General features: G+C 72.0%; 49 protein-coding genes, 5 tRNA genes and 2 pseudogenes. 38 read left to right on the plus strand and 18 right to left on the minus strand.

Translation table 11 applies throughout. From position 1 onward, the window contains the following. The 9 genes and pseudogenes from EAO77_RS13880 to EAO77_RS13920 form a co-directional block, all read right to left on the minus strand. On the minus strand, positions 1–338 hold a 338-nt coding region (locus EAO77_RS13880; RefSeq protein WP_187283267.1), incomplete at its 3' end, for a GTP-binding protein. Beyond that, the gene (locus EAO77_RS13885) at positions 319–939 is read right to left on the minus strand and encodes a DUF742 domain-containing protein (protein WP_147988296.1); all 621 of its coding nucleotides are present in this window, start codon (positions 937–939) and stop codon (positions 319–321) included. The genes EAO77_RS13880 and EAO77_RS13885, both read right to left, overlap by 20 nt. Before the next feature lie 96 nt (positions 940–1,035). Further along, positions 1,036–1,449, minus strand: a complete 414-nt coding sequence (locus tag EAO77_RS13890) for a roadblock/LC7 domain-containing protein (protein ID WP_005311461.1) — start codon at positions 1,447–1,449, stop codon at positions 1,036–1,038. A gap of 10 nt (positions 1,450–1,459) precedes the next feature. Next, positions 1,460–4,747, minus strand: coding sequence for a nitrate- and nitrite sensing domain-containing protein (locus tag EAO77_RS13895; RefSeq protein ID WP_147988297.1), 3,288 nt, complete (start codon positions 4,745–4,747; stop codon positions 1,460–1,462). 338 nt (positions 4,748–5,085) lie between these two features. Further along, positions 5,086–5,457: pseudogene (locus tag EAO77_RS13900) on the minus strand (GTP-binding protein); the annotation flags it as partial. Positions 5,458–5,468: 11 nt separating this feature from the next. After that, positions 5,469–5,795: pseudogene (locus EAO77_RS13905) on the minus strand (GTP-binding protein); the annotation flags it as partial. Then, the gene (locus EAO77_RS13910; protein WP_147988298.1) at positions 5,776–6,180 is read right to left on the minus strand and encodes a DUF742 domain-containing protein; all 405 of its coding nucleotides are present in this window, start codon (positions 6,178–6,180) and stop codon (positions 5,776–5,778) included. The gene EAO77_RS13910 and the pseudogene EAO77_RS13905, both read right to left, overlap by 20 nt. A 133-nt stretch (positions 6,181–6,313) precedes the next feature. Beyond that, positions 6,314–6,727, minus strand: coding sequence for a roadblock/LC7 domain-containing protein (locus EAO77_RS13915; protein ID WP_142214992.1), 414 nt, complete (start codon positions 6,725–6,727; stop codon positions 6,314–6,316). A 9-nt stretch (positions 6,728–6,736) separates the two neighbouring features. Beyond that, entirely contained in the window at positions 6,737–10,375 is a 3,639-nt protein-coding gene (locus EAO77_RS13920; protein WP_147988299.1) for a nitrate- and nitrite sensing domain-containing protein, read from the minus strand. Positions 10,376–10,982: 607 nt separating this feature from the next. On the opposite strand from EAO77_RS13920, the gene EAO77_RS13925 reads away from it, so the two are divergent. The 10 genes from EAO77_RS13925 (at position 10,983) to EAO77_RS13970 (ending at position 15,765) form a co-directional block, all read left to right on the plus strand. After that, entirely contained in the window at positions 10,983–11,162 is a 180-nt protein-coding gene (locus EAO77_RS13925) for a hypothetical protein (RefSeq protein ID WP_147988300.1), read from the plus strand. Between the two features lie 201 nt (positions 11,163–11,363). Then, on the plus strand, positions 11,364–12,137 hold the full coding sequence (locus EAO77_RS13930) for a fumarylacetoacetate hydrolase family protein (protein WP_147988301.1): 774 nt from the start codon (positions 11,364–11,366) through the stop codon (positions 12,135–12,137). Beyond that, positions 12,130–13,605, plus strand: a complete 1,476-nt coding sequence (gene gltX / locus EAO77_RS13935) for a glutamate--tRNA ligase (protein ID WP_147988302.1) — start codon at positions 12,130–12,132, stop codon at positions 13,603–13,605. Before EAO77_RS13930 ends, gltX begins: the two co-directional genes overlap by 8 nt. A 113-nt stretch (positions 13,606–13,718) precedes the next feature. After that, a complete protein-coding gene (locus EAO77_RS13940) occupies positions 13,719–14,396 on the plus strand; it encodes a DUF4241 domain-containing protein (RefSeq protein ID WP_147988303.1) in 678 nt (225 codons plus the stop codon). A 64-nt stretch (positions 14,397–14,460) separates the two neighbouring features. Beyond that, positions 14,461–15,183: an HAD family hydrolase gene (locus EAO77_RS13945; RefSeq protein ID WP_147988304.1), complete on the plus strand. Its 723-nt coding sequence runs from the start codon at positions 14,461–14,463 to the stop codon at positions 15,181–15,183. 89 nt (positions 15,184–15,272) lie between these two features. Continuing rightward, positions 15,273–15,344, plus strand: a tRNA-Gln gene (locus EAO77_RS13950). A 21-nt stretch (positions 15,345–15,365) separates the two neighbouring features. After that, positions 15,366–15,438 (plus strand) — tRNA-Glu (locus EAO77_RS13955). Positions 15,439–15,499: 61 nt separating this feature from the next. Then, positions 15,500–15,575, plus strand: a tRNA-Glu gene (locus EAO77_RS13960). Between the two features lie 18 nt (positions 15,576–15,593). Continuing rightward, positions 15,594–15,665: transfer RNA gene (locus EAO77_RS13965), tRNA-Gln, on the plus strand. Between the two features lie 27 nt (positions 15,666–15,692). Continuing rightward, positions 15,693–15,765, plus strand: a tRNA-Glu gene (locus EAO77_RS13970). 173 nt (positions 15,766–15,938) lie between these two features. On the opposite strand, the gene EAO77_RS13975 is transcribed toward EAO77_RS13970, so the two are convergent. Both EAO77_RS13975 and ndgR read right to left on the minus strand, forming a co-directional pair. Further along, the gene (locus tag EAO77_RS13975) at positions 15,939–16,187 is read right to left on the minus strand and encodes an SCO4226 family nickel-binding protein (protein WP_147988305.1); all 249 of its coding nucleotides are present in this window, start codon (positions 16,185–16,187) and stop codon (positions 15,939–15,941) included. A gap of 188 nt (positions 16,188–16,375) precedes the next feature. Beyond that, on the minus strand, positions 16,376–17,092 hold the full coding sequence (gene ndgR, locus EAO77_RS13980; RefSeq protein WP_147988306.1) for an IclR family transcriptional regulator NdgR: 717 nt from the start codon (positions 17,090–17,092) through the stop codon (positions 16,376–16,378). A gap of 143 nt (positions 17,093–17,235) precedes the next feature. On the opposite strand from ndgR, the gene leuC reads away from it, so the two are divergent. The 4 genes from leuC to EAO77_RS14000 all read left to right on the plus strand — a co-directional run bounded on the left by leuC (position 17,236) and on the right by EAO77_RS14000 (position 20,394). After that, a complete protein-coding gene (leuC, locus tag EAO77_RS13985) occupies positions 17,236–18,666 on the plus strand; it encodes a 3-isopropylmalate dehydratase large subunit (protein WP_147988307.1) in 1,431 nt (476 codons plus the stop codon). Between the two features lie 6 nt (positions 18,667–18,672). After that, positions 18,673–19,266 carry a 3-isopropylmalate dehydratase small subunit gene (gene leuD / locus EAO77_RS13990; RefSeq protein WP_147988308.1) on the plus strand — a complete coding sequence of 198 codons (594 nt, stop codon included), beginning with the start codon at positions 18,673–18,675 and terminating at the stop codon, positions 19,264–19,266. Between the two features lie 104 nt (positions 19,267–19,370). Beyond that, positions 19,371–19,598, plus strand: a complete 228-nt coding sequence (locus EAO77_RS13995) for a hypothetical protein (RefSeq protein WP_147988309.1) — start codon at positions 19,371–19,373, stop codon at positions 19,596–19,598. Between the two features lie 145 nt (positions 19,599–19,743). After that, complete coding sequence (locus EAO77_RS14000) at positions 19,744–20,394, plus strand: HU family DNA-binding protein (protein ID WP_147988310.1); 651 nt, start codon at positions 19,744–19,746, stop codon at positions 20,392–20,394. A gap of 102 nt (positions 20,395–20,496) precedes the next feature. On the opposite strand, the gene EAO77_RS14005 is transcribed toward EAO77_RS14000, so the two are convergent. Both EAO77_RS14005 and cofC read right to left on the minus strand, forming a co-directional pair. After that, positions 20,497–20,700: a hypothetical protein gene (locus EAO77_RS14005; protein WP_147988311.1), complete on the minus strand. Its 204-nt coding sequence runs from the start codon at positions 20,698–20,700 to the stop codon at positions 20,497–20,499. A gap of 22 nt (positions 20,701–20,722) precedes the next feature. Further along, on the minus strand, positions 20,723–21,427 hold the full coding sequence (gene cofC, locus EAO77_RS14010) for a 2-phospho-L-lactate guanylyltransferase (RefSeq protein ID WP_147988312.1): 705 nt from the start codon (positions 21,425–21,427) through the stop codon (positions 20,723–20,725). Between the two features lie 147 nt (positions 21,428–21,574). Between cofC and EAO77_RS14015 the strand changes: the two genes are divergently transcribed. The 3 genes from EAO77_RS14015 to EAO77_RS14025 are packed head-to-tail and all read left to right on the plus strand — an operon-like array spanning position 21,575 to position 24,526. Then, positions 21,575–22,327: a lysophospholipid acyltransferase family protein gene (locus EAO77_RS14015; protein WP_147988313.1), complete on the plus strand. Its 753-nt coding sequence runs from the start codon at positions 21,575–21,577 to the stop codon at positions 22,325–22,327. Next, a complete protein-coding gene (locus EAO77_RS14020; protein WP_147988314.1) occupies positions 22,324–23,334 on the plus strand; it encodes an NAD(P)H-dependent glycerol-3-phosphate dehydrogenase in 1,011 nt (336 codons plus the stop codon). Before EAO77_RS14015 ends, EAO77_RS14020 begins: the two co-directional genes overlap by 4 nt. Before the next feature lie 34 nt (positions 23,335–23,368). Then, a complete protein-coding gene (locus EAO77_RS14025; RefSeq protein WP_147988315.1) occupies positions 23,369–24,526 on the plus strand; it encodes a D-alanine--D-alanine ligase family protein in 1,158 nt (385 codons plus the stop codon). Between the two features lie 34 nt (positions 24,527–24,560). On the opposite strand, the gene EAO77_RS14030 is transcribed toward EAO77_RS14025, so the two are convergent. Then, on the minus strand, positions 24,561–25,031 hold the full coding sequence (locus tag EAO77_RS14030) for a DUF3515 domain-containing protein (protein WP_147988316.1): 471 nt from the start codon (positions 25,029–25,031) through the stop codon (positions 24,561–24,563). Between the two features lie 20 nt (positions 25,032–25,051). After that, the gene (locus tag EAO77_RS14035; protein WP_147988317.1) at positions 25,052–25,285 is read right to left on the minus strand and encodes an Lrp/AsnC family transcriptional regulator; all 234 of its coding nucleotides are present in this window, start codon (positions 25,283–25,285) and stop codon (positions 25,052–25,054) included. Positions 25,286–25,542: 257 nt separating this feature from the next. Here EAO77_RS14035 and EAO77_RS14040 point away from each other — a divergent pair, with 257 nt between their 5' ends. Both EAO77_RS14040 and thiD read left to right on the plus strand, forming a co-directional pair. Next, positions 25,543–26,529: a thiamine-phosphate kinase gene (locus tag EAO77_RS14040; RefSeq protein ID WP_147988318.1), complete on the plus strand. Its 987-nt coding sequence runs from the start codon at positions 25,543–25,545 to the stop codon at positions 26,527–26,529. 24 nt (positions 26,530–26,553) lie between these two features. Further along, positions 26,554–27,342 (plus strand): bifunctional hydroxymethylpyrimidine kinase/phosphomethylpyrimidine kinase, encoded by a 789-nt coding sequence (gene thiD / locus EAO77_RS14045; RefSeq protein ID WP_147988319.1) that lies wholly within the window; start codon positions 26,554–26,556, stop codon positions 27,340–27,342. A 139-nt stretch (positions 27,343–27,481) separates the two neighbouring features. On the opposite strand, the gene rpmB is transcribed toward thiD, so the two are convergent. Beyond that, positions 27,482–27,667, minus strand: a complete 186-nt coding sequence (gene rpmB / locus EAO77_RS14050) for a 50S ribosomal protein L28 (RefSeq protein WP_003957616.1) — start codon at positions 27,665–27,667, stop codon at positions 27,482–27,484. Between the two features lie 264 nt (positions 27,668–27,931). Here rpmB and EAO77_RS14055 point away from each other — a divergent pair, with 264 nt between their 5' ends. The 10 genes from EAO77_RS14055 to EAO77_RS14100 all read left to right on the plus strand — a co-directional run bounded on the left by EAO77_RS14055 (position 27,932) and on the right by EAO77_RS14100 (position 37,832). Next, the gene (locus EAO77_RS14055; protein ID WP_147988320.1) at positions 27,932–29,509 is read left to right on the plus strand and encodes a DAK2 domain-containing protein; all 1,578 of its coding nucleotides are present in this window, start codon (positions 27,932–27,934) and stop codon (positions 29,507–29,509) included. Between the two features lie 60 nt (positions 29,510–29,569). After that, the gene (recG, locus tag EAO77_RS14060) at positions 29,570–31,765 is read left to right on the plus strand and encodes an ATP-dependent DNA helicase RecG (protein ID WP_147988321.1); all 2,196 of its coding nucleotides are present in this window, start codon (positions 29,570–29,572) and stop codon (positions 31,763–31,765) included. A 91-nt stretch (positions 31,766–31,856) separates the two neighbouring features. Beyond that, positions 31,857–32,441 carry a 16S rRNA (guanine(966)-N(2))-methyltransferase RsmD gene (gene rsmD / locus EAO77_RS14065; protein ID WP_147988322.1) on the plus strand — a complete coding sequence of 195 codons (585 nt, stop codon included), beginning with the start codon at positions 31,857–31,859 and terminating at the stop codon, positions 32,439–32,441. Between the two features lie 26 nt (positions 32,442–32,467). Continuing rightward, positions 32,468–32,950 (plus strand): pantetheine-phosphate adenylyltransferase, encoded by a 483-nt coding sequence (gene coaD, locus EAO77_RS14070; protein WP_187283268.1) that lies wholly within the window; start codon positions 32,468–32,470, stop codon positions 32,948–32,950. Positions 32,951–33,071: 121 nt separating this feature from the next. After that, positions 33,072–34,172, plus strand: coding sequence for a DivIVA domain-containing protein (locus EAO77_RS14075; RefSeq protein ID WP_147988324.1), 1,101 nt, complete (start codon positions 33,072–33,074; stop codon positions 34,170–34,172). A gap of 153 nt (positions 34,173–34,325) precedes the next feature. Next, entirely contained in the window at positions 34,326–34,967 is a 642-nt protein-coding gene (locus EAO77_RS14080) for a YceD family protein (protein ID WP_147988325.1), read from the plus strand. A gap of 2 nt (positions 34,968–34,969) precedes the next feature. Then, positions 34,970–35,143 carry a 50S ribosomal protein L32 gene (rpmF, locus tag EAO77_RS14085; RefSeq protein WP_003965982.1) on the plus strand — a complete coding sequence of 58 codons (174 nt, stop codon included), beginning with the start codon at positions 34,970–34,972 and terminating at the stop codon, positions 35,141–35,143. Positions 35,144–35,162: 19 nt separating this feature from the next. Next, positions 35,163–36,032 (plus strand): ribonuclease III, encoded by an 870-nt coding sequence (rnc, locus tag EAO77_RS14090; RefSeq protein ID WP_147988326.1) that lies wholly within the window; start codon positions 35,163–35,165, stop codon positions 36,030–36,032. A gap of 129 nt (positions 36,033–36,161) precedes the next feature. Further along, on the plus strand, positions 36,162–37,022 hold the full coding sequence (gene mutM, locus EAO77_RS14095) for a bifunctional DNA-formamidopyrimidine glycosylase/DNA-(apurinic or apyrimidinic site) lyase (protein ID WP_147988327.1): 861 nt from the start codon (positions 36,162–36,164) through the stop codon (positions 37,020–37,022). Between the two features lie 30 nt (positions 37,023–37,052). Beyond that, positions 37,053–37,832 carry an SDR family NAD(P)-dependent oxidoreductase gene (locus tag EAO77_RS14100; protein WP_147988328.1) on the plus strand — a complete coding sequence of 260 codons (780 nt, stop codon included), beginning with the start codon at positions 37,053–37,055 and terminating at the stop codon, positions 37,830–37,832. A gap of 112 nt (positions 37,833–37,944) precedes the next feature. Here the strand turns inward: EAO77_RS14100 and EAO77_RS14105 are convergent, their stop codons facing one another. Then, positions 37,945–38,838 (minus strand): CAP domain-containing protein, encoded by an 894-nt coding sequence (locus EAO77_RS14105; protein ID WP_147988329.1) that lies wholly within the window; start codon positions 38,836–38,838, stop codon positions 37,945–37,947. Between the two features lie 155 nt (positions 38,839–38,993). Here EAO77_RS14105 and EAO77_RS14110 point away from each other — a divergent pair, with 155 nt between their 5' ends. The 5 genes from EAO77_RS14110 (at position 38,994) to ftsY (ending at position 46,726) form a co-directional block, all read left to right on the plus strand. Next, positions 38,994–39,275, plus strand: a complete 282-nt coding sequence (locus tag EAO77_RS14110) for an acylphosphatase (RefSeq protein WP_147988330.1) — start codon at positions 38,994–38,996, stop codon at positions 39,273–39,275. Positions 39,276–39,682: 407 nt separating this feature from the next. Then, a complete protein-coding gene (locus tag EAO77_RS14120; RefSeq protein WP_147989125.1) occupies positions 39,683–39,901 on the plus strand; it encodes a hypothetical protein in 219 nt (72 codons plus the stop codon). Positions 39,902–40,081: 180 nt separating this feature from the next. Then, complete coding sequence (gene smc, locus EAO77_RS14125; protein WP_147988331.1) at positions 40,082–43,642, plus strand: chromosome segregation protein SMC; 3,561 nt, start codon at positions 40,082–40,084, stop codon at positions 43,640–43,642. A 272-nt stretch (positions 43,643–43,914) separates the two neighbouring features. Next, positions 43,915–45,333: a sugar porter family MFS transporter gene (locus EAO77_RS14130; protein WP_147988332.1), complete on the plus strand. Its 1,419-nt coding sequence runs from the start codon at positions 43,915–43,917 to the stop codon at positions 45,331–45,333. Between the two features lie 169 nt (positions 45,334–45,502). Further along, positions 45,503–46,726, plus strand: coding sequence for a signal recognition particle-docking protein FtsY (ftsY, locus tag EAO77_RS14135; protein WP_147988333.1), 1,224 nt, complete (start codon positions 45,503–45,505; stop codon positions 46,724–46,726). A 182-nt stretch (positions 46,727–46,908) separates the two neighbouring features. Here ftsY and EAO77_RS14140 read toward each other — a convergent pair whose 3' ends face one another. Further along, positions 46,909–47,571, minus strand: coding sequence for a bifunctional DNA primase/polymerase (locus tag EAO77_RS14140; protein ID WP_147988334.1), 663 nt, complete (start codon positions 47,569–47,571; stop codon positions 46,909–46,911). A gap of 424 nt (positions 47,572–47,995) precedes the next feature. On the opposite strand from EAO77_RS14140, the gene EAO77_RS14145 reads away from it, so the two are divergent. From EAO77_RS14145 to EAO77_RS14160, 4 genes are all read left to right on the plus strand, one after another. Beyond that, on the plus strand, positions 47,996–49,477 hold the full coding sequence (locus tag EAO77_RS14145) for a hypothetical protein (RefSeq protein WP_147988335.1): 1,482 nt from the start codon (positions 47,996–47,998) through the stop codon (positions 49,475–49,477). A gap of 324 nt (positions 49,478–49,801) precedes the next feature. Beyond that, entirely contained in the window at positions 49,802–51,157 is a 1,356-nt protein-coding gene (locus EAO77_RS14150; RefSeq protein ID WP_147988336.1) for an ammonium transporter, read from the plus strand. Next, positions 51,154–51,492, plus strand: a complete 339-nt coding sequence (locus tag EAO77_RS14155) for a P-II family nitrogen regulator (RefSeq protein WP_005311372.1) — start codon at positions 51,154–51,156, stop codon at positions 51,490–51,492. The genes EAO77_RS14150 and EAO77_RS14155 overlap by 4 nt, the downstream gene beginning before the upstream one ends. A gap of 73 nt (positions 51,493–51,565) precedes the next feature. Further along, on the plus strand, positions 51,566–54,013 hold the full coding sequence (locus EAO77_RS14160) for a [protein-PII] uridylyltransferase (protein ID WP_147988337.1): 2,448 nt from the start codon (positions 51,566–51,568) through the stop codon (positions 54,011–54,013). The last annotated feature ends 174 nt before the right edge of the window (positions 54,014–54,187 follow it).

Raw genomic sequence — 54,187 nt, forward strand, 5'->3', positions numbered from 1 at the left:
ACGAGGACGACGGCGCCGATGGCGCCGCGTACGAGGTCGTCCCACATGAACCAGAAGCGGTCCTGTCCGGGGGTGCCGAACAGGTAGAGGATCAGGTCCTGGTCGAGGGTGATGCGGCCGAAGTCCATGGCGACGGTCGTCGTCGTCTTGTCGCCGGTGTGGGTGAGGTCGTCGATGCCCGCGGAGGCAGACGTCATGACGGCTTCGGTACGCAGCGGGTTGATCTCCGAGACGGCGCCGACGAACGTGGTCTTGCCCACGCCGAAACCGCCCGCCACCACGATCTTCGCGCTGGTGGTTGAGCGGGCTGCACCGCCGCTAGAGCTTGCGAAGTCCACTGAGCACCCTTTCGAGCAGTGTCACGGCCGGCAGGCCGCCCGCGGCCTCGTCGCCGCCGGGCTGATGGATGGCGACGAGGCCGGCCTCCGCCAGGTCGGCGACGAGGATCCGGGCAACGCCGAGGGGAATGGAGAGCAGTGCCGAGATCTCGGCGACCGACTTGATCTCGAAGCACAGGCGGCAGATCCGCTGGTGCTCGGGCAACTGCCCTTGCAGCCGCGAGGGATCCGCGGTGGTGCTGACCAGTGCCTCGATGGCGAGCTGGTAGCGCGGCCGGGTCCGGCCGCCGGTCATCGCGTAGGGACGCACCAGGGGGTTGTGCGCTGCCCGGCCGGTGCCCGACGCCGTCTGGGGCTCGGGCGCCCGCCGGGGCGCCACCGGCTGGACGCGCGGTGCCTGGGGCCGGTCGTACGACGGCTGGCCGTACGGCTGCTGGTACGACGGGTCGTAGGCCGACGCCCCCGGTGCCTGCGGCTGCTGGTACGGCTGGGAGCCGCCCTGACCGCTGGGCGTCGAGGGGAAGTTGAAGCGGTTGTGAGTGTGCTCACCCTGGGGCTGGTGAGCACCGTCGTACGGGTGTCCGCCTGGGGGTGTTGCCACGTTTCCTCCTCCGACCGCCGGTCACCGGTCCCTGTCCCTGTGGGGCCGCGCCACCGCACCTTATGGTGCGGTGGCGGGAAATGCACTGTCCGTTTGTCAGTTGAGAAGACTTCCCTGGAGTTCCGCTCGGAGGTCCGGCGTCAGCACGCTGCCCGCACGGTCCACCAGCAGGGCCATCTCGTAACCCACCAGGCCGATGTCGGCCTCCGGGTGGGCGAGAACGGCCAGGGACGATCCGTCGGAGATCGACATGATGAAGAGGAAGCCGCGCTCCATCTCCACCACCGTCTGGTTGACGGCACCGCCTTCGAAGATCCTGGATGCTCCCGCGGTCAGCGAGGTCAGCCCGGAGGCGACCGCCGCCAGCTGATCGGCTCGGTCCCGCGGGAAACCTTCGGACATCGCCAGCAGGAGTCCGTCGGCGGAGACCACCACCGTGTGGGACACCCCGGGGGTGTTGTCCACGAAGTTGGTGATCAACCAGTTCAGATTCTGCGCCGCCTGGCTCATCGGGCTCACACTAACGCTCCTGGTTGTAGGTACTACCCGGGCCACTGTGTCGATCGTAGGTGGCCGGTCCGTTCGTGTCCGTCCCCGCGGTGCGTCCCTGCTGGACGCCGCGGCGCAGGTTGCTCAACCTGCCGCGCACGTCCTCGGGGGCGCGGGAGACCTGTGGGCCTCCCTGCGGGGTCTGCTCTGCCGTGCCCTCGATCAGGTTGGCCTTGGGCACGCGCCGGGGGAGACCGGACGAGGTCACCCCGCCGGCCTTCGGGTCGCGAAGCTTCTCCGCCCGCTGCCAGCGCTCGTCGTTGGCCGAGCGCCAGTCGTCGGTGGAGCCGTCGGACCCGCCGGCCGTGCCCTGGCCGCCGTCCGACGCGGCCTGACCGCCCTGTGGAGCCGCCGGGGCCTGCTGCTCGGCGGACTGCTGCCACCGCTGCTCGGACTGCTGCTGGGCCTGCTGGCCCGGTGCGGGCTGCTGGCCGCCGCCGCGGCGCGGGAGGCCGGAGGCGGTCAGCTCGTGGCTGGCGCTCGGAGCCGGACCCGGACGGTCGAAGCCTACGCGGTCGGAGCCGTTCGCGGGAGCGCCCTGGGAAGATTCCGCTTCAGGGCGGAACTCGGGCTCGTATCCGGCCTGGTAACCGTTCTGATCCGGCCAGGTGCCCTGGTGGGAGCTGTTGTCGTAGGACCCGTCGAACTGTGCGCCGGCAGCCTGGGCGGCCTGGTAGTCGCCCTCCGCATATGCACCGTGAAGATGCTGCTGCTCCTGCTCGGGGTAGCCGCCCTGCGAGTAGTCGTCGTAGCCCTGCCCGTCGTAGGCCGCACCCTGCTGCCCGTCGTAGGCCGCGCCCTGCTGTCCGTCGTAGCCCTGCTGGTCCTGCTGGTAGCCCTGGGTGTACTCGCCGGTGTACTCCTGCTCGTACTCACCGGTGTACTGCTGCTGGTCCTGCGCGTCCTGCTGCGGGTACCCGGCCTCGTCACGGTGGAGCGGGCGCTCGCCGTGGGTCTGGGCCTCCAGCGCGGCGCGGCGCTCACCGCGCATCAGCGAGCGGTTGACGGGGTCGAGCGGGGTGGGCGCGCCCTGCTCCGCGTCGTAGCGGGAGTCGTCGAAGCCGAGCTCGGCCGCCGTGCGCATGGGGGCGCTGTCGAACGACTGCTGCTGCGGGATCATCTGCGAGACCGTGAAGTCGTCCTCGGGCAGCGCCTCGCCACCGCCACCGTGGGTGATGGCGTCGGGGAGCATGACCAGCGAGGTGGTGCCGGCCTGCTCGCCGGAGGGGCGGAGCTGGACGCGGATGCCGTGCCGGTCGGAGAGTCGGCCGACCACGAAGAGGCCCATGCGCTGCGAGACGGCGGCGTCCACCGTCGGCGGGTTGGCCAGCTTGTGGTTGATGTCGGCGAAGTCCTCGGCGGTCAGGCCGATTCCCTTGTCGTGGATCTCGATCATCACGCGGCCGTCGGGCAGCCGGGTCGCGGTGACGCGCACCTTGGTCTGCGGGGAGGAGAACGTGGTGGCGTTCTCCAGCAGCTCGGCGAGCAGGTGCACGAGGTCGGTCACGGCCTGGCCGTGGATCTCGGTCTCGGGGACGCCGGTGAGCTCGATGCGCTCGTAGGACTCCACCTCGGAGGAGGCGGCGCGCATGACGTCGACCAGTGGCACCGGCTGGTTCCAGCGGCGGCCCGGCTCCTCGCCGGCGAGGACGAGGAGGTTCTCGCCGTTGCGGCGCATACGGGTGGCCAGGTGGTCCAGCTTGAAGAGGTTCTCCAGCTGGTCGGGGTCGGCCTCGTTGTTCTCCAGGTCGGTGATCAGGGTCAGCTGGCCCTCGATCAGCGACTGGTTGCGGCGCGACAGGTTGGTGAAGATCGCGTTGACGTTGCCCCGCAGCATGGCCTGCTCGGCGGCGAGACGCACCGCCTCGCGGTGGACCTGGTCGAAGGCGCGGGCGACCTCGCCGATCTCGTCCTGGGAGTCGATCGGGATGGGCTGCACCCGGGTGTCGACGCGGCCCGGCTCGGTGCGTGAGAGCTGGTCGACCAGCATCGGCAGGCGCTGCTCGGCGATGCCGAACGCGGCGTTGCGCAGCTCGCGCATCGAGCGGCTCATCTGGCGGGCCATGAGACCGGCCAGGATGAACGCGGCGAGCAGGGCGATCACGACGATGGCACCGGTGGTGATGGCGTCGTTGCGGGCCTCGTCGGAGATCGCGGCAGCCTCGGTCACGGCGCGGTCGACGAGGTCCTTCTCGATCTCGGTGTAGCCGTCGAACTTCGCGGTCGCGGCGCCCATCCAGGTCTCCGCGGTGACGTCCTGCCGGCGCAGCTGGGCGGGCGTGGACGAACCGGAGCCGATCGCGACGGCCATGCCGGTGAAGACGGACTTGTCCGGTCCCACGGGCGGGTTGAGCCCCGCGGCCTTCAGCCGCTTCTCGCCCTCGGCCGCCTTGCCCGCCATCACCTGCTGGAGGCGGGCGGTGTCGGCCTCGGTGCCACCGGAGACGTACTCGCCGATGGCGATCTGCTCCAGGTAGTTGTACGAGTTGAAGGCGATCTTCTGCTGGGCGAGGACGTCGCCCGAGCCGGGCCGCACCAGCAGGTGGGTGCCGATGGAGCGCTGGAGCGAGGCGGCGGCCTTGGCGAGCTGGACGGCGTAGACGGTACGGCCGTAGCTGGTGACGTTGCCGGTGCCGAGGCCGAGCTCGTTGGCGAACTCCATCAGCACGTGCTGGACCTTGACGTAGCCCTCTTCGGTCTTCACCGGGTCGAGGGCCCTGGAGTAGGCCGCTTCGCGCAGCTTCTCCAGGCTCGGCTCCTCCTTGTCGAAGAGCTCCAGACGGCGTTCCAGGCCCTGCCCGGACGGCATGTCCTTCACGGCCTCGCGGAACTTCGCGGCGGCGTCGTCGGTGGTCTCGTAGGCCTCGGTGACCTGCGGGCCCTTGCGGTCGGCCTCGCTGGTCGCGAGCAGCAGGGTCTGCGCCGTGAGGTCGCGCTCGTTGAGCAGGGCCTGGCCGTACTCGGCCGCGGCCCGCACGATCAGCGCGGTCTTCTCGGCGTCCTGAGCCTCGCTCCAGGTGTCGATGGACTGCTTCACCTGGAAGCCGCCCATGACCAGGCCGACGAGCACGGGTATGAGCAGGATCGCGTTCAGACGGGTGGGCACCCGCCAGTTGCGCGGGGACATCCTGCTGGAGTTGCCCGGTGCCGGGGATCCGTTCGAAGCACCCGACGCATCCGCAGGCGACGCCGCTGTGCGCGGCGGGGTGAAGTTGCCCCGCGCCTGGTGCTCTGCGGAGCTCGTATTGCTTCGCCTCACTCGACCAACAACCTCTCGGCGTCGGCACCTACGCTGTGCCGTGGTTCGTTCATAGCCGTACTACTCGGCAGTTCGACGAATTCCAGCACGCCGAGCCGTCCCATTCCAAACACCTGGAATCTACGGTTCCGGGTGATCGAACCCGCCGATAAAAGGGGCATAAGGAACAAGCGCCGTCAAAAGGCGAGGCTCAGGTGAGCGCTGTGGCACCGATCGTGCGCACCGGGTGGCCACCGCGCGGGAATTCTCTGTCGAAATGTTATGAACAGGCGGGCGGGCCGTGTCGAACGACACAGCCCGCCACTCCGCAAGTTACGACAACTACCGTATGGCGTCGTCTACTTGAGCCGCGCCATGAGGGCGTGCTCGACCAGGGTGATCAGTGCGCTCTTGGCGTCCGCGCGGTGGCGCGCGTCGGTGGTGATGATCGGGGTGTCGGGTCCGATCTGGAGTGCTTCGCGGACTTCCTCGGGGTTGTAGGGCTGGTGTCCGTCGAAGCCGTTGAGGGCGATGACGAAGGGGAGCCCGGAGTTCTCGAAGTAGTCGACGGCGGGGAAGCAGTCGGCGAGGCGGCGGGTGTCGACGAGGACGACGGCGCCGATGGCGCCGCGTACGAGGTCGTCCCACATGAACCAGAAGCGGTCCTGTCCGGGGGTGCCGAACAGGTAGAGGATCAGGTCCTGGTCGAGGGTGATGCGGCCGAAGTCCATACGAGGACGACGGCGCCGATGGCGCCGCGTACGAGGTCGTCCCACATGAACCAGAAGCGGTCCTGTCCGGGGGTGCCGAACAGGTAGAGGATCAGGTCCTGGTCGAGGGTGATGCGGCCGAAGTCCATGGCGACGGTCGTCGTCGTCTTGTCGCCGGTGTGGGTGAGGTCGTCGATGCCCGCGGAGGCAGACGTCATGACGGCTTCGGTACGCAGCGGGTTGATCTCCGAGACGGCGCCGACGAACGTGGTCTTGCCCACGCCGAAACCGCCCGCCACCACGATCTTCGCGCTGGTGGTCGACCGGGCCGCACCGCCGCTAGAGCTTGCGAAGTCCACTGAGCACCCTTTCGAGCAGTGTCACATCCGGCGTGCCGCCGGCCTCTCCGTTGCCCGGCTGGTGGATCGCCACCATGCCGGCCTCCGCCAGGTCGGCGACGAGGATGCGCGCCACACCGAGCGGCATCGACAGCAGCGCCGAGATCTCCGCGACCGACTTGACCTCCCGGCACAGGTGGCAGATCCGCTGGTGCTCGGGGAGCAGCCCGGCCAGCAGGGCCGGGTCGGCGGTGGTGCTGACCAGTGCCTCGATGGCGAGCTGGTAGCGCGGCCGGGTCCGGCCGCCGGTCATCGCGTACGGACGCACCAGCGGCTGGTCGCCCTCGTCCCCGTACGCGTCGACTGAGGCGCCGTACGGATCGTGAGAGGCGGGGGGCGGGGTCATGAATCCTCCGGGCGTGACAGCAAGTGGTCGGCTGTGCCGTCTGATGGGGCCGGTGGGGGGCCTTGGGGCGGCCGGTCGGTTGTCGGTCGGATGGCTTCGGCGAACCGGTGAGTGGGGTCACCGGTCCCTCCCGTCAGTGCAGAAGACTTCCCTGGAGCTCCGCGCGCAGATCCGGCGTGAGCACGCTGCCCGCACGGTCCACCAGCAGGGCCATCTCGTAGCCCACCAGGCCGATGTCGCACTCCGGGTGGGCGAGAACGGCCAGCGAGGAGCCGTCGGAGACCGACATCAGGAAGAGGAACCCGCGCTCCATCTCGACGACCGTCTGGCTCACCGGGCCGCCCTCGAAGATCCGGGACGCCCCGGCGGTCAGCGAGGTCAGTCCCGACGCCACGGCCGCCAGCTGGTCGGCCCGGTCGCGCGGGAACCCCTCGGACATGGCGAGCAGCAGACCGTCTGCCGACACGACCACCGTGTGCGACACCCCGGGGGTGTTGTCCACGAAGTTCGTGATCAACCAGTTCAGATTCTGGGCCGCCTGGCTCATCGGGCTCAACTAACGCTCCTGCTGGTGAGTGGGGCCGAGGTTGAAGCTGCCGGTCGTGCTGTTCTGCTGCCGGCCCTGCTGAATACCCCGGCGCAGATTCGTCAGCCGCCCGCGCACGTCGTCGGGGGCTCGCGAGACCTGCGGACCGGACTGGTGGTTCTGCTCCTGCGCGGTGCCCGGCACGAGGTTGGCTCGCGGGACCCTGCGGGGCAGACCCGAGGTGGTGATGCCGCCCGCGGCGGGCTTGCGCACCCGCTCGGCCTGGCGCACCAGCTCGTCATTGGGCGAGGAGCGCCATGTGGCGGCGCCGTTCGCCGCGGGAGCGCCGCCCGGCGCCGCCGGACCGGACGCGGGAGCCCGCTGCGGCATCGGCCGCTCCGGCTCCGGCTCGGCGGGACGGCTCTCGCCGCCCTGGGCGCCGGCGCCGTGGAACCAGTTGGTCTCCAGCGTGTCGTACAGCGGCGTACGGCCGTCCCCCGGACCGGACGCCGGCGGCAGCGCCTCCGGCTGCTGCGGAGCGGGCAGCGGCGCGGCGGGCCGCGGCGCGAAGCCCTCGTCCCGGCGCTGCGGGGCGGGCTGCTGCGGTGCCTGGAAGTCGGGCCGCGCGAACTGCGAGGTCGACGCCGGGTCCTGCTGCGGTGGTGCCTGGAAGTCCGGCCGCGCGAACTGGGCCGTGGAGGCCGGGTCCTGCTGCGGGGCGGGCTGCTGCGGTGCCGCGAAGTCGGGCCGCGCGAACTGCGAGGTCGACGCCGGGTCCTGCGGCCCGCCCTGCTCCGGCCGGCCGTACTGGCCCGTGCCCGAGGGACCGCTCTGGCCGCCGTACACGTCCTGGCGGGTGAACTGGCCCGGCCGGCCGGCGCCCTGGGGGCCGCCGAAGTCGGGCCGGGCGAACTCGGCCGTGCCGGCCATGCCGCGCGAGGCGTCGTGGTCGTCGTGGCCGCGCGGCGCGTCGGCCGCCGGACGCTGCTGCGGGACGCCCTGCTCGTTGCCCCAGCTGGTGGTCTGCGGACGCTGCGGACGGGACTCCTCCTGCCGGGCGGAACCGCCCGGCAGCTCGGCACGCGGCCCGCCGGTCGGCGGCAGCTGCCGCCCCCGGTCGCCCGCGCCGGGCTGCTGCGGCGCGGCACGGCGTGCGCCCTGCCCCGCGTCACCGCGGGCGGGAGCCGGAGCGCCCTGCTGGCCGCGGCCGGAGTCGAAGAGGCTGCCGCCGCCCTGCGGCTGGCCGCCGTTGCCCTGCTGCGGACCGCCGTCGCGTCCCGGCAGCGCGGCACGCGGGGCCGAGCCGGCCCCGACCTGGCCGCGCGGCGCGCCGGCGCCGAGCCGGCCGCCCGCGGGGGCACCCGCACCGGGGCCCGCGAGCCCGGGATGGCTGCCGCCGCCCTGGCCCGCCGGACGACCCGGCAGGCCGCCGGGCGCGCCAGCGCCCGGCTTCTGCGGGCCGCCCTGGCCGCCGCCCGGCTGACCGGGCTTGCCCGGGGCCTTCTTGCCGCCGTGGGCGACGTCGACGGGCAGCATGACGAGCGCGGTGGTGCCGCCGGAGTCCGACGGGCGCAGCTGGATGCGGATGCCGTGCCGCAGGGACAGGCGGCCGACCACGAACAGACCCATGCGGCGCGAGACCGAGACGTCCACGGTGGGCGGCGACGCGAGCCGCTCGTTGATCGCGGCCAGGTCCTCGGGGGAGAGGCCGATGCCGGTGTCGTGGATCTCGACGAGCACGCGGCCGTCGGGCAGCGCGTGACCGGTGACCCGGACCTTCGTCTGCGGCGAGGAGAACGAGGTCGCGTTCTCCAGCAGCTCGGCGAGGAGGTGCACGAGGTCGTTGACCACGCGGCCGGCGACCTCGGTCGCGGGCACGGCGGCCAGTTCGATGCGCTCGTACTGCTCCACCTCGGAGGCCGCGGCACGCAGCACGTCGACGAGCGGGACGGGCCGCGTCCAGCGGCGGCCCGGCTCCTCGCCCGCGAGGACGAGGAGGTTCTCGCCGTTCCGGCGCATACGGGTCGCGAGGTGGTCGAGCTTGAACAGCGAGGACAGCTGGTCCGGGTCGGCCTCGCGGGACTCCAGCTCGGAGATCAGCGACAGCTGGCGCTGGATGAGGCCCTGGGAACGCCGCGAGAGGTTGGTGAACATCGCGTTGACGTTGCCCCGCAGGAGGGCCTGCTCGGCGGCGAGGCGGACCGCCTCGCGGTGCACGTCGTCGAAGGCCGCGGCCACCTGGCCGATCTCGTCGCGCGAGTGCACACCGACGGACTCGACGGAGGTGTCGACGTCCTGCGGGTCCGACTCCGACAGCTGCTTGACCAGCTCGGGCAGCCGGGTCTGGGCGACCTTGGTGGCCGTGTCCTGCAGCCGGCGCAGCGAGCGGATCATGGAGCGCGCCACGACGAAGGCGCCGACGAGGGAGACGCCGAGGACGACGAGGATCAGCGCACCGTTGATGATGGCGTCCTGCTGCGACTCCTCGCGCAGCTCACGCGCCTTGGCCTCCATCTCGCCCAGCAGCGAGGCCTCGACGCGCTTCATCGCGTTGATGCGGACCGAGTAGTCGTCGGTCCAGTCCAGGTGCGAACGCTCGGCACGGCGCTCGAAGCCGTTCGGGTTGTCGAGCACGCGCTTGGCGTACAGCTCCGAGGCCGCGATCGTCGGGTCGGTGCCGCCGTCCAGGGAGGCCGTGAGCTCCTCGGCGTCGCCGCCGGTGGACTCGTAGAGCGCCTTGAACGCCTTCAGCTCGGAGTCGCCGTTCTCCACGGCGGCCTTGCCGTACAGGCGGTCGGGCTCGGACAGGCCGGGGGCCTTGTCGTCGTCGCCGCCGGGGAGGGCGGCGGCGATGATCGCGCGCTGGATGGACGCGTACTCCTTGGCGGACGAGAACGCCGCCAGCGCACGCGTGCGCTTGATCATGTCGGGGTTGCTGGTCGCCTGCGCCATGTCCTGGGAGAGGCTCAGCAGCGACTCGATGAGCCGGCTGTAGCTCTCCACGGTCTGGGAGTTCGGCGCGCCGGGGGCGTAGGCGGTCGAACGGATCTTGTTGAGTCCGTTGACCTGGACGGCGATCTGGTTCGCGTTGGCGCGGATGCTCTCCAGCGCCTCGTCGTCGTCCGTGTTGGGGATGTTGCGCGTCGCGTCGAGGAAGGCCTTCTTGACGCGGTCGGTCTGGGTACGGGGCCCGGAGACCTTGAAGTCCGTGACGGGGGAGCCGTTGGCGAGCGGTCCGGCGGAGAGGTCGCGCTCGGACTGGAGCGCCTGGGCGAGGTCCGTCGCGGCCCGGGTCATCTCGGTGAGCAGCTGCATGTGGTCCAGCTGCTTCATGTCGTCCATGGACTCCTGGATACGGAGTCCGCCCAGCGTGGTCGCCGCGACCACGGGCAGGGTGAGCAGGGAGACCAGACGCGTGCTGATGCGCCAGTTGCGCAGGGCTATTCGCGTCCCCGTCTCCGTGGGGCCGGCGGGCGTGGCCGGCGTGCCCTTGGCGCCGTCGGGCGCGGGGGCGGACGCGCCGGAACGCGCAGAGCGGTCGCCGCTGTCACCGGACGCGGCCGGTCCCTGGTTGTGGGTGCGCTGGGGGGAGGAACCGCGGTCGGTGCCGCGCGGCTCCTGTTCCGCCGTAGCGTCCCCTTGGCCCTGACGGGCCTGGGGACGCCCCATGCCATCCCTCTTGAAACGTCCCTGCACTAGCGTCGCAACCTCTGGACCAGGCGTCCCTCCGCTGTCACGGCGGGACGGTGTCGGCGTCTCGGGGCAATGAGTCCTCTGCCCCTGGTGGTCTTGAGTGACCGGCGCTGCTCCCCCTGTCTCCGCCGCCACCCGGCGCTGCGTTGCGCCCTTGCGCGCCGGACCTGAAACCCGCGGCGGTGCGTGGAATTCCAGCACAGTGCAGGATCTCCAACAAGGGCCGCGTACCGCCCTGTGACGTGAGTGACACTTTGTGAGCGCGATGTCACGAGCTGTGGGAAGCGATGGCGGAGAAATCGGGCGTAGTGGTACGAGTCCCAGGGGGGCGGGGGGTGTCCCAGTCGCCATGATCAGGAGCGGAATAGCTGGTTCAGTGGCGGAATGTCCGTTCCTGTAAGGATGATCCACTGTCCGTATTGTCGGCATTGGGGCTCATCTCGTGAGCAAACTCACACGATCAAGGCTGTCTCATCCTGGCTTTCGACGGGAATCCGATGTTTAGCCTGACGCTTTACAAGGATGGCCGAACCGTCAACCACGCTCGCGAGAGCTCCTACGCCGACAGGGTCTGAAACCAGCGATGAAGACGACGATGATGTTCCGCAGCACCGCCAACCCCCGCCGCACCACGCTCGCGCACCTCAAGGACGCCGACGAGCTGCAGACGCCGGAGCAGCAGGAACACACGATCGATCTCCCCGCCCAGACGGCCAACCCCCGCCGCACCGTCCTCATGGACGCGCCGGTCGCCTCCGCCTGAGGACCCCCGCTCCACCGGGGCGCAGGCCGCCCCTGCCGCCCGTGCGGGCGACGACCCGGTCGGCCGCACGGGCGCTCATGCACGCGTCGCCCCGCACGGAGGGTGATGCGCCCTGCGCGCCCCCCGCGCCGCGTTAGCCTGGAGCGTCAGTCTCCAGGCCAGCTCAGCGAGCGAAGAAGAAGTGAGGGGCGACAGCATCCCGTGCGCATCGCCAGGTTCTCCATCGACGGCAATGTCGCCTTCGGCGCGGTCGAGGAAGGCCCCGACGGCCTCCTCCTCGACATCATCAAGGGCATTCCGTACGCCGACTTCGAGCTCTCCGGCACCAAGGTCCCGCTGAGCAAGGTCCGTCTGCTGCCCCCCGTGCTCCCCAACAAGGTCGTGGGCATCGGCCGCAACTACGCGGAGCACGCGGCGGAGCTCGGCAACGAGGTCCCCGAGGTCCCGGTGGCCTTCTTCAAGCCCACCACCTCGGTGATCGGCTCCGGCGACGCCATCGAGTACCCCTCGTTCTCCGAGGAGCTCCACCACGAGGCCGAGCTCGCCGTGGTCATCGGCCGCATGTGCCGCGAGGTCCCGCGCGAACGCGTCAAGGACGTGATCCTCGGCTACACCTGCGCCAACGACGTCACCGCGCGTGACGCGCAGCGGCGCGAGAAGCAGTGGGCCCGGGCGAAGGGCTTCGACACGTCCTGCCCCCTCGGTCCCTGGATCGAGACGGACTTCGACCCGGCCGACGCCGTCGTCCAGTGCACGGTCAACGGCGAGCAGCGGCAACTGGGCCGCACCAGCGAGATGGTCCGCTCCGTCGAGGACCTGATCGTGCACATCACCGAGGCGATGACGCTGCTCCCCGGCGACGTCGTCCTCACGGGCACCCCCGCGGGGGTCGGCCCGCTCAACGTCGGCGACGAGGTCGCCGTCACCATCGAAGGCATCGGCACTCTCACCAACAAGGTGATCAAGCGTGGCTAACGCACCCGTCCGCGTCCGTTTCTGCCCCTCCCCGACCGGCAACCCCCATGTGGGCCTCGTCCGCACCGCGCTGTTCAACTGGGCCTACGCCCGGCACACCGGCGGCACGATGGTCTTCCGCATCGAGGACACCGACGCGGCCCGTGACTCGGAGGAGTCGTACGAGCAGCTGCTCGACTCGCTGCGCTGGCTGGGTCTCGACTGGGACGAGGGCCCGGAGGTCGGCGGCCCGCACCCGCCGTACCGCCAGTCGCAGCGGATGGACATCTACAAGGACGTCGCCGGCAAGCTGCTCGCCGCCGGCCACGCGTACCACTGCTACTGCACCGCGCTGGAGCTCGAGTCCCGCCGGGACGCCGCCCGCGCCGCGGGCAGGCCCTCCGGCTACGACGGGAAGTGCCGCACGCTGACCGCCGAGCAGCGTGCCGCGTACGAGGCCGAGGGCCGCGAGTCCATCGTGCGCTTCCGGATGCCCGACGAGCCGATCGTCTTCACCGACCTGGTCCGCGGCGAGCTCACCTTCACCCCGGACAACGTCCCGGACTACGGCATCGTCCGCGCCAACGGCGCCCCGCTGTACACGCTGGTCAACCCGGTCGACGACGCGCTGATGGAGATCACCCACGTCCTGCGCGGCGAGGACCTCCTCTCGTCCACCCCCCGCCAGATCGCCCTCTACAAGGCGCTGATCGAGCTGGGCGTCGCCAAGGAGATCCCCGCTTTCGGCCACCTTCCGTACGTGATGGGCGAGGGCAACAAGAAGCTCTCCAAGCGCGACCCGCAGGCCTCGCTCAACGTCTACCGCGAGCGCGGCTTCCTCCCCGAGGGCCTGCTCAACTACCTGTCGCTGCTCGGCTGGTCCTTCTCCGCCGACCAGGACGTCTTCACGATCCCCGAGATGATCGCGAAGTTCGACGTCGCCGACGTGAACGCCAACCCGGCGCGCTTCGACCTGAAGAAGGCCGAGGCCATCAACGCCGACCACATCCGCATGCTCGACGTGAAGGCGTTCACCGAGGCGTGCGAGCCGTGGCTCACCGCCCCGCACGCGAACTGGGCGCCGGAGCGCTTCGACCGCGCGAAGTGGGAGGCCATCGCCCCGCACGCGCAGACCCGGCTGACGGTCCTCTCGGACATCACCGCCAACGTCGACTTCCTCTTCCTCGACGAGCCGGTCGAGGACGAGGCGTCCTGGGCCAAGGCGATGAAGGGCGAGCCCGCCGCCCTGCTGACCACCGCCCGCGAGAAGCTGGACGCGGCCGACTGGTCGAGCCCGGAGTCCCTGAAGGAGGCCGTTCTGGCCGCCGGCGAGGCCCACGGCCTCAAGCTCGGCAAGGCCCAGGCCCCGGTCCGGGTGGCCGTCACCGGCCGCACGGTCGGCCTGCCGCTCTTCGAGTCCCTGGAGATCCTGGGCAGGGAGAAGACCCTGGCCCGCATCGACGCGGCGCTGGCGAAGCTCGCCGCGTAGAGCCCGTCCCGGAGGGGCGGTGGCCGAAGTGGCTGCCGCCCCTTCGGCGTTGTCCGGGCACGGGGCTAGTGTTCGGGGCGATCCCGATCGTCACGGCTCCCTGGGGGACCAGCATGCCCATGCCCGCACCCGACTTCTCCCGGCACTTCACACCCGGCAGCCGCTTCACCGAGGAATCCGGGCTCACGGGGGAGATGTCGGTCGTGCAGGCAGGTGAGCTGTGGCTCCCCAGCGGCAGGGTGGTCGCCTGCGACCCGTTCGTCTCCCTCGGCACGGGCGAGTCCGAGCCGTTCACCGCGGAGGTCCCGCCGGGCCGCTACGCCGTCGAATGCGCGGTCGCCACCCTCGCCGAGCCCGACGGGCCCCCGGCCGACGAGCCCCATCGGCGGATCGCCGCCGCCCGCCTGGTGATCACCGGCACGCCGCCCGTGACCTGGGAGATCGCCCACCAGGCCGGCCAGGACCCGGCCGGGCTCGCGGACGACGAGTTCTTCGCGTACGGCGTGGACGCCGGCACCGGCTGCTTCTACGACGCGGCCTGCGACGAGTCCTTCCCGGACTGCGTGGGCGACGAGGGCCCGCTCTGGGATGCCTTCGACGCCGGGGGCGACTCCTACCTCGGGCCCCACACCGTCACCGCGAAGGACACCGGCCACAATCTGGTCGCCTTCATGTCCGGCTGGGGCGACGGCGCCTACCCGACCTGGGTCGGCCGCGACGCGGACGGCGCCGTCACCTGCTTCGTGACGGACTTCTTCGTCGTCCCCGCGGAGGGGGAGGAGACCGGCTGACGCCGCCGGGCCCCCGCGCCCCGGAACCCCGGCCGGTGACGGCGCCGGCGGGTACGGTCGTCGTATGCCGATCCGCGCCGTGCTCTGGGACATCGACGACACGATCTTCGACTACGCGAACGCCGACCGCATCGGTATGAGCAGGCATCTGCGCGATGTGGGCCTCCCCGACGGATACGCCTGCGTCGAGGAGGCCCTCGCCGCGTGGAAGCGGATCACCGAGGTGCACTGGGCGCGGGTCGCCGCGGGGGAGACGGACTTCGAGGGGCAGCGCCGCGACCGGGTGCGGGAGTTCCTCGGCGCGCCGGGGATGAGCGACGACGAGGCGGGGGAGTGGTTCGGGCGGCACGTCGCGCACTACGAGGCGGCCTGGTCGCTCTTCCCCGACGCCGTTCCGGTGCTGGAACTCCTCGCACGTGACTACCGTCACGCCGTGCTGTCCAACTCCAGCCTGGCGAACCAGGAGCACAAGCTGCGCACCCTCGGTGTCCGCGACCGGTTCGAGGCCGTGATCTGCGCCGTGGAACTCGGGATCTCCAAGCCCGAGGCCGGGGCCTTCCTCGCAGCGTGCGAGGCCATCGGCCTGCCGCCCCGGGAGGTGGCGTACGTCGGGGACCAGCCCGACATCGACGCCCGCGGAGCCACCGACGCGGGCCTGGCCGGGATCTGGCTCGACCGTGCCGGAGTGGGCGGCAGACCCGAACTGACCCGGATCACCGGCCTCGACCAGCTCGCCCCGTTGCTGCGCGGCGATACCCGTTTTGGAGCGCCGTCGACCTTCGGGTAATGTTCTTCCTGCGCCAAGGGGAGCGGGCCGAAAGGCCGGTACCGGAAGCGCAAACCCGAACAAGATCCCCACCGGGGGTTGCGTTTTGGTGGCCTATGGTGTAATTGGCAGCACGACTGATTCTGGTTCAGTTAGTCTAGGTTCGAGTCCTGGTAGGCCAGCTCGCAGAGCTCATCTGCAAAGCCCCCGTTGTGTAGCGGCCTAGCACGCCGCCCTCTCAAGGCGGTAGCGCCGGTTCGAATCCGGTCGGGGGTACAGATCCTTCCCGCGAGGTCTCGAGGTCGCTCCTCGACGACGTCGATGCAGGATCGCTAGGGCCCCCGTTGTGTAGCGGCCTAGCACGCCGCCCTCTCAAGGCGGTAGCGCCGGTTCGAATCCGGTCGGGGGTACCAACTGGTCTATACCACCAGTGGCCTATGGTGTAATTGGCAGCACGACTGATTCTGGTTCAGTTAGTCTAGGTTCGAGTCCTGGTAGGCCAGCGGATCCCCTTGCGGGATCGAAGATTTGCCCCCGTTGTGTAGCGGCCTAGCACGCCGCCCTCTCAAGGCGGTAGCGCCGGTTCGAATCCGGTCGGGGGTACGAGTCCGAAGGGGCCCTTCTCGCGAAGGGCCCCTTCGGCGTTCCTCCGCACCTCCGGCGCCGCGCCCGTCCGTGTTCGCCCGGACACACGGCGTGCGGGGTGCCGGGCGTTCCCTGGCGCCGGTGATCTCCTCCATCCGCCGTGCGCACGGAGCGAGTTGGGCGGAAGCGGCTCACACGGTGAGCGGCACCGGGTGGATCTCGTCCGCCGGGTGCCCCGCGCGCTCGTGGACGCGCTGCACGGCGTCCGCCGAGGGTCCTTCGGACAGGCAGTAGACGGTGCCCGTCCCGGGATCCGCCCAGGCCTTCTTGAAGTGCACGTTCTCCTCGCCCTCGATCGCGAGGTCCGCGCGGTGCGCCTCCATCAGCTGGTCACTCGTGATGCCCTTCATACCGTGGTGTACGTCCATGAACTCGGCCATCGTCCTGGCACCTCCGTCGGTCCGCGGCTACTTCCATGCTGCACCCGCCGCGCCCGGCGGACCCGGCGGGGAGCCCTCGGCGGTGCCGTCCGTCCGTATGCCTCCGCACACCTCCGTACGCCCCGGGAAACACCTCCGGCCGGCCCCTGCGGCGTTGAAGGGGCCGGCCGGACGCGGACGTGGAGGGATCAGCCGGAGCGGCGCAGGGCCTCGCTGAGGCGGGCGGCGGCGTCGATGACCGCCTGGGCGTGCATGCGGCCCGGGTGCCGGGTGAGGCGCTCGATCGGTCCGGAGACCGAGACGGCGGCGACCACGCGGTTGGACGGTCCGCGGACCGGTGCCGACACCGAGGCCACGCCCGGCTCGCGCTCGCCGATCGACTGGGCCCAGCCGCGGCGCCGTACGCCGGACAGGGCGGTCGCCGTGAAGCGCGCGCCCTGAAGGCCGCGGTGGAGCCGCTCGGGCTCCTCCCAGGCCATCAGGATCTGGGCGGAGGAGCCCGCCTTCATCGTCAGCGTGGAGCCGACCGGCACGGTGTCCCGCAGTCCGGACAGGCGCTCGGCCGCCGCCACGCAGATCCGCATGTCGCCCTGCCGGCGGTAGAGCTGCGCGCTCTCGCCGGTCACGTCACGCAGATGCGTGAGCACGGGTCCCGCGGTGGCGAGCAGCCGGTCCTCGCCCGCCGCGGCGGCGAGCTCCGACAGCCGCGGACCGAGGATGAACCGGCCCTGCATGTCGCGGGCGACCATACGGTGATGTTCCAGTGCCACGGCCAGACGGTGAGCCGTGGGTCGTGCGAGTCCCGTGGCCGCCACCAGACCCGCGAGGGTGGCCGGCCCGGACTCCAGGGCGCTCAAGACAAGGGCTGCCTTGTCGAGAACACCGACGCCGCTAGAGTTGTCCATGCAACGATACTCGCGTCTCACTCTGTGAAACGCAAGTTCAATTTTCCATGGAACTTGTCACGCTGTAGTGGCAACCCGGGACCCATGGGCGTTGCACACGATCTCTAGTTGTGTCGGCGGCACAGCCGGCCGGAGGGAAAGCGATGGGTAGGACACTCGCGGAGAAGGTCTGGGACGACCACGTCGTCCGGCGCGCCGAGGGCGAGCCCGACCTCCTCTTCATCGATCTGCACCTGCTGCACGAGGTGACCAGCCCCCAGGCGTTCGACGGCCTGCGCCTCGGCGGCCGGCAGGTGCGGCGTCTCGATCTCACCATCGCCACCGAGGACCACAACACCCCGACCCTCGACATCGACAAGCCCATCGCCGACCCCGTCTCCCGCGCCCAGCTGGAGACGCTGCGCAAGAACTGCGCAGAGTTCGGTGTGCGCCTGCACTCGCTCGGTGACGTCGAGCAGGGCGTGGTGCACGTGGTCGGCCCCCAGCTGGGCCTGACCCAGCCCGGCACCACGGTGGTCTGCGGCGACTCGCACACCTCCACCCACGGCGCGTTCGGCGCGCTGGCGTTCGGCATCGGAACCTCCCAGGTGGAGCACGTGCTGGCCACCCAGACGCTGCCGATGGCCCGCCCCAAGACCATGGCCATCACCGTCGAGGGCGAACTGCCCGAGGGCGTGACCGCCAAGGACCTGATCCTGGCGATCATCGCCCGGATCGGCACGGGCGGCGGCCAGGGCTACGTCCTGGAGTACCGCGGATCCGCCATCGAGAAGCTCTCGATGGAAGCCCGGATGACCATCTGCAACATGTCGATCGAGGCCGGCGCCCGCGCGGGCATGATCGCCCCGGACCAGACCACCTTCGACTACCTCCAGGGCCGGGACCACGCCCCGCAGGGCCAGGACTGGGACGACGCCGTCGCGTACTGGCGCACGCTGCGCACCGACGACGACGCGGTCTTCGACGCCGAGGTGTTCATCGACGCCACCGAGCTCTCCCCGTTCGTCACCTGGGGCACCAACCCGGGCCAGGGCGCCCCGCTCGGCGCCAGCGTCCCCGACCCGGCTTCGTACGAGGACGCCTCGGAGCGCCTGGCGGCCGAAAAGGCCCTGGAGTACATGGGGTTGACCGCCGGGCAGCCGCTGCGCGACATCCGGGTCGACACCGTCTTCGTCGGTTCCTGCACCAACGGACGCATCGAGGACCTGCGCTCGGTCGCCTCGATCCTCCAGGGCCGCAAAGTCGCGGACGGCGTGCGGATGCTGGTCGTCCCCGGCTCGGTCCGGGTGGCGCTCCAGGCCGTCGAGGAGGGCCTGGACAAGGTCTTCAAGGAGGCCGGAGCCGAGTGGCGGCACGCCGGCTGCTCCATGTGCCTCGGCATGAACCCGGACCAACTGGCTCCCGGCGAGCGTTCCGCGTCCACCTCCAACCGCAACTTCGAGGGCAGGCAGGGCAAGGGCGGCCGGACCCACCTGGTCTCGCCCCAGGTCGCCGGCGCCACCGCCGTACTGGGCCATCTGGCCTCCCCGGCCGATCTGTCCGACGCCGATGTCTCTACGCCCGCGGGGGTCTGAGGAACCATGGAAGCTTTCACGACGCACACCGGCCGGGCCGTCCCGCTGCGCCGCAGCAACGTCGACACCGACCAGATCATCCCCGCGCACTGGCTGAAGAAGGTCACCCGCGACGGGTTCGAGGACGGACTGTTCGAGGCCTGGCGCAAGGACCCCGAGTTCGTGCTGAACCGCCCCGAGCGCCAGGGCGCCTCGGTCCTCGTCGCCGGCCCCGACTTCGGCACCGGCTCCTCGCGCGAGCACGCCGTCTGGGCCCTGCAGAACTACGGCTTCAAGACCGTGCTCTCCGCCCGGTTCGCCGACATCTTCCGCGGCAACTCCCTCAAGAACGGCCTGCTGACCGTGGTCCTGGAGCAGTCGGTCATCGACGCGCTGTGGGAGCTGACCGAGGCCGACCCGACCGTGGAGATCACGGTCGACCTCGAGAAGCGTCAGGTCATCGCCCCCGGAATCACCGCCGACTTCGAGCTCGACGAGAATGCCCGCTGGCGCCTGCTGAACGGCCTCGACGACATCAGCCTCACCCTTCAGAACGAAGCGGACATCGCCGCCTACGAGGCGGCCAGGCCCGCCTTCAAACCGCGCACCGTGCAGGTCTGATCAGCGCTTTTCCCCGACCGCGCCCCTCACCGTCCGGTGGGGGGCGCAGTCGTCTGTTGAGACCCCCTCGGGCGACAACTAGTCACAGATGGCACAATCGGTGCATGGAACGTGACAGCCAACTCGAGCTCTACGAGGCGGTCGCGACCCGATTGAAGGAAGCGCACTCCCGGGTGCGCGCACTGCAAGTCCCGGAGGGCGTAAGGATGGCGCTGTCCCGGAAGCTGCTCGTCGTCACGGCGGCGGCAAAGCACGATCTCCCGGACGCGGCAAGGCGTCTGGATCTGTTGATGAAGGACCTCGACGAGGGCCGATTCCCTCGAGGTGACTGACCGCAGAGAACTCCGCCACGGTCGACTTCGTTGCGGCACTAGGGTGATTAGCCCGTTTCGTGTTTGATTTGCGGTATATATCTGCCTAACGTGCGAAAACGCCTGGACGCAATCGTTCCGGCCATATGTCTCCGAAGGGGAAGACGTGAACAAGGCGCAGCTCGTAGAAGCGATTGCCGACAAGCTCGGCGGCCGTCAGCAGGCCGCGGACGCTGTCGACGCGGTGCTTGACGCGATCGTCCGGGCGGTTGTCGGCGGGGACCGGGTCTCGGTCACCGGCTTCGGCTCGTTCGAGAAGGTCGACCGCCCCGCCCGCTACGCCCGCAACCCGCAGACGGGCGAGCGTGTCCGGGTCAAGAAGACCTCCGTTCCGCGGTTCCGTGCAGGTCAGGGCTTCAAGGACCTGGTCAGCGGCTCCAAGAAGCTCCCCAAGGGCGGCGAGGTCTCCGTCAAGAAGGCCCCCAAGGGCAGCCTTTCGGGAGGGTCCTCCACCCGTACGACGGCCAAGGCCGCCGCCAAGAAGGCCACGGCGAAGAAGACCGCCGCCGCCAAGAAGGCGACGCCCGCGAAGAAGACCGCGGCCAAGAAGACCACGGCGGCGAAGAAGACCACCGCCCAGACCACCGCGGCCAAGACGACCGCGGCCAAGAAGGCGACCACGGCCAAGAGCACCGCCAAGAAGACCACGGCCAAGACCGCCCCCGCCAAGAAGGCCACGGCCAAGAAGGCGCCCGCCAAGAAGACGACGGCGCGCAAGACCACCGCGAAGAAGGCCACCACCGCCCGCAAGAAGTAAGCGGCACGGACAACCAGGGCCACTCACGCGCCGGGCCGGTCTCCCCGAGGGAGACCGGCCCGCGGCGTGTTCCGTCCGGGACGGTACGGCCGTTCGGGCCGGTCAGAAGGTCTGCAGCGTCACCAGGGTGATCCGGCGGGCCTCGCCCTTGCCCTCGGTCTCGATCCGCACCCGCTGCCCGGGACGGAGCAGCAGCAGCCCGCCCGCGTCGAACGCGGCGGCGTCGAACGGCACCGGGGTCCCGTCGTCGAGCAGCACGCTCCCGCTGCGGGTCCCGGCGTCGTAGGTGTACGAGGTGGCCTGCATGGCCCCAGCTTAGAGCCTGACGTCAGGGCCGCGGCGGGCTCCCGCGCGCCCCGGCGCCACCCTCCTCAGCCGGTGCCCGGCGGCACCCGCGCGGCCTCCCCGGGGAACGCCCCCGCGGTGCGGCCGGGCACCGGCTGAGGAGGGTGGCGCCGGGGCGCGCGGGAGCCCCGGACACGATTTCCGCCGCACCCGACGCCAAATGCCGACGGCGCGAAGGGCCTCCGAATGCGGGGCGCAATTCCGCCCCCGGCAGCGCGCAGAGCAATGTCGTGCCGATTCCCGCGGCATCCGGCAGAAATGCCCGTGGAAATACCGAGGCGGCCTCCAGGGCGCGCGTCAATTCCCGCGGCCGCAATGCCGGCAGATCCGCGTTGAGCGCCGCCACCGCCGCGTGCGGACGCATCGCCCGCACGGCCCGGGCGCCGTGCTCCAGCGCCGCGTTCAGCCCGGCGCCCGGTGCGTCCGGGACGATCCGGGCGCCGAGGGCTGCGAGCGAGGCGGCGGCCACCGGGTCGTCGGTGACGACGGCCACATCCCGCACCGACGGGCAGGCCAGCACGGCGGCCACCGTGTCCTGCGCGAACGCGAGGGCGAGCCGGGGCCGCAGCGCGTCGCCCACGGCGCCCGCGAGCCTGCTCTTGGCGAGGGCCAGGGGCTTCAGGGGAACGACGACGGACCAGCCGGCGACCGGGGCCGTGTCCGTGGTGAGCTCTCCGTCCGTGCGCATCGGGGCCCATTGTGTCCCCCGGTGCGCATGGGCCAGCCGTCCGGGGGGCGGCGGCGAGGCGTACGGTGTCCTCGACAGACCAGGGGCCTGGGGCGACACTTGACCCCCAGCGGACGGGCATCGCCCGTCATAGAGGAAGGTGTCCGAGTGTCCCGCCGTAGAATCGGCTTCTGGTACCGCCTGGCAGCGGTCATCTCAAAGCCGCCGCTGTTGCTTCTGTTCAAGCGGGACTGGCGGGGAATGGAACACATTCCGGCCGACGGCGGATTCATCACCGCCATCAATCACAACTCGTACCTCGACATGTTCTCCTACGGGCACTTCCAGTACAACACCGGCCGAGTGCCCCGGTTCCTGGCCAAGGCCGCGCTGTTCAAGGCCCCCGGCGTCGGGCTCATGCTGCGGGGCACCGGCCAGATCCCCGTCTACCGCGAGTCGTCGAACGCCGTCGGCGCCTTCCGTGCCGCCGTCGAGGCCGTCGAGCGCGGCGAATGCGTCGCCTTCTACCCGGAGGGCACCCTCACCCGCGACCCCGGGACATGGCCGATGACGGGCAAGACCGGCGTCGCCCGCGCCGCGCTCCAGACCCAGGCGCCCGTCATCCCGGTCGCCCAGTGGGGCGCCAACCTGGCCATGCCGCCGTACGCCAAGGAGAAGAGGTTCCGCTTCTTCCCCCGCAAGACCCTCCAGGTGAAGGCCGGTCCGCCGGTCGACCTCGCCCGCTTCTACGGCAAGGAGCCGACACCGGAGGTGCTCAGGGAGGCGACCGAGGAGATCATGGCCGCGATCACCGCCCTCCTGGAGGAGATCCGCGGGGAGTCGGCGCCCGCGAAGCCGTACGATCTGCGCGAGGCGCGTGCCGAGCAGCGTCGCAAGGCCGCAGGAGAGGGAGCGAAGTGACCACGCCCGTCAAGGCCGCCGTCCTCGGAACGGGCTCATGGGGAACCGCGTTCGCCATGGTCCTCGCCGACGCCGGCTGCGAGGTCGCCCTGTGGGGCCGCCGTCCCGAACTCGCCGAGGCGGTCAACACCACCCGCACCAACCCCGACTATCTCCCCGGCATCGAGCTCCCCGCCGGTCTGCGGGCGACCACCGACGCGGCCGAGGCCCTCGCCGGCGCCGACTTCACCGTCCTCGCCGTCCCCTCCCAGACCCTGCGCGGCAACCTCGCGGCCTGGACCCCGGCGCTCGCCGCCGACACCGTGCTGGTCTCGCTGATGAAGGGCGTCGAACTCGGCACCGCGAAGCGGATGAGCGAGGTGATCGAAGAGGTCGCCGAGGTGCCGTCCGAGCGCGTCGCCGTCGTCACCGGCCCCAACCTGGCCAAGGAGATCGCCTCCCGGATGCCGGCCGCGGCCGTCGTCGCCTCGACGGACGAGGCGGTCGCCCAGCGGCTCCAGTCCGCCTGCCACACCCCTTACTTCCGCCCGTACACCAACACCGACGTCGTCGGCTGCGAACTGGGCGGCGCCGTGAAGAACGTGATCGGTCTCGCCGTCGGCATCGCCGACGGCATGGGCCTCGGCGACAACGCCAAGGGCTCGCTGATCACCCGCGGCCTCGCGGAGACCACCCGTCTCGGGCTCGCCATGGGCGCCGACCCGCTCACCTTCTCCGGGCTCGCCGGACTCGGCGACCTGGTGGCCACCTGCTCCTCCCCGCTCTCCCGCAACCACACCTTCGGCACCAACCTCGGCCGCGGGATGACGCTCCAGGAGACCATCGCCGTCACCCGGCAGACCGCGGAGGGCGTCAAGTCCTGCGAGTCCGTGCTCGACCTCGCGCGCCGCCACGGAGTCGACATGCCCATCACGGAAACGGTCGTCGGCATCGTCCACGAGGGGAAGCCGCCGGTCGTCGCCCTCAAGGAGCTGATGTCCCGCGCCGCCAAGCCCGAGCGGCGCTGACGTCGTTCGAACCAGCGGGTAGTCTCATCGCGATATGAGCACCGAGAACCTCCCCCAGAGCCCCGAACAGCAGCTCCGCAAGCCGCGGGTAGCCGTCGTCTTCGGCGGCCGCAGCTCCGAGCACGGGATCTCCGTGGTCACGGCCGGCGCCGTGCTGCGCGCCATCGACCGCACCACGTACGACGTGCTGCCGATCGGCATCACCGGCGACGGCCGCTGGGCGCTGACCGCCGACGAGCCCGAGCGGATGGCGATCACCGACCGCCGCACCCCGAACGTCGACGACCTGGCCGAGTCCGACGAGGGCGGCGTGGTGCTCTCCGTCGATCCCGGCAGCCGCGAAGTCGTCTACAGCGAGCCGGGCGCGGTGCCGAAGGCACTGGGCGAGGTCGACGTGGTCTTCCCGGTGCTGCACGGCCCCTACGGCGAGGACGGCACCCTCCAGGGCCTCCTGGAACTCTCCGGCGTCCCCTATGTCGGCTCGGGCGTCCTCGCCTCGGCCGTCGGCCAGGACAAGGAGTACATGAAGCGCGTCTTCGTCTCCTTCGGCCTGCCCGTCGGCCCGTACGAGGTCGTCCGCCCCCGTGAGTGGGAGCTGGACCCCGCCGCCGCGCGCAGGAAGATCGTGGACTTCGCCGGGGAGCACGGCTGGCCGCTCTTCGTGAAGCCCGCCCGCGGCGGCTCCTCGATGGGCATCACCAAGGTCGACTCGCTCGCCGGGCTCGACGACGCGATCGCCGAGGCCCGCCGCCACGACCCCAAGATCCTGGTGGAGTCGCTGCTGCGCGGCCGCGAGATCGAGTGCGGCGTGCTGGAGTTCGAGGACGGTCCGCGGGCCAGCGTCCCGGCGGAGATCCCGCCCGTGACGTCCCACGACTTCTACGACTTCGAGGCCAAGTACATCGACTCGGCCGCCGGTCTGGTGCCGGCCCCGCTGACCGAGGAGCAGACCGCGGAGGTCCGGCGCCTCGCCGTCGCCGCGTTCGACGCCGCGTCCTGCGAGGGGCTGGTCCGTGCGGACTTCTTCCTCACCGAGGACGGCGAATTCGTCATCAACGAGATCAACACCATGCCCGGCTTCACGCCGATCTCCATGTACCCGCGCATGTGGCAGGAGAGCGGCGTCGAGTACACCGAGCTGGTCGACCGGCTGATCCAGGCGGCCCTGCGCCGCCCGACCGGCCTGCGCTGACCCCGCGGGGCCGCCGGGCCCCGGGGGAGAGGCGCTAGAGCGAGGCCGGGACCGTGCGTGCGACGGGACCGGCCAGCTCCGTCAGCGGGCTCGCGTCGTGCAGGTACTGCTCGCCCAGCGTCACCTCGACGTAGGTCTCGCGGTACGTGGTGGTGAACCGGGGCCCGCTGTCGCGTTCCTCCAGCATCCAGCCCACTCCGTCCACCTCGATGCCCTGCGCCTGCGGATCGCTCATCCGGTCGGGCCGGGGCACACCGCAGCGCAGTACGATCGCCGCATCGCCCCAGCCGGCGGTCAGTTCGGACGAGGGCTCGGGGTCGTGACGCCCGTGCCCCGCGACCGACTCCGGAAGGGCGTCGTGCAGGGCACGGCAGAGCGCGGCCTCCCCGGCCGGGGGGCTGGGAACCGCGACCTGCGCGGCCGCGTCGGTCGAGGAACAACCCGCGGCGGCCAGGGCGAGCACGGCTGCGGACAGAGCGAGGGACCGGCGGGCGAAGGACGTCACCGGCCAAGCGTAGACGGGGGCTACAGGTGGACGACCGGGCAGGTCAGGGTGCGGGTGATCCCGTCCACCTGCTGGACCTTGGCGACGACCATGCGTCCCAGCTCGTCGACCGTGTCGGCCTGGGCGCGCACGATGACGTCGTACGGACCCGTCACATCCTCGGCCTGGATCACACCGGGGATCTTGCCGATGGTCTCGGCGACGATGGACGCCTTGCCCACTTCGGTCTGGATGAGGATGTACGCCTGTACCACGGAGCCTCCAGGGCGGCAGCAGGATCATGGCCCCTACCGTCGGTGGGGAGATCCCAAGGAGAAGGGTCGCCACGGTATCGCGTCGCCGCGGGCCACGGGGAGACCCTCGCGGCGGACGCCGCACGCAGCGTGGCGTACACGGAAGTGAAGTCGACGTATCTCTTGACGGTACCCAGGGCGGTGACGGCCCGCGACCCCGGCACACGGCTCGCGGCCGCCCGCGTGAGGACCACGGACACACGGAGAGGTGAACCTCGGTGAAGGGCACTGTGGGCGAGTTGGGGGAGTTCGGGCTCATCGAGAAGCTCACCTCCCGGCTCACCTCCACCCCGGCGGTACGGATCGGCCCCGGCGACGACGCCGCGGTCGTCTCCGCACCCGACCGGCGGGTCGTGGCGAGCACGGACATCCTGCTGGAAGGACGCCATTTCCGCCGCGACTGGTCGACCGCCTACGACGTCGGCCGCAAGGCCGCCGCGCAGAACCTGGCCGACATCGCCGCCATGGGCGCCGTGCCGACGGCCCTGCTCCTCGGACTCGTGGTACCCGCCGAGCTGCCCGTCACCTGGGCCACCGAGCTCATGGACGGCATCCGCGACGAGTGCCAGGTCGCGGGCGCGGCGGTGGTCGGCGGCGACGTCGTGCGCGGCGACCTGATCACCGTCGCGATCACCGCGCTCGGCGATCTGCGCAACCACGAGCCGGTGACCCGCGGCGGCGCCCGGCCCGGCGACGTGGTCGCCTACACCGGCTGGCTCGGCTGGTCAGCCGCCGGCCACGCCGTGCTCTCCCGCGGCTTCCGCTCGCCGCGCGCCTTCGTCGAGGCCCACCGCAGGCCCGAGCCGCCGTACCACGCGGGCCCGGCCGCGGCCGGACTCGGCGCCACCGCCATGTGCGACGTCAGCGACGGACTCGTCGCCGACCTCGGCCACATCGCCGAGGCCAGCAAGGTCCGCATCGACCTGCGCTCCGGCCTGATCGACATCCCCTCGCAGATGAACGACATCGGCCAGGCCGTCGGCGTCGACCCGCTCCAGTGGGTCCTCACCGGCGGCGAGGACCACGCGATCGTCGCCACCTTCCCGCCGGACGCGAAACTGCCCGCGCGCTGGAAGGTGATCGGGGAGGTGCTCAACCCCTCGGCACTGCCGCAGGTGACCGTCGACGGCGCCCCCTGGACCAGCAAGGGCGGCTGGGACCACTTCGGCGACATCGAGGACGGGAACCGGCCTGCCGGCCGGTGAAGGGCGGGCAGTAGATTCGCGGGCATGCAGACACCCCCGCGCGTGCTCACCGTCGCCGGCTCCGACTCCGGCGGCGGTGCCGGCATCCAGGCCGACCTGAAGACGATGCTGGCCCTCGGCGTCCACGGCATGAGCGTGCTCACCGCCGTCACCGCCCAGAACTCGCGGGGCGTCCAGGGCGCGTGGGAACTCCCGGTGGAGGCCGTCACCGCCCAGTACCGCAGCGTCGTCGACGACATCGGCGTCCAGGCCGTGAAGACCGGCATGCTCGCGTCCGCGCCACTGGTCTCCGCGGTCGCCGGGCTCCTGGCCGGCACCGACGCACCCGTGGTCGTCGACCCCGTCGGCGTCTCCAAGCACGGCGACCCCCTGCTCGCGGCCTCCGCCCTGGACTCGGTGCGCACCGAACTGCTGCCGGTGGCGACGGTGGCGACCCCGAATCTCGACGAGGTCGCCCAGCTCACCGGGATCGAGGTGCGCGACGAGAGCGGGATGCGCCGGGCCGCGGACGCCGTGCTCGGCTTCGGACCGCGCTGGGCGCTGATCAAGGGCGGTCACCTCGACGGGGACGCCGTCGACCTGCTCACCGACGGCGGCGCGGAGCACTGGCTGCGCGCCCCGCGCCTCGACAACCGCCACACCCACGGCACGGGCTGCACCCTCGCTTCGGCCGTCGCCTGCGGGCTCGCGAAGGGCCTGTCCGTCCCGGACGCGGTACGGGAGGCCAAGGAGTACGTGACCGGGGCGATCGCGGCGGGCTTCGGCCTCGGCTCGGGCATCGGACCGGTCGACCACGGCTGGCGCGGCCGCTGAGGAGGGCCCCCGCTCAGGGGGCCGCGGACACGGCAAGAAGCCGGTCCACCGAGGTGGACCGGCTTCTCAAGGCAACCGCAGGGGCTGCGCTACGACGAAACGTCGGCGGGATCTTCCCCGCGGGTGCGGGGAGCATCACTTAGCGCGAGACCTTGCCGGCCTTGATGCACGAGGTGCAGACGTTGAGCCGCTTCGGCGTCCGACCGACCACGGCACGCACACGCTGGATGTTCGGGTTCCAGCGACGAGACGTACGGCGGTGCGAGTGCGAAATGTTGTTGCCGAAGCCCGGCCCCTTGCCGCAGACGTCGCAGTTGGCAGCCACGGGTCACTCCAAAGACTTCAGATGCACTTACAGTGAAATCCGGCATGCCGGAATCAGTGATCTGAAGTGGCCTGCCGGGGGAAAGGCCCGATTCTCATCGGGCAACCGGAGCAGCATACAACGCCTGCTTCGGAGATACGAAACTACCACGGGTCGCCCCCGCCCCGCCCCGGCCCCTGGTCAGGACCGCCGCTACGCTGCGGGGCAGCCCGCCGCCCACGGCCCGCACGGCCGACCGAGGAGGACCACCAGGTGCACCGGACGATGGACGCCGCAGCGGTACGCACCTGGTGCTCGCTGACGCTCCAGGCCCTCGGCAGGGAACGCGAGGAGATCGACGCCATCAACGTCTACCCGGTCGCCGACGGGGACACGGGCACCAACCTCTACCTCACCGCGGAGGCCGCCGCCCAGGCGGTCGAGGCGGTCTTCGCGGCCCACGAGACCCGGGACGGCGCCCCCACGTCCGCCGACGCGATGCGCGCCATGGCGCACGGCGCCCTCATCGGCGCCCGCGGCAACTCCGGCACCATCCTCGCCCAGCTGCTGCGCGGCATGGCCGAGCGCCTCGCGGCCGGCGACCACCTCGCCGGCGCGCTGCGCCGGGCCGCCGAACTCGCCCGCGAGGCCGTCGCCCACCCCGTCGAGGGCACCATCCTCACCGTCGCCTCCGCCGCGGCCGACGCCGCCGGCGAGGCCGGCGGCGCACCGGCCGACATCTGCCACGCCGCCTACGCGGGAGCGCGCACCGCGCTGGAGGCCACCCCCGGCCAGCTGGAGGTCCTGGGGCGGGCCGGTGTGGTGGACGCGGGCGGCCGCGGCCTGCTCGCCGTGCTCGGCGCCCTGGTCGAGGCCGTGTGCGGCGAGGCGCCGCCCGCCTTCGGGAACGGACGGCCGGCCAGGCCCGTGCCCAGGGAACCGGGTCCGTGCGACGCCGCCGGACCCGCCTTCGAGGTGATCTACCTGCTGGAGGCCGAGGAGAGCGCGATGGCGAGACTGCGCGACCGGCTGGACGCGCTCGGCGACTCGCTGGTCGTCGTCGGCGGCGACGGCCTGTGGAACGTCCACGTCCACGTCGACGACGCGGGCGCCGCGGTCGAGGCGGGCGTCGAGGCCGGCCGCCCGCACCGGATCCGCATCACCCACTTCGGCGCCGACGCCGTCCCCGCCGCACGGGAGCAGGCCCAGCGAGCGGTCGTCGCCGTCGTCCCCGGCGCCGGCCTCCCCGCCCTGTGCGCCGAGGCCGGGGCCACCACCGTCCCCACCCGCCCCGGGGAGCCCCCGGCCAGCGGCGAACTGGTCGACGCCATCCGCCGGGCGCACGCCCGCGAGGTGGTGCTGCTCCCCAACGACCCGCTCCTGCGGCACACCGCGGCGGCCGCCGCCGAACAGGCCCGCACCGAGGGCGTGCGGGTCGCCCTCATCCCGACCCGCTCACCGGTCCAGGGGCTCGCCGCCCTCGCCGTGCACCAGGCGGACCGCAGCTTCGACGAGGACGTGGTCGCCATGACCGCGGCGGCCGGTGCCACCCGCTGTGCCGAACTGGCGGTGGCGGAACGGCAGTCGTGGACGTCCGCGGGCGTGTGCCAGGCCGGCGACGTCCTCGGGCTCATCGACGGGGACGTCGCGGTCATCGGACAGGACGTCACCGGCACCGCCGTGTCGGTCCTGGACCGCATGCTCTCCTCCGGCGGGGAACTGGTCACCCTGGTCCTCGGCGACGGGACACCGGGGGAGCTGGCCGTCCGGCTGGAGTCCCATGTGCGCGAGCGGCATCTCGCGGTCGACACCGTCACGTACGAAGGCGGCGGCGCCGCGCCGCTGCTCATCGGCGTGGAGTAGCCGCCCCGCCGGACACGGCCGCCCACGGGTGCGGGACGTCTGTCGGTGCGGTGGTGTGCAATGGAGGGCGTGCCCGCGCTCGACGAACCACTCAAGAACGCGCTCGGAGCCGCCACCGCGAAGGTGATGGCCGAGCATCTCGACCTCCACACCATCGGCGACCTGCTGCACCACTACCCGCGGCGGTACGCGGAGCGGGGCGAGCTGACGTCCCTGTCCGAGCTGCCGCTCGACGAGCACGTCACCGTGGTCGCCCAGGTCGCCGACGCCCGGGTGCTCACGTTCAACCAGGGGCGCGGCAGACGGCTGGAGGTGACCATCACCGACGGCCGGGGCAGGCTCCAGCTGGTCTTCTTCGGCAAGGGGGTGCACAAGCCCCAGAAGGACCTGCTGCCCGGCACCCGCGCGATGTTCGCCGGCAAGGTCTCGCTGTTCAACCGCAAGCTCCAGCTCTCCCACCCGGCCTACGAGCCGCTGTCCGGTGAGGCGAGCGCCGCCGACGCCGTGGACGCGTTCGCCGGCCGGCTGATCCCGATCTACCCGGCCTGCAAGCAGCTGGAGTCCTGGAAGATCTCCAAGGCCGTCGACGCGGTCCTGGACCGGGCCGCCGACGCCGTCGACCCGCTGCCCGCCGCGCTCCGCGACGGCCGCGGCCTGCTGACGCTCCCCGAGGCGCTGCGGGGGATCCACCGGCCGCGCACCAAGGCGGACATCGCCGAGGCGCGGGACCGGCTCAAGTGGGACGAGGCGTTCGTCCTCCAGGTCGCCCTCGCCCGCAGGCGGTTCGCCGACACCCAGCTGCCCGCGGTGCCCCGGCGCCCCGTCCCCGGCGGAATGCTGGACGCCTTCGACGCCCGGCTGCCGTTCACCCTCACCGACGGCCAGACGAGGGTCAGCAAGGAGATCTTCGACGACCTGGCGACCGACCACCCGATGCACCGCCTGCTCCAGGGAGAGGTGGGGTCGGGCAAGACCATGGTCGCGCTGCGCGCCATGCTCGCCGTCGTCGACGCGGGCGGGCAGGCCGCGATGCTCGCGCCGACCGAGGTCCTGGCCCAGCAGCACCACCGCTCGATCGCCGAGATGATGGGCGAGCTCGCCGAGGGCGGCATGCTGGGCGGCGCCGAGCACGCCACCAAGGTGGTGCTGCTCACCGGTTCCATGGGCGCCGCCGCCCGGCGGCACGCGCTGCTCGACCTGGTGACCGGCGAGGCCGGGATCGTGATCGGCACCCATGCGCTGATCGAGGACAAGGTCCGGTTCCACGACCTGGGCCTGGTCGTCGTCGACGAGCAGCACCGCTTCGGTGTCGAACAGCGCGACGCCCTGCGCTCCAAGGGCAAGCAGCCGCCGCACCTGCTGGTGATGACGGCCACCCCCATCCCGCGCACGGTCGCGATGACGGTCTTCGGGGACCTGGAGACCTCCGTGCTCGACCAGCTCCCCGCCGGGCGCTCGCCCATCGCCAGCCATGTGGTGCCCGCCGCCGACAAGCCGCACTTCCTCTCCCGTGCCTGGGAGCGGGTGCGCGAGGAGGTGTCGGGCGGCCACCAGGCGTACGTGGTCTGCCCGCGCATCGGCGACGACGAGGACGAGCGGGCGGCCAAGCAGAAGAAGCAGTCGGCCGACGAAGCCGACAGGCGCCCGCCGCTCGCGGTCCTGGAGATCGCCGAGCAGCTCGCCGCCGGCCCGCTGGCGGGCCTGCGGGTCGAGGTCCTGCACGGCCGGATGGCTCCGGACGACAAGGACGCGGTGATGCGCCGGTTCGCCGCGGGCGACACGGACGTGCTGGTCGCCACCACCGTCATCGAGGTCGGCGTGAACGTGCCGAACGCCACCGCCATGGTGATCATGGACGCCGACCGGTTCGGCGTCTCCCAGCTCCACCAGCTGCGCGGCCGGGTCGGCCGCGGCACCGCACCGGGACTGTGCCTGCTGGTCACCGAGATGCCCGAGGCGAGCCCGGCCCGCGCCCGGCTCGGGGCGGTCGCCGCCACCCTCGACGGCTTCGAGCTCTCCCGCATCGACCTGGAGCAGCGCCGCGAGGGCGACGTGCTCGGGCAGGCCCAGTCCGGTGTGCGCTCCAGCCTGCGGATGCTCGCCGTCATCGAGGACGAGGAGGTCATCGCCGCCGCCCGGGAGGAGGCCACCGCCGTGGTGCGCGCGGACCCGGGGCTGGAGAGCCTGCCCGGCCTGCGGACCGCGCTGGACGCCCTGCTGGACGCCGAGCGCGAGCAGTACCTCGACAAGGGCTGACGGCGGCCGGGCCACCGGACGGTGCCCCGACGGCCGCTGAGGGACACTGAGGGCACCACTGAGCAGCACGAGCCCCACAGGAAGGCCCTCCATGACCCGCGTGATCGCCGGTGCAGCCGGCGGACGCCGCCTGGCGGTGCCGCCGGGCAACGGCACCCGCCCCACCTCCGACCGCGCCCGCGAGGGTCTCTTCTCCAGCTGGGAGGCGCAGCTCGGCACGCTCACCGGCGTGCGCGTCGCCGATCTCTACGCCGGATCCGGAGCCGTCGGCCTGGAGGCCCTGTCCCGCGGCGCGGTCCACGCGCTGCTCGTCGAGGCCGACCCCCGGGCCGCCCGCACCGTCCGCGAGAACGTCCGCGCACTGGGCCTGCCCGGGGCGGAGGTGCGCGCCGGCCGGGCGGAGCAGGTCGTCGCCGGCCCCGCCCCCGAGGAGCCGTACGACATCGTCTTCCTGGACCCGCCGTACGCCGTCACCGACGACGATCTTCGCGAGATCCTGCTCACACTCCGCCGTGGGGGCTGGCTCGCGGACGATGCGATCGCCACCGTGGAGCGCAGCACCAGAGGCGGGGAATTCGACTGGCCGGCCGGTTTCGATGCGGTGCGGGCCCGTCGCTACGGCGAGGGCACGCTTTGGTACGGTCGCGCCGCCTCTACGTGCGAAGACGCACCATGACCGGACCGGAGAGCGAGGGACATCAGTTGCGCCGCGCAGTCTGTCCGGGGTCTTTCGACCCCATCACCAACGGACACCTCGACATCATCGCCCGCGCCTCCAAGCTGTACGACGTCGTGCACGTCGCGGTGATGATCAATCAGTCCAAGAAGGGCCTGTTCACGGTGGACGAGCGGATGGCGCTCATCCGGGAGGTCACCGGCGACTACGGCAACGTCGTCGTGGAGTCCCACCACGGACTCCTCGTGGACTTCTGCAAGGAGCGCGACATCCCGGCCATCGTCAAGGGCCTGCGGGCGGTCAGCGACTTCGACTACGAACTCCAGATGGCCCAGATGAACAACGGGCTCTCCGGCGTCGAGACGCTCTTCGTGCCGACGAACCCGACGTACAGCTTCCTCTCCTCCAGCCTGGTGAAGGAGGTCGCGGCCTGGGGCGGCGACGTCTCCCACCTGCTGCCCGAGCCGGTCCACCGGGCCCTGGTCGAGCGGCTCGCTTCGCGAGGCTGAGGCGCCCGCCCGCCTGACGGGGCGTCACCCGCTGTCGGAGCGGCTGCGACTGGCCGTACAGTCGTCCCGTCCGTCTGCGGACGGCAGAGGACCGGTCAGCGGGAGAGAGTGGCGAACCACCGTGGATGTGCAGAAGAAGCTCGACGAGATCGTCGAGACGGTCGCGAGCGCCCGGTCGATGCCCATGTCGGCGTCGTGCGTGGTCAACCGCGCCGAGCTGCTGGCCCTGCTGGAAGAGGTGCGCGAGGCGCTGCCCGGTTCGCTCGCCCAGGCGCAGGAGCTGATCGGCGGCCGTGAGCAGATGGTCGAGCAGGCGCGGCAGGAGGCCGAGCGGATCATCACCTCCGCCCACGCCGAGCGCGGCTCCCTCGTCTCCGACACCCAGGTCGCCCGCCAGTCCCGGGACGAGGCGGACCGCATCCTCTCCGACGCCCGCCGCGAGGCGGAGGAGATCCGCGCGGAGGCCGACGACTACGTCGACTCCAAGCTCGCCAACTTCGAGGTCGTCCTCACCAAGACCATCGGCTCCGTCGACCGCGGCCGCGAGAAGCTCCTCGGCCGGGGCCCCGGCCTCGACGCGCAGGGCTACGCCGACGAGGACGCCCCCGAGCCCAGCAGCGACCCGCAGACGCTGATCCGGCGTGCCGACGAGTACGTCGACGCCAAGCTCGGCGCCTTCGAGGCCGTCCTGTCCAAGACCCTGGACGCCGTCGGCCGCGGCCGGCAGAAGCTGCACGGCCGGACCGCCGGTGACGACCTCGGCGCCCACATGGCCGCGCAGGACGCCGCAGGCGGCGGCCAGGTGCACACCAGCGACGCGGACTACCTGGCCGGCCTCGCGGAGGTCCCCGAGGCGCCGCGGCCCGAGCGCCAGGAGACCTACACCCCGCATCCGGCGCCCCCGGCCGCCGAGCCGCAGATCCCCGCCCAGCACGACCCGTACGCCGCGGGCTACGGACAGCAGCAGGACGTCTACACAGGGTACGGGCAGCAGGACCCGTATGCGGCACAGGCCACCTACGGCGGCCGGCAGGACTACGGTCAGCAGGACTACGGCCAGAGCTACCCGCAGGCGGACCCGTACGCCTACCCGCCGCCGCCCCAGCAGGACCCGGGCGCCCACCAGCAGTCGCAGCAGGGCGCGGCGCTCGACGAGACCAGTCTCTTCGACACGAGCATGATCGACATGGAGCAGCTGCGCCGCTACGAACAGGGACGCTGAGCACCGTGAGCCGCCCACCGGCCCGGATTGGGTCTACGGCGGCCGTTGAAGTATCCTGGCTCTTCGGTCGCGCGTAGTTCCGCGATCCCGGCTGCCCGCTCGCCTCCGCGAACCGGGCCGGCCCCTCCCCACGATCCGAAAGCAGGAAGAGCCGTGAGCACGCGCCTCGACCACCGCAACCCTCTCGTGTTCGACACGCACGAGCTGGGACGGCGGCCCGGTGCACTCCAGCGCCTCTCCCGCACGGTGGACGCACCCGGCCCCCCGGCCGTCCTCGGGATTGACGGGGTCGTCGGAGTGCCCGAGGGCAAGCCGGTGGAGCTGGACCTCCGTCTCGAGTCCGTCATGGAAGGGGTCCTCGTCACGGGGACCGCCCGTGCGAGTGCCGAGGGGGAGTGCGTAAGGTGTCTGGAGCCGCTGCGCCTCGATGTCGCCGCGGACTTCCAGGAGATGTTCTCCTACCCCGAAGCCGACGAGCGGGGCCGCGCAGCGGAGCCCGCCGACGGTGACGAGGACGAGGACGTTCTCTATCTCGAGGACGGCATGTTCGACCTCGAGCCCGTGCTGCGTGACGCGGTGGTGCTCGCACTGCCGATGCAGCCGGTGTGCCGGGAGGACTGTGCGGGTCTGTGTTCCGAATGCGGGATCAACCTGAACGACAACCCGGACCACCACCATGACGCCGTCGACATCCGTTGGGCGGCACTGCAAGGACTCGCCGAGACCGTTCAGGACGGCGAGAAGGACAACATGGGCGGCGCCGAAGCGGGCGTCGACGAGAAGCAGGAGAAGTAGCCGTGGCTGTTCCGAAGCGGAAGATGTCGCGCAGCAACACGCGCCACCGCCGGTCGCAGTGGAAGGCTGCGGTCCCCACCCTGGTTTCGTGTGAGCGTTGCCAGGAGCCGAAGCTGCAGCACATCGCGTGCCCGAGCTGCGGCACCTACAACAAGCGCCAGGTCCTCGAGGTCTGAGCGGCTGGTGAGAGGCCCGATGTCTGAACTGTCCCATGCCAAGAAGACGGCAGACGCAGTGAAGGAAGTCAACGCAGCCTCGTCCCACACGCTTCTGGAAGGGCGGCTCGGCTACCGGCTCGAGTCCGCCCTTCTGGTGCGTGCGCTGACCCACCGCTCGTACGCGTACGAGAACGGCGGTCTGCCCACCAACGAGCGTCTGGAGTTCCTCGGGGACTCCGTGCTCGGCCTGGTGGTCACCGACACGCTGTACCGCACCCACCCCGACCTGCCCGAGGGCCAGCTGGCCAAGCTGCGGGCCGCGGTGGTCAACTCGCGTGCGCTGGCGGAGGTCGGCCGCGGCCTCGAACTGGGCTCGTTCATCCGGCTCGGCCGGGGTGAAGAGGGCACGGGCGGCCGGGACAAGGCCAGCATCCTCGCCGACACCCTTGAAGCGGTGATCGGCGCGGTCTATCTCGACCAGGGCCTCGACGCGGCGTCCGAGCTGGTGCACCGGCTCTTCGACCCGCTGATCGAGAAGTCCTCCAACCTCGGTGCCGGCCTGGACTGGAAGACCAGTCTCCAGGAGCTCACCGCGTCCGAGGGGCTGGGTGTGCCGGAGTATCTCGTCACCGAGACCGGGCCCGACCACGAGAAGACCTTCACCGCTGCTGCCCGCGTCGGTGGTGTCTCGTACGGCACCGGCACCGGCCGCAGCAAGAAGGAAGCCGAACAGCAGGCGGCCGAGTCCGCGTGGCGGGAGATCCGTGCCGCCGCGGACGAGCGCGCCAAGGCGGCCGCAGCCGGCGGCGCCGAGGCTCCTGCCCGCGGCGCCGAGGATCCTGCACCGGGCGAAGAGGCCGCCGACACCTCTGCCGCCTCCGTGCAGACGGACCGGGCCTCGGCCTGACGTCCGGCATCCCGATGCGTGTCCGGTGAGGCCCCCCGCTCCGGCGGGGGGCCTCACCGCTGCGCGCAGGCGCCCCTTCCCGCGGCGGTAGGCTCAGAACATCGCCGAACGTCACGACCGAGGAGACCTGTGCCCGAGCTGCCCGAGGTCGAAGTCGTCCGCCGCGGTCTCGCCACCTGGGTCGCCGGACGCACGATCGCCGACGTCCAGGTGCTCCATCCCCGCGCCGTGCGCCGCCACCTCGCCGGCGGCGAGGACTTCGCCGCCCGGCTGCGGTCCCACCGCATCGCGGAGGCCCGCAGGCGCGGCAAGTACCTCTGGCTCCCGCTGGGGGACACCGACAGCTCCGTCCTCGCCCACCTCGGCATGAGCGGGCAGTTGCTGGTGCAGCCCCTGGACGCCCCGGACGAGAAGCACCTGCGGATCCGCGTCCGCTTCGACGACGCCCTCGGCACCGAGCTGCGCTTCGTCGACCAGCGCACCTTCGGCGGCCTGTCCGTGCACGACAACACCCCCGACGGCCTGCCCGACGTCATCGCGCACATCGCCCGCGACCCGCTCGACCCGCTCTTCGACGACGACGCCTTCCACCGCGCGCTGCGCGCCCGCCGCACCACCGTCAAGCGGGCCCTGCTCGACCAGTCCCTCATCAGCGGTGTCGGCAACATCTACGCCGACGAGGCGCTGTGGCGCTCCAGGCTCCACTACGACCGCCCCACCGCCGCCCTCACCCGGCCCCGCTCCGCGGAACTGCTGGGCCACGTGCGCGAGGTGATGACCGCCGCGCTGGCCGTGGGCGGCACCACCTTCGACAGCCTCTACGTCAACGTCAACGGCGAATCCGGCTACTTCGACCGTTCGCTCGACGCCTACGGACGCGAGGGCGAGCCGTGCCGGCGCTGCTCCACGGCGATGCGGCGCCGCTCCTGGATGAACCGCTCCAGCTACTTCTGCCCGCGCTGTCAGAGAGCTCCGCACCCCACCCCCTGAGCCGCCGGCCACAGGTTCTAGGGTGCAGGCATGACCTCGCACACCTACCTCTCCGAACTGTTCGCGCTGGACGGCAGGGTCGCCCTGGTGACCGGCGGCAGTTCAGGCATCGGCCGGGCGATCGCCGGCGCCCTCGCCCGGGCCGGGGCGAGCGTGGTGATCGTCGCCCGCAGGGAGGCCGAACTGGTCGCCACGGTGGACGAACTGACGGCCGACGGCTGCCGTGCCGCCTGGGTGAGCGCCGACCTCGGCACCAGGGACGGCGTGCGCGCGGCGGCCGAGAAGGCGGCCGCGGTCTTCGGTGAGCCCGACATCCTCGTCAACAACGCCGGCATCAACCTGCGTCCGCCCCTGGGCGAGCTGGACGACGAGGTGTGGGACACCACGATGGCCGTCAACCTCGAGGCCCCCCACCTGCTGAGTCAGCGCTTCGGACCGGGCATGGCCGCACGAGGCTTCGGGCGCATCATCCACATCACCTCCCAGCAGGCGCACCGCGCGTTCGTCGACAGCGGCGCCTACGGCGTCTCCAAGGGAGCCCTCGAATCCCTGGCCCGTTCCCAGGCCGAGGCATGGTCCCCGCACGGCGTCACCTGCAACACCCTCGTCCCCGGCTTCGTCCTCACCCCGCTCAACGCCAGGCTCCAGTCGGACACCGCCAAGGTCGAGGCGCTGGCGGCCCGCACGATGATCGGCCGCAACGGCCTGCCCGAGGACTTCGCCGGCGCGGTGGTCTTCCTGGCCGGCCGGGGCTCCGCCTACGTCACCGGGCAGTCGATCTTCGTCGACGGCGGCTTCTCGGTCCACTGACCGAGCGGCCCGCCCCTCGGCCCGCGGCCGGGAACCCCGACGGACGCCGAAGGCCCGGGACACCGTCCCGGGCCTTCGGCGCTGGTCCGGGCCGGGGCCCGCCGTGCCGTGCTCAGTAGCCGAAGTTCTGCGTCCACCACGGGCCGCCGTCGCCCATGTGCACACCGACCCCCATCGTCGTGAAGTCGCAGTTGAGGATGTTCGCGCGGTGGCCCTCGCTCTGCATCCAGGCATTCATCACGGCGCCGGCGTCCGCCTGGCCGCGGGCGATGTTCTCGCCGCCCAGACCGGAGACTCCTGCCTTCTCGGCGCGGTCCCACGGCGTCGCGCCGTCCGGGTCGGTGTGGTCGAAGAAGCCTCGCGCCGCCATGTCCTCGGAGTGGGCGCGGGCCAGGTTCGACAGGGCGGTGCTCGCCTTGACCGGTGCACAGCCGACCAGGGCGCGCTCCTGGTTGACCAGGCCGAGCACCGCGGCCTCCGCCGCGGTGGCGCCCGAGGGCGCCGCGGTCGTGGGGGCCGGCCGCTCGACCGAGGGCTTGGGCGCGGGCGCCTTCTCGCGCTCCGGCGCGGGCGTGGTGCGCCTCGCCTCGGGGGCCTTCGGCTTCGCGGTCTTCTCGGCGGGCTTCTTCGAAGGCGTCGCCGAGGGCTTCTTCCCGGGGGACTTCGACGGGCTGCGCGAGGGCTCCGCCGTGCGGCTCGGGGACACGGACGCCTCCGCGGAGGGAGAGGAGCTCGCCCCGCCCTGGGTCTGGAGCCGCGACGGCCCCTCGGTGCGCAGCTCCGCGGGGGAGTCGCTGCCGGAGGAGCCGATGGTGTAGGTGTCGCCGCCGGGTATCAGCCCGGTGGTGACGGCCACGGCGCCGACGGCCAGGGCGGCGGAGGCGCCGAGCAGCCCGGTCTTCACGGGCAGGGCCCGCTTCCGGCGCGCGCCACGGTGCCGGCGTGCCGACCCGTCCGCATGCTCTGCGGGGACGGGGGCGCCTGCTGAGCGTCGATGGCGACCCATCTGCTGTGCCTTCCTGGTTCGCGGCGCCGTCGTCGGTGCCGCCGGACATCGTCCCGAGCTCACCCGTACGAGTGAGCTCGGTGCGTCCGGACTGTACGCCATGGGGCAGCGGGGGCGATGTGATCCGTCCGCAATTGGCCGGTTACCTTGCACTCATGAACGACGATGCGCGCCTCACCGCGTGGGTACGCGGCCGGGTACAGGGAGTGGGCTTCCGCTGGTTCACCAGGGAGAACGCGATGGCGATCGGAGACCTGCGGGGCTTCGCGCTGAACCTCGACGACGGCCGCGTGCAGATCGTCGCGGAGGGCCCGCGTGAGAATTGCCACCGCCTGCTGGACTGGCTGCGCTCCGACGACACACCCGGACGCGTCGACGGCGTGACTGAGATCTGGGCCACGCCCAGGGGCGGCTACCCCGACTTCGCGATCCGCTGAGCGAGCACCCTTCCGGTCGCTCTGCGGGGGTCGCCCAGGGACGCTCGGTGACCCCTGCGGACGTTCGCCGGAAGAGGAAACGACCTGGTGGTTGCCAAGAAGGGCTTGTCGTGCCAGGCTGCGGCGGGAAAGATGATCGCCACGCCCCCAGGGCCCCGAAGGTCAGGCTCCGCCGCGTTCCGAGCGGCCGTACGCCCCCGGGCCGCCCGCCGATACGGGGCGTGATCGTGTTGACCGTCAAACTTTTTGGTGAGACGCTGGAATCCCCGCGCACCTCAGCTGTCCGGCAGTGCGATCGCAGGCATCACGAGCAGGACAACAAGCACAGCCGGCACCGCGGGTGCGATTCCCTCACGACCCACACCGCACCGCATCGGTCGGTCACTCATTGTGGAGGACCATCCATCATGGCAAAGGCGCTTCTCGGTTACGTCGGCGGTTCCGACCCGCGACTCCTCGCCGAGATGCGACGGCTTCAGCAGCGCGTCCAGGACCTGGAATCCGAGCTCGTACGGATCCAGTCCGAGAAGGACGCGCTCAGCGCCGCCGTCGCTCAGCACCCTGGAGAGTCGCTGCTCGAAGGCATCGACATCGACGTGCCTCAGGCGGAGCCCGCTCTCACCTGAGCCAGGGCGCTGCCGGAGCTTCACCGCGCACCAGGATATGCAAGGGACGCCTCAGGCGTCCCTTCTTTCTTTGCCGCCCCCTCTGCCCGCCAGTGCCACCCCCGTGCGTGCGTCCTTACCGCATGATGTGCCCTGCGCGTTCAGCGGTGAAACCGTGAGTGAAAGGTAGAGTCCGGCGGCGTGCACCTCAAGGCCATGACCCTGCGCGGGTTCAAATCCTTCGCGTCCGCCACGACGCTGCGCTTCGAACCGGGCATCACCTGCGTCGTCGGTCCGAACGGCTCCGGCAAGTCCAACGTGGTCGACGCGCTCTCCTGGGTCATGGGGGAGCAGGGAGCGAAGTCGCTGCGCGGCGGCAAGATGGAGGACGTCATCTTCGCCGGGACGACCGGACGGCCGCCGCTCGGCCGTGCGGAGGTCTCCCTGACCATCGACAACTCCGACGGCGCGCTGCCGATCGAGTACGCCGAGGTCACCATCACGCGGATCATGTTCCGCAACGGCGGCAGCGAGTACCAGATCAACGGGGACACCTGCCGGCTGCTCGACATCCAGGACCTGCTCTCCGACTCCGGCATCGGCCGCGAGATGCATGTGATCGTCGGGCAGGGCCAGCTCGACTCCGTCCTGCACGCGGACCCGATGGGCCGCCGCGCCTTCATCGAGGAGGCCGCCGGAGTCCTCAAGCACCGCAAGCGCAAGGAGAAGGCGCTGCGCAAGCTCGACGCGATGCAGGCCAACCTGGCGCGCGTCCAGGACCTGACCGACGAACTGCGGCGTCAGCTCAAGCCGCTCGGGCGCCAGGCGGCCGTCGCCCGGCGGGCCGCCGTCATCCAGGCCGACCTCCGCGACGCCCGGCTGCGCCTGCTCGCCGACGACCTCGTCCGGCTGCGCGAGGCACTGCGCTCGGAGATCGCCGACGAGGCCGAGCTGAAGCGGCGCAAGGAGAGCGCGGAGGCCGAACTGAAGGCCGCCCTGGCGCGGGAGGCGGCGCTGGAGGACGAGGTGCGCCGGCTCGCGCCGCGTCTGACGCGCGCGCAGCAGAACTTCTACGACCTCTCCCAGCTCGCCGAACGGGTCCGCGGCACCGTCTCCCTCGCCGACGCCCGGGTCAGGAGCGCCACCGACCGTCCCGCCGAGGAACGCCGGGGCCGCGACCCGGAGGACATGGAGCGCGAGGCCGCCCGCGTCCGGGAGCAGGAGGTCGAACTTGCCGCCGCCCTGGAGGCGGCGGAGCGCGCCCTGGAGGACACGGTGGCGCACCGTGCCGACCTGGAGCGGCAGCTCACCGTGGAGGAGCGCAGGCTCAGGGACGTCGCACGGTCCATCGCCGACCGCCGCGAGGGCCTCGCCAGGCTGAACGGGCAGGTCAACGCGGCCCGTTCGCGCGCGGCGTCGGCCCAGGCGGAGATCGACCGGCTGGCCGCCGCCCGGGACGAGGCGCAGGAGCGGGCCGTCGCCGCGCAGGAGGAGTACGAGGCGCTCAAGGCGGAGGTCGACGGACTGGACGCGGACGACTCCGCCCTCGCCGGGGAGCACGAGGCGGCCAAGCGGGACCTCGCCGAAGCCGAGGCGGCTCTCGCCGGCGCACGTGAGGAGCTCACCTCGGCCGAACGCCGCCGTGCCGCCGTCGCCGCCCGGCGCGAGGCCCTCGCGCTCGGCCTGCGCCGCAAGGACGGCACGGGTGTGCTCCTCGGGGCCGGCGACCGGCTCGGCGGGCTGATCGGCCCGGCGGCGGAACTGCTGACCGTGACACCGGGGTACGAGATCCCGGTGGCCGCGGCCCTCGGCGCCGCGGCGGACGCCGTCGCGGTCACCGGCACGGGGACGGCGGCGGAGGCGATCCGGCTGCTGCGCAAGCAGGACGGCGGCCGGGCGGCGCTGCTGCTCGCGGGCGCCGGGGCCGGAGAGGACCTCCCGCCGGAGGAGGAGACCGGAGGCCACCCGTACGCGGTCCGGCTGGTGACCGGGCCCGACGACCTGATGCCCGCCGTGCGCCGGCTCCTGCGCGGCATGGTCGTCGTCGGCACCCTGGAGGACGCCGAGGACCTGGTCCACGCCCGGCCGGCGCTGACCGCGGTCACCGCCGAGGGCGACGTCGTCGGGGCGCACTTCGCCCAGGGCGGTTCGGCCGGAGCGCCGAGCCTGCTGGAGGTGCAGGCGTCCGTCGACGAGGCGGCGGCCGAGCTCGAACGCCTGGACGCGCGGTGCGCGGACCTCACCGAGGCCCAGCGGCTGGCCGCCGGACGGCGGGGCGCCGCCGCCGAGCTCGTGGACGAGCTGGGGGAGCGCAGGCGGGCCGCCGAGCGCGAGAAGTCGAGCGTGTCGGGGCAGCTGGGCCGTCTCGCGGGCCAGGCCAGGGGCGCCGCCGGCGAGGCGGAGCGAGCGGGTGCCGCGGCCGCCCGCGCCCTGGAGGCGCTGGAGCGCGCCCGGGAGGAGGCCGAGGAGCTGGCCGAGCGGCTGCTGGTGGCCGAGGAGACGCCCGTGGAGGAGGAGCCGGACACCCATGTCCGCGACCGGCTCGCCGCCGACGGGGCCAACGCCCGGCAGACCGAGATGGAGGCCCGCCTCCAGGTCCGCACCCACGAGGAGCGGGTGAAGGGGCTCGCGGGCCGGGCGGACGCCCTCGACCGCGGAGCGCGCGCCGAGCGCGAGGCCCGCGCCCGCGCCGAGCAGCTGCGTGCCCGGATGCGTCACGAGGCACAGGTCGCGGCCGCGGTGGCGAGCGGCGCCCGTCAGCTGCTCGCGCACGTCGAGGTGTCGCTGGTCCGTGCCGAGGCCGAGCGGGCGGCCGCGGAGGCCGCGAAGGCGGAACGCGAGACGGAGCTGACGGCCGCCCGTACCGCCGGCCGTGAGCTGAAGGGCGAGCTCGACAAGCTGACCGACTCGGTGCACCGGGGCGAGGTGCTCGGCGCGGAGAAGCGGATGAGGATCGAGCAGTTGGAGACGAGGGCGCTGGAGGAGCTCGGGGTGGAGCCCGCGGGCCTCGTCTCCGACTACGGCCCCGACCAGCTCGTGCCGCCGTCGCCGCCCGCGGAGGGCGAGGAGCTGCCCGAGGACCCGGAGCATCCGCGCAACCTTCCGCGGCCGTTCGTCCGCGCCGAGCAGGAGAAGCGTCTCAGGTCGGCCGAACGGGCGTATCAGCAGCTCGGAAAGGTGAATCCGCTGGCCCTGGAGGAGTTCTCCGCGCTGGAGGAGCGCCACCAGTTCCTGTCGGAGCAGCTGGAGGACCTGAAGAAGACGCGCGCCGACCTGCTCCAGGTCGTCAGGGAGGTCGACGAGCGGGTGGAGCAGGTGTTCACGGAGGCGTTCCGGGACACCGCGCGGGAGTTCGAGGGCGTGTTCTCCCGGCTGTTCCCGGGCGGCGAGGGGCGGCTCGTCCTCACCGACCCGGACAACATGCTGACCACCGGGGTCGACGTGGAGGCACGGCCGCCCGGCAAGAAGGTCAAGCGGCTGTCGCTGCTGTCGGGCGGTGAGCGCTCGCTGACCGCCGTGGCGATGCTGGTCTCGATCTTCAAGGCGAGGCCCAGCCCGTTCTACGTGATGGACGAGGTCGAGGCGGCGCTCGACGACACCAATCTGCAGCGGCTGATCCGCATCATGCAGGAGCTCCAGGAGAGCTCGCAGCTGATCGTGATCACCCATCAGAAGCGCACGATGGAGGTCGCCGACGCGCTGTACGGCGTCTCCATGCAGGGCGACGGTGTCTCCAAGGTCATCAGCCAGCGGCTGCGCTGAGGGACGTCAGGGCCGTACGCGCGGCCGCGGGAGTGCATCGGGTCAGCCGGGGCAGACGCTCTCTGGGAAAGCCCCATCTTCAACACTTGAAACCAAAGGCGTCGGTCTCTTGGTCAAACAGATACCTGACCCCCTCTTGACTTCGAAACTTGAAGGCATAGTCTCTGCAACGTTGCTTTTACCTTCAAGTGGTGGGCGGCCTGAAGTTGTGCGCCACTTGAAGGGCTCGCCCCCCACGCCCGGCGAAGCTGCCGGTGGCCCCAGGAGTACACGTGACCAGCACTGAGCAGCCCCCGGGATCGGGTGCCCGCCAGGCCCACCCCGAGCATCTCGGGCATGTCATCTTCATCACGGCGGCGGCCGCGATGGGCGGATTCCTCTTCGGATACGACAGCTCCGTCATCAACGGCGCCGTCGAGGCCATCCGCGACCGGTACGACATCGGGTCCGGCACCCTCGCCCAGGTCATCGCCATCGCCCTGATCGGCTGTGCCATCGGTGCCGCCACCGCGGGCCGCATCGCCGACCGCATCGGCCGCATCCGCTGCATGCAGATCGCCGCGGTCCTCTTCACCGTCAGCGCCATCGGCTCGGCGCTGCCGTTCGCCCTCTGGGACCTGGCGATGTGGCGCATCGTCGGCGGCTTCGCGATCGGCATGGCGTCGGTCATCGGCCCCGCCTACATCGCCGAGGTCTCCCCGCCCGCCTACCGCGGCCGGCTCGCCTCCTTCCAGCAGGCCGCGATCGTCATCGGCATCGCCGTCTCCCAGCTGGTGAACTACGGCATCCTCCAGCTCGCCGACGGCGAGCAGCGCGGTGAGATCGGCGGCCTCGAGGCCTGGCAGTGGATGCTCGGCGTCATGGTCGTCCCGGCCGTCCTCTACGGACTGCTGTCCTTCGCCATCCCCGAGTCGCCGCGCTTCCTCATCTCCGTCGGCAAGCACGCCAAGGCCAGGCACGTGCTCGAAGAGGTCGAGGGCAAGACCGTCGACCTGGACGCCCGTGTCGCCGAGATCGAGCACGCGATGCACCGCGAGACCAAGTCCACGTTCAAGGACCTGCTCGGCGGAAAGTTCTACTTCCTGCCCATCGTGTGGATCGGCATCGGCCTCTCCGTCTTCCAGCAGCTCGTCGGCATCAACGTCGCCTTCTACTACTCCGCGACGCTCTGGCAGTCCGTGGGCATCGACCCGACCGACTCGTTCTTCTTCTCGTTCACCACGTCGATCATCAACATCATCGGCACGGTGATCGCGATGGTCCTGGTCGACCGCATCGGCCGCAGGCCGCTCGCCCTGATCGGCTCCGTCGGCATGGCGATCGCGCTCGCCTTCGAGGCCTGGGCCTTCTCCGCCGACCTGGTGGACGGCAAGCTCCCGGAGACGCAGGGCGTCGTCGCCCTGGTCGCCGCCCATGTGTTCGTCCTCTTCTTCGCGCTCTCGTGGGGCGTCGTCGTCTGGGTCTTCCTCGGCGAGATGTTCCCCAACCGGATCCGCGCCGCCGCGCTCGGTGTCGCCGCGTCCGCCCAGTGGATCGCGAACTGGGCCATCACGGCCAGCTTCCCGAGCCTCGCCGACTGGAACCTGTCCGGCACCTACATCATCTACACGGTCTTCGCCGTGCTCTCCATCCCCTTCGTGCTCAAGTTCGTGAAGGAGACCAAGGGCAAGGCGTTGGAGGAGATGGGCTAATCCCCGCTGCCCCGATCCTCTGGCTGCCCCGGCTCAGCGCGTGAGCCGGGGCAGCCCGTCGTAGGTCCCGTCCGGCGCATCCGCCCGGGCGCGAGGCCCCGCGGCCCCCCGCGGCCCGCCGCCGGGGAAGCGGAGCCCCTCCAGGGGCGTCACGCATACTGGACGGACCATGGAAATCGTCATCCTTGCTGTAGTCATCGCCCTGGTCGCGATCGGCGCCATCAGCGGACTCGTGGTCAGCAGCCGCAGGAAGAAGCAGCTGCCGCCCTCGGCACCGCCGAGCACGCCGACCATCACCGCTCCGCCCGCCGAACCGCACGTCGGCGACGAGGCGGAGACACCGCGGGACGAATCCCGCCGCACCATCGAGGAGGTCGGCCTCCCGACCGCCGAGGAGGCCGTCGAGACGCCGGCCGCCGTCGAGGACCCGGTCGTCGCCGAGCCCCTCGCGCCCGAGATCGAGATCCCGGAGCCGACCGCCGGCCGTCTGGTCCGGCTGCGGGCCCGCCTCGCCCGCTCCCAGAACTCCCTCGGCAAGGGGCTGCTCACGCTGCTCTCGCGCGAGCACCTCGACGAGGACACCTGGGAGGAGATCGAGGAGACGCTGCTCACCGCCGACGTCGGTGTCGCCCCGACCCAGGAGCTGGTCGAGCGTCTGCGCGAGCGGGTCAGGGTGCTCGGCACCCGCACCCCCGAGGAACTGCGCACGCTGCTCCGCGAGGAGCTGCTGACCCTGGTCGGAACCGACTTCGACCGTGCCGTGCGGACCGAGAGCGGCACCGACACCCCGGGCGTCGTGATGGTCGTCGGCGTCAACGGCACCGGCAAAACCACCACCACCGGCAAGCTCGCCCGGGTGCTGGTCGCCGACGGGCGGTCCGTCGTGCTCGGCGCCGCCGACACCTTCCGCGCCGCCGCGGCCGACCAGCTCCAGACCTGGGGCGAGCGCGTCGGAGCGCGGACCATCCGCGGACCGGAGGGCGGCGACCCCGCCTCGATCGCGTACGACGCGGTCAAGGAGGGCATCGCCGAGGGCGCGGACGTCGTGCTCATCGACACCGCCGGCCGGCTGCACACCAAGACCGGCCTCATGGACGAGCTCGGCAAGGTCAAGCGCGTCGTGGAGAAGCACGGTCCCCTCGACGAGGTGCTGCTCGTGCTCGACGCCACCACGGGACAGAACGGACTGGTCCAGGCCCGGGTCTTCGCCGAGGTCGTGGCCATCACCGGCATCGTGCTCACCAAGCTCGACGGCACCGCCAAGGGCGGCATCGTCGTCGCCGTCCAGCGGGAGCTGGGCGTACCGGTGAAGCTCATCGGCCTGGGAGAGGGCGCCGACGACCTGGCGCCGTTCGTGCCCGAGGCGTTCGTCGACGCCCTCATCGGCGACTGACGGCACCACCCGTACGGAAGAGGCCCCGTGGCCGGCGCGAGCCGGCCCGGGGCCTTCGTCGTGGCACGGCGGGGGAGCGGCGCCGGCAGGGAGTCCCGGGCGAGCCGCCCGCGCCGGATGCCCCGGGCCGGCCGCCCGCCGCCGTGGGCCCGGCCCCGCGAGCCGGGCCCCGCATCGTGGGATCAGCCGGCCGAGCGGTGGCAGATGTACGCCAGGGTGCCGAGCAGCAGCCGGGCCTCCGGCGGTGCGGTCGCGGTGTCCAGCGAGGGGGCGCGCAGCCACTGCACCGGACCGAGGCCGCCCCGGTCGGACGGCGGGGCCGTGATGTGGTCGCCCGGGCCGAGGCACCGCAGATCCAGGTCGGCGTCGTCCCAGCCCATCCGGTAGAGCAGCCGGGGCAGGCCGGCCGCCGCGCCCGGCGCCACGAAGAACTGCGCGCGGCCCTCCGGGGTCGCCGCGACCGGCCCGAGACGCAGGCCCATGCGCTCCATCCGCACCAGCGCCCGCCGGCCCGCCGGAGCCGCCACGTCGAGGACGTCGAAGGACCGGCCCACGGGCAGCATCAGCGAGGCGCCGGGCACCGCGGCCCATGCCCGGCCGGCCTCGTCGAGCGTCGCACCCGCGGGCACTTCGCGTGCGAAGTCGAGCGGGTGGGCGCCGGGAGCCGGGCACGCCGCGTCGCCGCAGGAGCACCGGCCGGCGGCGGCTCTGGCGCCGGGGATCACCGGCCAGCCCCACAGTCCGGTGTACTCGGCCACCACGGTGGCCTCCGCCGTGCGCCCGCGGCGCCGGGCGCCGGGCCTGATGTGGCCGATGCCCCGGGTGCCGCCGATCGTGAAGCCCATGCCCCCTCCAACGGGTCGAGTGCGCCGTTGGTTACGACGCGGAGCGGTCCGGTGACGCTGCGTCGCGGGGCGTGCGGAGTCTCCCGTGGCGCGCGGATGTCCGGGAGGGAGTGCGGAACGCGACACGCGCCCCCGCGCGCTACGGTCCGCCATTCCCTGATCGTGCCGTGTCAAGTGAATCGCGCCTGGCCGTACGTGAGTTCACCCGGAGGGGTGGCGAATGGTGGCGTTTCTGCAATCCCACTCGCCGAGCACGTGATCGGAGGATTACTTTCGGTGCACGAACCTGCAATTGCACCGCGCCGGCGGGTATGCCCCGGGCAACCCGGAGAGCCGTCCGAGTGCACAAGGGCTTCCGGAGGCCGTGGCGCACGGCATCCTGGTAGCGGTTCGGACGAAGGGTCCGACGGATGGGGGCAGTCGAGTGAGCGGCAGCGGCGCAGACGGTACGAACACCGGCAAGCGCCCCAACGAACAGCTGAGCTCGTGGTTCGTGCGCAGCGGCTGGTCGAAGGGCGAGCTCGCGCGCCAAGTGAACCGACGGGCACGCCAGATGGGCGCGCACCACATCAGCACGGACACCTCCCGGGTCCGTCGCTGGCTGGACGGCGAACAGCCCCGCGAACCGATCCCGCGCATCCTGTCCGAGCTGTTCTCCGAGCGCTTCGGCAGCGTCGTCGCCATCGAGGACCTCGGCCTGCGCACCGCGCACCAGGCGCCCTCCGTGTCCGGGGTGGACCTGCCGTGGGCGGGCCCCCAGACCGTCGCGCTGCTCAGCGAGTTCTCCCGCAGCGACCTGATGCTCGCCCGCCGCGGCTTCCTCGGCACCTCGCTCGCCCTCGCGGCCGGTCCCGCCCTCGTCGAGCCGATGCAGCGCTGGCTGGTCCCCACGCCGGGCGGCGACACGGCACCCTCCCACGCCACGGCCCCCGCCGCGGCACGCCGGCCCGCCCGGCTCTCGGGCCCCGAGCTCGATCTGCTGGAGTCCACCACCGCGATGTTCCGCCAGTGGGACGCGCAGTGCGGCGGCGGCCTGCGCCGCAAGGCCGTCGTCGGCCAGCTCCACGAGGTCACCGACCTCCTCCAGGAGCCGCAGCCGGCGGCCACCGAGCGCCGGCTCTTCCGCTGCGCCGCCGAACTGGCCGAGCTCGCGGGCTGGATGAGCTACGACGTGGGCCTCCAGCCCACCGCCCAGAAGTACTTCGTGCTCGCGCTGCACGCCTCGAAGGAGGCCGGCGACAAGCCGCTCGGCTCGTACATCCTGTCGTCGATGAGCCGTCAGATGATCCATCTCGGACGGCCCGACGACGCCCTGGAACTCATCCATCTCGCCCAGTACGGCAGCCGCGACTGCGCGACCTCCCGCACCCAGGCGATGCTGTATGCGATGGAGGCCCGCGCCTACGCCAACATGGGCCAGCCCAGCAAGTGCAGGCGCGCGGTCCGGATGGCCGAGGACACCTTCGCCGACGTGGGGCTCGACGGCGAGCCCGAGCCGGACTGGATCCGCTTCTTCTCCGAGGCCGAGCTCAACGGGGAGAACGCCCACTCCTACCGCGACCTGGCCTACGTCGCCGGCCGCAGCCCCACCTACGCCTCCCTCTCGGAGCCGGTCATGGAGCGCGCGGTGGAGCTTTTCAGCCAGGACCAGGAGCACCAGCGGTCGTACGCACTGAACCTCATCGGAATGGCCACCGTGCACCTGCTGAAGCGGGAGCCGGAAGCCGCCACCTCCTTCGCGGGCCAGGCGCTCGACATCGCCCGCAAGGTCCGCTCCGAGCGGGTCAACACGCGGCTGCGCAAGACGGTCGACACGGCGGCCCGGGACTTCGGCGACGTGGCAGAGGTCCTTCAGTTCACCGACCGGCTCACCGCCCAGCTGCCCGAGACCGCGGAAGCGGTCTGAGCGGCGGGCAGCCTGCCCGCACCGGCAGGCCGGCGCACTCCGGCCACGGCSCCCACCCCGACGGACCGACTCGGCTCCCCCCGTGCCATGTCACCGGAGGTGGGCGCCGTGGCCGGATCGTGATGTGGGCAGATGATACGTCCGGACCCCCCGGACGATCAGCACGTTCATGGCGACGTAACACGCAGGACCCCTTCGTCACGGCCGCGAAACATCGAGCGGCATTTGCGGAAACCGCGCTGCGCGAACCTCATGGCGCATAACCGGCCCGCTCTACCGCCCGGCTCCGCCCGCACGCGGCCGCACGACGACGAGGAGACGCCGATGCCCCCAGGCATCTCGACCCTTGCCGCAGACGCTCCCGAGCTGTCTGCCGCCAACACAGGGTTCATGCTCATCTGTTCCGCCCTGGTGATGCTCATGACCCCGGCCCTCGCCTTCTTCTACGGAGGCATGGTCCGCGTCAAGAGCACTCTGAACATGCTGATGATGAGTTTCATCAGCCTCGGGATCGTCACCATCCTCTGGGTGCTGTACGGCTTCAGCCTCGCCTTCGGCACCGACTCCGGTTCGCTCATCGGCTGGAGCGCGGACTACGTCGGCCTCAGCGGCATCGGCGTGACCGAGCTGTGGGACGGCTACACCATCCCGGTCTACGTCTTCGCCGTCTTCCAGCTGATGTTCGCGGTGCTCACCCCCGCACTGATCAGCGGCGCCCTCGCCGACCGCGTCAAGTTCACCGCCTGGGCGCTGTTCATCGCCCTGTGGGTGACCGTCGTCTACTTCCCGGTCGCGCACTGGGTGTGGGGGTCGGGCGGCTGGCTCTTCGAGATGGGCGTCATCGACTTCGCCGGCGGCACCGCCGTCCACATCAACGCCGGCGCCGCGGCGCTGGGCGTCATCCTCGTCATCGGCAAGCGCGTCGGCTTCAAGAAGGACCCGATGCGCCCGCACAGCCTCCCGCTGGTGATGCTCGGTGCCGGTCTGCTGTGGTTCGGCTGGTTCGGCTTCAACGCCGGCTCCTGGCTCGGCAACGACGACGGCGTCGGCGCGGTGATGTTCGTCAACACGCAGGTCGCCACCGCCGCCGCGATGCTCGCCTGGCTCATCTACGAGAAGATCCGCCACGGCGCCTTCACCACCCTCGGCGCGGCCTCCGGCGCGGTCGCCGGTCTGGTCGCCATCACCCCGGCGGGCGGCGCCGTCTCCCCGCTCGGCGCGATCGCGGTCGGCGCCGTCGCCGGCCTGGTGTGCGCCCTGGCCGTGGGCCTGAAGTACCGGTTCGGCTACGACGACTCCCTCGACGTCGTCGGCGTGCACCTCGTCGGCGGTGTCATCGGCTCCCTGCTGGTCGGCTTCTTCGCCACCGGCGGTGTCCAGTCCGACGCCAAGGGCCTCTTCTACGGCGGCGGCCTGGAGCAGCTGGGCAAGCAGGCCGTCGGCGTCTTCGCGGTCCTGGCCTACTCTCTGGTGGTCTCCGCCCTCCTCGCCCTCGTGCTCCACAAGACGATCGGCATGAGGGTGGACGAGGACGACGAGGTCTCCGGCATCGACCAGGTCGAGCACGCCGAGACCGCGTACGACTTCAGCGGCGCGGGCGGCGGTGCCGCATCCCGCAAGGCCGTGCCCGCACCGGTCGACACCGTGGCCGCAGCAGAATCCAAGAAGGTGGACGCATGAAGCTCATCACCGCAGTCGTGAAGCCGCACCGGCTGGACGAGATCAAGGAGGCCCTCCAGGCCTTCGGCGTCCAGGGGCTCACGGTCACGGAGGCCAGCGGCTACGGCCGGCAGCGCGGCCACACCGAGGTCTACCGCGGCGCGGAGTACACCGTCGACCTCGTCCCCAAGATCCGCATCGAGGTGCTGGTCGAGGACGACGACGCCGAGCAGCTGGTCGATGTGATCGTCAAGGCCGCCCGTACCGGCAAGATCGGTGACGGCAAGGTCTGGAGCGTCCCGGTGGACACCGCCGTACGGGTCCGCACCGGCGAGCGCGGTCCGGACGCCCTGTAGGAAGCGACGACGCCCTCCGCCCGCCCCCGGGACGCCCCGGGGGCGGGCGGGCACCGAACAAGGAGCCGCCGGAGTGACGAGCCTCGATGTGAGCGACGGAACGGAAGACTCGGGACCCGGCGGATACGCGGCGGCCCGGCTGCTCCTTCTCTCGGAGAAGGAGCGGTCCGGGCCGTCGCGCCGTGCGTCCCTCGCCCGGCTGACCGACGGCTGGCTGGCCGGCCTGTTCGCCGCCGCCGCGGCGGACACCGGCGTCAGGGGCGCCGCACTCGTCGCCGTCGGCGGATACGGACGCGGCGAGCTGTCGCCCCGCAGCGACCTCGACCTGCTGCTGCTGCACGACGGGAACGACCCCGCGGCCGTCGCCGCCCTGGCCGACCGGATCTGGTACCCGGTCTGGGACCTGGGCCTCGCCCTCGACCACTCCGTGCGCACCCCGGCCGAGGCCCGCGGCACCGCGGCCGAGGACCTCAAGGTGCAGCTCGGACTGCTCGACGCCCGGCCCGTCGCCGGCGACCTCGGCCTGGTGGCCGCCCTGCGCACCTCCGTGCTCGCCGACTGGCGCAACCAGGCACCCCGGCGGCTGCCCGACCTGGACGCGCTGTGCCGGGAGCGCGCCGAGCGCCAGGGCGAGCTCCAGTACCTCCTGGAACCGGACCTGAAGGAGGCCCGCGGCGGCCTGCGCGACGTCACGGCCCTCGGCGCCGTGGCCGCCTCCTGGCTCGCCGACGCCCCCCGGGAGGGCCTGGCCGAGGCCCGCCGCGTCCTCCTCGACGTACGCGACGCCCTGCACCTGTCCACCGGGCGCGCCACCGACCGCCTCGCCCTCCAGGAACAGGACCAGGTCGCCGTCGAGCTCGGCCTCCTCGACGCCGACGCCCTGCTGCGCCAGGTCTACGAGGCCGCCCGGACCGTCTCGTACGCCGGCGACGTCACCTGGCGCGAGGTGGGCCGCGTCCTGCGCTCCCGCGCCGTGCGGCCCAGGCTGCGCGCCATGCTCAGCGGCGGACGCGCCTCCCAGCCCGAGCGCACCCCGCTCGCCGAGGGGGTCGTCGAGCAGGACGGCGAGGTCGTGCTCGCCCGCACGGCCCGGCCCGACCGCGACCCCGTGCTGCCGCTGCGCGCCGCGGCGGCGGCGGCCCAGTCCGGGCTGCCGGTCTCCCGGTACGCGGTGCGCCGCCTCGCCCAGGCGGCCCCGCCGCTGCCCGTGCCGTGGCCCGCCGAGGCCCGCGAGGAGCTGGTCAGGCTGCTCGGCGCCGGGGAGGCGACCGTGCCGGTCTGGGAGGCCCTGGAGGCCGAGGGGATCGTCACCCGCCTGGTGCCCGACTGGGAGCGGGTCCGCTGCCGGCCCCAGCGCAACGCCGTGCACACCTGGACCGTCGACCGTCACCTCGTCGAGACCGCCGTCAAGGCGTCGGCGCTCACCCGTCGTGTCGGCCGCCCCGACCTGCTCCTCGTCGCCGCCCTGCTGCACGACATCGGCAAGGGCTGGCCCGGCGACCACTCCGAGGTGGGCGAGACCATCGCCCGGGACATCGCGGCCCGGATCGGGTTCGACCGCGCCGACGTGGGTGTCGTCGCCACCCTGGTGCGGCAGCACCTGCTGCTCGTCGAGACCGCCACCCGGCGGGACCTGGACGACCCCGCGACGGTCGAGTCCGTCGCCAAGGCGGTCGGCTCGGTGAGCACGCTGGAGCTGCTGCACGCGCTCACCGAGGCGGACGCCCTCGCGACCGGGCCGGCCGCGTGGTCCTCCTGGCGCGGCTCGCTCGTCGCCGACCTGGTGCGCCGCGCCGCCGCCGTCCTCGCCGGGGACACCCCCGCCGACCCGGAGCAGGCGGCCCCGAGCGCGGAGGAGGAACGCCTCGCCATGGAGGCCCTGCGCACCGGCGAGCCCGTCCTGGCCCTGCGCACCGAGCCTGCCGCCCCCGCCGAGGACGGCGAACCGGAACCCGTCGGCGTGGAGCTGCTGATCGCCCTGCCCGACCAGCCGGGCGTCCTGCCCGCCGTGGCCGGCGTGCTCGCCCTGCACCGGCTGACCGTCCGGGCTGCCGACCTGCGCGCCGTGGAGCTGCCCACCGGCGTCGGGGAGACCTCCCTGCTGGTGCTGAACTGGCGCGTCGCCGCCGAGTACGGCTCCCTTCCGCAGGCCGCCCGGCTGCGCGCCGACCTCGTGCGGGTCCTGGACGGCACACTGGACATCCGCGGGCGCCTCGCGGAGCGGGAGGCGGCGTATCCGCGGCGGCGCGGCAGCACCGCCCCGCCCCCGCGGGTGACCGTGGCGCCCGCCGGTTCCCGCCTCGCCACGGTGATCGAGGTCCGCGCCCACGACGCCCCGGGGCTGCTGCACCGGATCGGCCGGGCACTGGAGGGAGCGGCGGTGCGGGTCCGCAGCGCCCGTGTCTCCACGCTGGGGGCGAACGCCGTGGACGCCTTCTACGTGACCGGGACCGACGGTTCGCCGCTCGCGGACGCGGAGGCGAAGGCGCTCGCGGGGAGCGTGGAGGAGGCTCTGCGCTGAGCGGCGGGCGGCCGGGGCGGCAGGCTCGGTGCGCAGGGCCAGGACGGGCTCGCCGGTGCGCAGGGCCTCCATGGCGAGGCGTTCCTCCTCGGCGGCCGGGGCGGCAGGCTCGGTGCGCAGGGCCAGGACGGGCTCGCCGGTGCGCAGGGCCTCCATGGCGAGGCGTTCCTCCTC

It is taken from the genome of Streptomyces sp. T39, assembly GCF_008042045.1.
In the GTDB taxonomy this organism is placed as follows: domain Bacteria; phylum Actinomycetota; class Actinomycetes; order Streptomycetales; family Streptomycetaceae; genus Streptomyces.

Bases quoted from the DNA above. Each gene is read 5' to 3' on its own strand.
- EAO77_RS13995 (WP_147988309.1), top strand. From the start codon at position 19,371: ATGGAACGTGACAGCCAACTCGAGCTCTACGAGGCGGTCGCGACCCGA.
- EAO77_RS14110 (WP_147988330.1), top strand. From the start codon at position 38,994: ATGAACGACGATGCGCGCCTCACCGCGTGGGTACGCGGCCGGGTACAG.
- ftsY (WP_147988333.1), top strand. From the start codon at position 45,503: ATGGAAATCGTCATCCTTGCTGTAGTCATCGCCCTGGTCGCGATCGGC.
- EAO77_RS14155 (WP_005311372.1), top strand. From the start codon at position 51,154: ATGAAGCTCATCACCGCAGTCGTGAAGCCGCACCGGCTGGACGAGATC.
- EAO77_RS13940 (WP_147988303.1), top strand. From the start codon at position 13,719: ATGCCCATGCCCGCACCCGACTTCTCCCGGCACTTCACACCCGGCAGC.
- EAO77_RS13915 (WP_142214992.1), bottom strand. From the start codon at position 6,727: ATGAGCCAGGCGGCCCAGAATCTGAACTGGTTGATCACGAACTTCGTG.
- EAO77_RS14105 (WP_147988329.1), bottom strand. From the start codon at position 38,838: ATGGGTCGCCATCGACGCTCAGCAGGCGCCCCCGTCCCCGCAGAGCAT.
- EAO77_RS13920 (WP_147988299.1), bottom strand. From the start codon at position 10,375: ATGGGGCGTCCCCAGGCCCGTCAGGGCCAAGGGGACGCTACGGCGGAA.
- recG (WP_147988321.1), top strand. From the start codon at position 29,570: ATGGAGGGCGTGCCCGCGCTCGACGAACCACTCAAGAACGCGCTCGGA.
- leuC (WP_147988307.1), top strand. From the start codon at position 17,236: ATGGGTAGGACACTCGCGGAGAAGGTCTGGGACGACCACGTCGTCCGG.
- EAO77_RS14025 (WP_147988315.1), top strand. From the start codon at position 23,369: ATGAGCACCGAGAACCTCCCCCAGAGCCCCGAACAGCAGCTCCGCAAG.
- EAO77_RS13925 (WP_147988300.1), top strand. From the start codon at position 10,983: ATGAAGACGACGATGATGTTCCGCAGCACCGCCAACCCCCGCCGCACC.
- EAO77_RS14150 (WP_147988336.1), top strand. From the start codon at position 49,802: ATGCCCCCAGGCATCTCGACCCTTGCCGCAGACGCTCCCGAGCTGTCT.
- EAO77_RS14100 (WP_147988328.1), top strand. From the start codon at position 37,053: ATGACCTCGCACACCTACCTCTCCGAACTGTTCGCGCTGGACGGCAGG.
- cofC (WP_147988312.1), bottom strand. From the start codon at position 21,427: ATGCGCACGGACGGAGAGCTCACCACGGACACGGCCCCGGTCGCCGGC.
- EAO77_RS14055 (WP_147988320.1), top strand. From the start codon at position 27,932: ATGGACGCCGCAGCGGTACGCACCTGGTGCTCGCTGACGCTCCAGGCC.
- EAO77_RS14140 (WP_147988334.1), bottom strand. From the start codon at position 47,571: ATGGGCTTCACGATCGGCGGCACCCGGGGCATCGGCCACATCAGGCCC.
- EAO77_RS13945 (WP_147988304.1), top strand. From the start codon at position 14,461: ATGCCGATCCGCGCCGTGCTCTGGGACATCGACGACACGATCTTCGAC.
- EAO77_RS14120 (WP_147989125.1), top strand. From the start codon at position 39,683: ATGGCAAAGGCGCTTCTCGGTTACGTCGGCGGTTCCGACCCGCGACTC.
- rsmD (WP_147988322.1), top strand. From the start codon at position 31,857: ATGACCCGCGTGATCGCCGGTGCAGCCGGCGGACGCCGCCTGGCGGTG.
- EAO77_RS14005 (WP_147988311.1), bottom strand. From the start codon at position 20,700: ATGCAGGCCACCTCGTACACCTACGACGCCGGGACCCGCAGCGGGAGC.
- rnc (WP_147988326.1), top strand. From the start codon at position 35,163: ATGTCTGAACTGTCCCATGCCAAGAAGACGGCAGACGCAGTGAAGGAA.
- EAO77_RS13890 (WP_005311461.1), bottom strand. From the start codon at position 1,449: ATGAGCCAGGCGGCGCAGAATCTGAACTGGTTGATCACCAACTTCGTG.
- thiD (WP_147988319.1), top strand. From the start codon at position 26,554: ATGCAGACACCCCCGCGCGTGCTCACCGTCGCCGGCTCCGACTCCGGC.
- EAO77_RS13910 (WP_147988298.1), bottom strand. From the start codon at position 6,180: ATGACCCCGCCCCCCGCCTCTCACGATCCGTACGGCGCCTCAGTCGAC.
- EAO77_RS13975 (WP_147988305.1), bottom strand. From the start codon at position 16,187: ATGGCCGAGTTCATGGACGTACACCACGGTATGAAGGGCATCACGAGT.
- leuD (WP_147988308.1), top strand. From the start codon at position 18,673: ATGGAAGCTTTCACGACGCACACCGGCCGGGCCGTCCCGCTGCGCCGC.
- ndgR (WP_147988306.1), bottom strand. From the start codon at position 17,092: ATGGACAACTCTAGCGGCGTCGGTGTTCTCGACAAGGCAGCCCTTGTC.